The organism is Bradyrhizobium sp. NC92 (genome assembly GCF_025200865.1).
In the GTDB taxonomy this organism is placed as follows: Bacteria; Pseudomonadota; Alphaproteobacteria; order Rhizobiales; family Xanthobacteraceae; genus Bradyrhizobium.
On record NZ_CP104171.1, the window covers coordinates 7,776,384 to 7,832,500 of the forward strand.

48 protein-coding genes and 3 pseudogenes (2 of these 51 cut by a window edge) are annotated in these 56,117 nt (G+C 64.9%); 24 read left to right on the forward strand and 27 right to left on the reverse strand.

The features are described from left to right. The 6 genes from N2602_RS36155 to N2602_RS36180 all read left to right on the forward strand — a co-directional run. Positions 1 to 588: the 3' portion of a glutathione S-transferase family protein gene (locus tag N2602_RS36155; protein WP_212260054.1), read on the forward strand. 24 nt of this gene lie to the left of the window's left edge; the window shows 588 of its 612 coding nt (coding positions 25-612); its start codon lies off the left edge, out of view; its stop codon occupies positions 586 to 588. A gap of 16 nt (positions 589 to 604) precedes the next feature. Further along, a complete protein-coding gene (locus N2602_RS36160) occupies positions 605 to 1,474 on the forward strand; it encodes an MBL fold metallo-hydrolase (RefSeq protein WP_260381087.1) in 870 nt (289 codons plus the stop codon). A 211-nt stretch (positions 1,475 to 1,685) separates the two neighbouring features. After that, the gene (locus N2602_RS36165) at positions 1,686 to 2,834 is read left to right on the forward strand and encodes an alpha/beta hydrolase (protein ID WP_311738821.1); all 1,149 of its coding nucleotides are present in this window, start codon (positions 1,686 to 1,688) and stop codon (positions 2,832 to 2,834) included. Between the two features lie 65 nt (positions 2,835 to 2,899). After that, entirely contained in the window at positions 2,900 to 3,871 is a 972-nt protein-coding gene (gene mbfA, locus N2602_RS36170) for an iron exporter MbfA (protein WP_172787040.1), read from the forward strand. A 242-nt stretch (positions 3,872 to 4,113) separates the two neighbouring features. Then, positions 4,114 to 5,586: an amidase gene (locus N2602_RS36175; protein WP_260381088.1), complete on the forward strand. Its 1,473-nt coding sequence runs from the start codon at positions 4,114 to 4,116 to the stop codon at positions 5,584 to 5,586. Between the two features lie 163 nt (positions 5,587 to 5,749). Then, the gene (locus N2602_RS36180; RefSeq protein ID WP_172787038.1) at positions 5,750 to 6,103 is read left to right on the forward strand and encodes a nuclear transport factor 2 family protein; all 354 of its coding nucleotides are present in this window, start codon (positions 5,750 to 5,752) and stop codon (positions 6,101 to 6,103) included. Between the two features lie 148 nt (positions 6,104 to 6,251). On the opposite strand, the gene N2602_RS36185 is transcribed toward N2602_RS36180, so the two are convergent. After that, positions 6,252 to 7,340 carry a Zn-dependent alcohol dehydrogenase gene (locus tag N2602_RS36185; protein WP_172787037.1) on the reverse strand — a complete coding sequence of 363 codons (1,089 nt, stop codon included), beginning with the start codon at positions 7,338 to 7,340 and terminating at the stop codon, positions 6,252 to 6,254. Between the two features lie 201 nt (positions 7,341 to 7,541). Next, on the reverse strand, positions 7,542 to 9,326 hold the full coding sequence (locus tag N2602_RS36190) for an acyl-CoA dehydrogenase family protein (protein ID WP_260381089.1): 1,785 nt from the start codon (positions 9,324 to 9,326) through the stop codon (positions 7,542 to 7,544). A gap of 221 nt (positions 9,327 to 9,547) precedes the next feature. Here N2602_RS36190 and N2602_RS36195 point away from each other — a divergent pair, with 221 nt between their 5' ends. Together N2602_RS36195 and N2602_RS36200 are read left to right on the forward strand one after the other, a co-directional pair. Further along, a complete protein-coding gene (locus N2602_RS36195; protein WP_172787035.1) occupies positions 9,548 to 10,249 on the forward strand; it encodes an SDR family oxidoreductase in 702 nt (233 codons plus the stop codon). A 123-nt stretch (positions 10,250 to 10,372) separates the two neighbouring features. Further along, positions 10,373 to 11,203, forward strand: coding sequence for an enoyl-CoA hydratase (locus tag N2602_RS36200; RefSeq protein ID WP_260381090.1), 831 nt, complete (start codon positions 10,373 to 10,375; stop codon positions 11,201 to 11,203). Positions 11,204 to 11,383: 180 nt separating this feature from the next. On the opposite strand, the gene N2602_RS36205 is transcribed toward N2602_RS36200, so the two are convergent. Both N2602_RS36205 and N2602_RS36210 read right to left on the reverse strand, forming a co-directional pair. Next, a complete protein-coding gene (locus N2602_RS36205) occupies positions 11,384 to 12,007 on the reverse strand; it encodes a GNAT family N-acetyltransferase (RefSeq protein WP_260381091.1) in 624 nt (207 codons plus the stop codon). Between the two features lie 67 nt (positions 12,008 to 12,074). After that, the gene (locus N2602_RS36210) at positions 12,075 to 12,278 is read right to left on the reverse strand and encodes a DUF1127 domain-containing protein (protein ID WP_172787032.1); all 204 of its coding nucleotides are present in this window, start codon (positions 12,276 to 12,278) and stop codon (positions 12,075 to 12,077) included. A 110-nt stretch (positions 12,279 to 12,388) separates the two neighbouring features. Here N2602_RS36210 and N2602_RS36215 point away from each other — a divergent pair, with 110 nt between their 5' ends. Both N2602_RS36215 and N2602_RS36220 read left to right on the forward strand, forming a co-directional pair. After that, entirely contained in the window at positions 12,389 to 13,288 is a 900-nt protein-coding gene (locus N2602_RS36215) for a transcriptional regulator GcvA (RefSeq protein WP_172787031.1), read from the forward strand. 142 nt (positions 13,289 to 13,430) lie between these two features. Next, positions 13,431 to 14,762, forward strand: a complete 1,332-nt coding sequence (locus N2602_RS36220) for an MFS transporter (RefSeq protein ID WP_172787030.1) — start codon at positions 13,431 to 13,433, stop codon at positions 14,760 to 14,762. Positions 14,763 to 14,955: 193 nt separating this feature from the next. Here N2602_RS36220 and N2602_RS36225 read toward each other — a convergent pair whose 3' ends face one another. Genes N2602_RS36225 through N2602_RS36235 form a run of 3 tightly spaced genes read right to left on the reverse strand, consistent with a single transcriptional unit; the run spans position 14,956 to position 17,562 of the window. Next, positions 14,956 to 15,369 carry a Rieske (2Fe-2S) protein gene (locus N2602_RS36225; protein ID WP_036040510.1) on the reverse strand — a complete coding sequence of 138 codons (414 nt, stop codon included), beginning with the start codon at positions 15,367 to 15,369 and terminating at the stop codon, positions 14,956 to 14,958. Further along, positions 15,369 to 16,478, reverse strand: a complete 1,110-nt coding sequence (locus N2602_RS36230) for an amidohydrolase family protein (protein ID WP_260381092.1) — start codon at positions 16,476 to 16,478, stop codon at positions 15,369 to 15,371. Before N2602_RS36230 ends, N2602_RS36225 begins: the two co-directional genes overlap by 1 nt. A 25-nt stretch (positions 16,479 to 16,503) precedes the next feature. Then, positions 16,504 to 17,562 carry an amidohydrolase family protein gene (locus N2602_RS36235; RefSeq protein WP_260381093.1) on the reverse strand — a complete coding sequence of 353 codons (1,059 nt, stop codon included), beginning with the start codon at positions 17,560 to 17,562 and terminating at the stop codon, positions 16,504 to 16,506. A 145-nt stretch (positions 17,563 to 17,707) separates the two neighbouring features. Here N2602_RS36235 and N2602_RS36240 point away from each other — a divergent pair, with 145 nt between their 5' ends. After that, positions 17,708 to 18,190, forward strand: coding sequence for a CinA family protein (locus N2602_RS36240; protein WP_260381094.1), 483 nt, complete (start codon positions 17,708 to 17,710; stop codon positions 18,188 to 18,190). Positions 18,191 to 18,515: 325 nt separating this feature from the next. Here N2602_RS36240 and N2602_RS36245 read toward each other — a convergent pair whose 3' ends face one another. From N2602_RS36245 to N2602_RS36300, 12 genes are all read right to left on the reverse strand, one after another. Next, positions 18,516 to 19,133, reverse strand: coding sequence for a lipopolysaccharide assembly protein LapB (locus tag N2602_RS36245; protein WP_172787026.1), 618 nt, complete (start codon positions 19,131 to 19,133; stop codon positions 18,516 to 18,518). A 120-nt stretch (positions 19,134 to 19,253) separates the two neighbouring features. Further along, entirely contained in the window at positions 19,254 to 20,723 is a 1,470-nt protein-coding gene (locus N2602_RS36250; RefSeq protein WP_172787025.1) for an AMP nucleosidase, read from the reverse strand. 301 nt (positions 20,724 to 21,024) lie between these two features. Beyond that, positions 21,025 to 22,359: an HlyD family type I secretion periplasmic adaptor subunit gene (locus N2602_RS36255; RefSeq protein ID WP_172787024.1), complete on the reverse strand. Its 1,335-nt coding sequence runs from the start codon at positions 22,357 to 22,359 to the stop codon at positions 21,025 to 21,027. A gap of 10 nt (positions 22,360 to 22,369) precedes the next feature. After that, the gene (locus N2602_RS36260; protein ID WP_260381095.1) at positions 22,370 to 24,118 is read right to left on the reverse strand and encodes a type I secretion system permease/ATPase; all 1,749 of its coding nucleotides are present in this window, start codon (positions 24,116 to 24,118) and stop codon (positions 22,370 to 22,372) included. Between the two features lie 253 nt (positions 24,119 to 24,371). Continuing rightward, positions 24,372 to 24,641 (reverse strand): GlsB/YeaQ/YmgE family stress response membrane protein, encoded by a 270-nt coding sequence (locus tag N2602_RS36265; RefSeq protein WP_025033652.1) that lies wholly within the window; start codon positions 24,639 to 24,641, stop codon positions 24,372 to 24,374. Positions 24,642 to 24,744: 103 nt separating this feature from the next. Next, positions 24,745 to 25,722 carry an ABC transporter ATP-binding protein gene (locus N2602_RS36270; RefSeq protein WP_260381096.1) on the reverse strand — a complete coding sequence of 326 codons (978 nt, stop codon included), beginning with the start codon at positions 25,720 to 25,722 and terminating at the stop codon, positions 24,745 to 24,747. Further along, positions 25,719 to 27,134 carry an amidase gene (locus N2602_RS36275; protein WP_260381097.1) on the reverse strand — a complete coding sequence of 472 codons (1,416 nt, stop codon included), beginning with the start codon at positions 27,132 to 27,134 and terminating at the stop codon, positions 25,719 to 25,721. Before N2602_RS36275 ends, N2602_RS36270 begins: the two co-directional genes overlap by 4 nt. Next, positions 27,131 to 27,328, reverse strand: a complete 198-nt coding sequence (locus tag N2602_RS36280; protein ID WP_212260027.1) for a hypothetical protein — start codon at positions 27,326 to 27,328, stop codon at positions 27,131 to 27,133. The genes N2602_RS36275 and N2602_RS36280 overlap by 4 nt, the downstream gene beginning before the upstream one ends. Then, on the reverse strand, positions 27,325 to 28,386 hold the full coding sequence (locus N2602_RS36285) for an ABC transporter ATP-binding protein (RefSeq protein ID WP_260381098.1): 1,062 nt from the start codon (positions 28,384 to 28,386) through the stop codon (positions 27,325 to 27,327). The genes N2602_RS36280 and N2602_RS36285 overlap by 4 nt, the downstream gene beginning before the upstream one ends. Positions 28,387 to 28,465: 79 nt before the next feature. Continuing rightward, positions 28,466 to 29,368, reverse strand: coding sequence for an ABC transporter permease (locus N2602_RS36290; RefSeq protein WP_057028343.1), 903 nt, complete (start codon positions 29,366 to 29,368; stop codon positions 28,466 to 28,468). A 210-nt stretch (positions 29,369 to 29,578) separates the two neighbouring features. Continuing rightward, a complete protein-coding gene (locus N2602_RS36295; protein ID WP_260381099.1) occupies positions 29,579 to 30,532 on the reverse strand; it encodes an ABC transporter permease in 954 nt (317 codons plus the stop codon). A 194-nt stretch (positions 30,533 to 30,726) separates the two neighbouring features. Then, positions 30,727 to 32,388 carry an ABC transporter substrate-binding protein gene (locus tag N2602_RS36300; RefSeq protein ID WP_172787017.1) on the reverse strand — a complete coding sequence of 554 codons (1,662 nt, stop codon included), beginning with the start codon at positions 32,386 to 32,388 and terminating at the stop codon, positions 30,727 to 30,729. Between the two features lie 199 nt (positions 32,389 to 32,587). On the opposite strand from N2602_RS36300, the pseudogene N2602_RS36305 reads away from it, so the two are divergent. From N2602_RS36305 to N2602_RS36315, 3 genes and pseudogenes are all read left to right on the forward strand, one after another. Continuing rightward, positions 32,588 to 32,881: pseudogene (locus N2602_RS36305) on the forward strand (ABC transporter substrate-binding protein); the annotation flags it as partial. Between the two features lie 69 nt (positions 32,882 to 32,950). After that, on the forward strand, positions 32,951 to 34,279 hold the full coding sequence (locus N2602_RS36310; protein WP_212257604.1) for an IS1182 family transposase: 1,329 nt from the start codon (positions 32,951 to 32,953) through the stop codon (positions 34,277 to 34,279). A 95-nt stretch (positions 34,280 to 34,374) separates the two neighbouring features. After that, a pseudogene (locus N2602_RS36315) lies at positions 34,375 to 35,682 on the forward strand (ABC transporter substrate-binding protein); the annotation flags it as partial. A gap of 66 nt (positions 35,683 to 35,748) precedes the next feature. Here N2602_RS36315 and N2602_RS36320 read toward each other — a convergent pair. The 7 genes from N2602_RS36320 to N2602_RS36350 form a co-directional block, all read right to left on the reverse strand. Next, positions 35,749 to 36,993, reverse strand: coding sequence for an acyl-CoA dehydrogenase (locus N2602_RS36320; protein ID WP_260381100.1), 1,245 nt, complete (start codon positions 36,991 to 36,993; stop codon positions 35,749 to 35,751). Between the two features lie 117 nt (positions 36,994 to 37,110). Continuing rightward, complete coding sequence (locus tag N2602_RS36325) at positions 37,111 to 38,352, reverse strand: acyl-CoA dehydrogenase (RefSeq protein ID WP_260381101.1); 1,242 nt, start codon at positions 38,350 to 38,352, stop codon at positions 37,111 to 37,113. A 145-nt stretch (positions 38,353 to 38,497) separates the two neighbouring features. Further along, positions 38,498 to 39,625, reverse strand: coding sequence for an acyl-CoA dehydrogenase family protein (locus N2602_RS36330; RefSeq protein ID WP_260381102.1), 1,128 nt, complete (start codon positions 39,623 to 39,625; stop codon positions 38,498 to 38,500). A 99-nt stretch (positions 39,626 to 39,724) separates the two neighbouring features. Then, the gene (locus tag N2602_RS36335; RefSeq protein WP_260381103.1) at positions 39,725 to 41,596 is read right to left on the reverse strand and encodes an AMP-binding protein; all 1,872 of its coding nucleotides are present in this window, start codon (positions 41,594 to 41,596) and stop codon (positions 39,725 to 39,727) included. Between the two features lie 43 nt (positions 41,597 to 41,639). After that, positions 41,640 to 42,446 (reverse strand): enoyl-CoA hydratase/isomerase family protein, encoded by an 807-nt coding sequence (locus tag N2602_RS36340; protein ID WP_212260017.1) that lies wholly within the window; start codon positions 42,444 to 42,446, stop codon positions 41,640 to 41,642. Between the two features lie 194 nt (positions 42,447 to 42,640). Further along, on the reverse strand, positions 42,641 to 43,399 hold the full coding sequence (locus tag N2602_RS36345) for an SDR family NAD(P)-dependent oxidoreductase (protein ID WP_260381104.1): 759 nt from the start codon (positions 43,397 to 43,399) through the stop codon (positions 42,641 to 42,643). A gap of 67 nt (positions 43,400 to 43,466) precedes the next feature. Then, the gene (locus N2602_RS36350; protein ID WP_246572001.1) at positions 43,467 to 44,045 is read right to left on the reverse strand and encodes a TetR family transcriptional regulator; all 579 of its coding nucleotides are present in this window, start codon (positions 44,043 to 44,045) and stop codon (positions 43,467 to 43,469) included. Between the two features lie 235 nt (positions 44,046 to 44,280). Here N2602_RS36350 and N2602_RS36355 point away from each other — a divergent pair, with 235 nt between their 5' ends. Both N2602_RS36355 and N2602_RS36360 read left to right on the forward strand, forming a co-directional pair. Next, positions 44,281 to 45,453 (forward strand): acetyl-CoA C-acetyltransferase, encoded by a 1,173-nt coding sequence (locus N2602_RS36355; protein WP_260381105.1) that lies wholly within the window; start codon positions 44,281 to 44,283, stop codon positions 45,451 to 45,453. 189 nt (positions 45,454 to 45,642) lie between these two features. Then, positions 45,643 to 47,187: an acyl-CoA synthetase gene (locus tag N2602_RS36360; RefSeq protein ID WP_260381106.1), complete on the forward strand. Its 1,545-nt coding sequence runs from the start codon at positions 45,643 to 45,645 to the stop codon at positions 47,185 to 47,187. A gap of 119 nt (positions 47,188 to 47,306) precedes the next feature. Here N2602_RS36360 and N2602_RS36365 read toward each other — a convergent pair whose 3' ends face one another. Then, on the reverse strand, positions 47,307 to 47,849 hold the full coding sequence (locus N2602_RS36365) for a methylated-DNA--[protein]-cysteine S-methyltransferase (protein WP_172787007.1): 543 nt from the start codon (positions 47,847 to 47,849) through the stop codon (positions 47,307 to 47,309). Positions 47,850 to 47,984: 135 nt separating this feature from the next. Here N2602_RS36365 and N2602_RS36370 point away from each other — a divergent pair, with 135 nt between their 5' ends. The 8 genes and pseudogenes from N2602_RS36370 to N2602_RS36405 form a co-directional block, all read left to right on the forward strand. Next, positions 47,985 to 48,803: an alpha/beta fold hydrolase gene (locus N2602_RS36370; protein ID WP_260381107.1), complete on the forward strand. Its 819-nt coding sequence runs from the start codon at positions 47,985 to 47,987 to the stop codon at positions 48,801 to 48,803. A gap of 3 nt (positions 48,804 to 48,806) precedes the next feature. Beyond that, positions 48,807 to 49,619: an alpha/beta fold hydrolase gene (locus N2602_RS36375; protein WP_260381108.1), complete on the forward strand. Its 813-nt coding sequence runs from the start codon at positions 48,807 to 48,809 to the stop codon at positions 49,617 to 49,619. A 173-nt stretch (positions 49,620 to 49,792) separates the two neighbouring features. Then, positions 49,793 to 50,470, forward strand: a complete 678-nt coding sequence (locus N2602_RS36380; protein ID WP_260381109.1) for a GntR family transcriptional regulator — start codon at positions 49,793 to 49,795, stop codon at positions 50,468 to 50,470. 132 nt (positions 50,471 to 50,602) lie between these two features. After that, complete coding sequence (locus N2602_RS36385) at positions 50,603 to 51,403, forward strand: phytanoyl-CoA dioxygenase family protein (RefSeq protein WP_212260004.1); 801 nt, start codon at positions 50,603 to 50,605, stop codon at positions 51,401 to 51,403. Positions 51,404 to 51,561: 158 nt separating this feature from the next. Continuing rightward, complete coding sequence (locus N2602_RS36390; protein WP_260381110.1) at positions 51,562 to 52,875, forward strand: NAD(P)H-dependent oxidoreductase; 1,314 nt, start codon at positions 51,562 to 51,564, stop codon at positions 52,873 to 52,875. 275 nt (positions 52,876 to 53,150) lie between these two features. After that, positions 53,151 to 54,242, forward strand: coding sequence for a TRAP transporter substrate-binding protein (locus N2602_RS36395; protein WP_212260001.1), 1,092 nt, complete (start codon positions 53,151 to 53,153; stop codon positions 54,240 to 54,242). Between the two features lie 325 nt (positions 54,243 to 54,567). Next, entirely contained in the window at positions 54,568 to 55,659 is a 1,092-nt protein-coding gene (locus N2602_RS36400; RefSeq protein WP_172787000.1) for a TRAP transporter substrate-binding protein, read from the forward strand. Between the two features lie 234 nt (positions 55,660 to 55,893). Continuing rightward, a pseudogene (locus N2602_RS36405) lies at positions 55,894 to 56,117 on the forward strand (dienelactone hydrolase family protein); it runs 358 nt beyond the window's last position.

Here is a 56,117-nt window from a genome sequence, read left to right on the forward strand (position 1 = left end):
TCGCCCTTTGCCCGCAAGGTGCGCATCGCTGCGATCGAGCTCGGGCTGATCGACAAGATCGAGCTCGTGCCTGCGAGCGTCGCGCCGGGCACGGCCAACGAGGACTATTCGAAGATCACGCCGCTGAAGAAGCTGCCGGTGCTGATCACCAACGACGGCGACGTGATCCTGGATTCCTACGTCATCGTCGAATATCTCAACGAGATGGCCGGCGGCAGCCTGATCCCGGATTACGGCCCGCGGCGCTGGAAAGCCAAGACCAATCACTCGCTGATCAACGGCATGCTCGATTCCATGCTGCTGTGCCGCTACGAGAAGATGGTGCGGCCGCAAGGCCTGCAATGGCAGGCCTGGTCGGACGATCACTGGAACAGGGCCTGGACCGGCATGGCGCGCTTCGAGAACATGCCTGACGTGCTGAACGGCCCGTTCGACATCTCGCAGATCGGCCTCGTTTGCGTGCTCGGCTATGCCGACTTCCGCTTCGCCGATTGCGGCTGGCGCAAGGCCTATCCGAAGCTCGACGCCTTCCACCAGAAGATGCTGGAGCGGCCCTCGGTGAAAATCTCGGTGCCGCCGCCCGCATAAAATTTCGGGAGTTCTCATGAGCCTCAAATTCTCGGTCGGCGATCTCACCATCCATCGCGTCATCGAGCAGGAGACCTCGTTCGTCCCGGCGCTGGAGATGCTGCCGGGACTGACGGCGGACGTGCTGGCCGAGAACCGGGCCTGGATGCGCGAGGCGAAGGCGCTGGACGAGCAGGACGTGCTGCTGCTGTGCTTCCAGTCCTACGTGGTGAAGACACCGCACCATACCATCCTGGTCGACAGCTGCATCGGCAACGACAAGCCGCGCCCCAATCGGCCGAAATGGAACATGAAGACTGACGACACGTATCTGCGCGGCCTCAGCGCCGCCGGGTTCGGGGTCGACGACATCGACTTCGTGATGTGCACGCATCTGCATGTCGACCATGTCGGCTGGAACACGCGGCTTCAGAACGGCCGCTGGGTACCGACCTTCCCCAAGGCGCGTTACATCTTCGCCAGGCAGGAATTCGATCACTGGTCCGCGCAGAATGCGAAGACGGAGATCCCGCCTTTCGCTGACAGCGTGTTGCCGGTGGTCGAGGCTAACAGGCACGAGCTCGTCGGCAACGACCACGAGATCGGCGACCACGTCCGCATCCTGCCGACACCCGGCCACACGCCCGGCCATATCGCCATCACGATGGGCCGCGGCAAGGACGATGCGGTGTTCTCCGGCGACCTCATGCACTCGCCGCTGCAGACGCTCTATCCGGAGCTGTCGATCAAGTTCGACGTCGATCCGGCCGCAGCCGCGAAAACGCGCCGCAGCTTCCTGGAGCGCTATTGCGACACCGACACGCTGTGCTGCACGGCGCATTTTCCCTCGCCGTCGGTTGGGAAGATCCGGCGCAAGGGCAACGCGTTCGTGTGCGAGTCGGTGTGATTTAGCCGAGCTCGCACGGCGAACTCCCATCCTCCCCTGGAGGGGAGGATCGGTTCGCATGCAGCGAAGCGGAATGCGAACCGAGGTGGGGTGACGGTCTATCCTCGTTGAATACTGCCCGAGCGGAGAGATCACCCCACCCCGCTCGCGCTTCGCGCGATCGACCCTCCCCCTCCAGGGGAGGGTAAGAGACGCTCAAGTGGAGGAAACGATGACCGCACTCCCCGACATCCCCCTCCCCGCCGGGATCCGCTCGCGCTACGTCGACGGCATCAACGGCTTGCGGATGCATGTGCTGGAGGCCGGCTTCGAGACCAAGGGCCGGCCCTGCATCCTGCTGCTGCACGGCTTTCCCGAGCTCGCCTTCTCCTGGCGCAAGGTGATGCCGACACTCGCCGCGGCCGGCTACCACGTGATCGCCCCGGACCAGCGCGGCTATGGCCGCACCACGGGATGGAGCGCGGAGCATGGCGACGATCTCGCGCCGTTCTCGCTCTTCAATCTCGTGCGCGATGCGCTCGGCCTGGTGTCGGCGTTCGGTTACAGGCAGGTCGATCTCGCCGGGCACGATTTCGGCAGCCCGGTTGCGGCCTGGTGCGCCTTGATCCGGCCCGACGTGTTTCGCTCGGTGACGCTGATGAGCGCGCCGTTTGGCGGACCGCCGCCGTTGCCGTTCGGCACAGTCGACAATCCGGCAAAGCCCGCGGAGGAAGACCCCGTGCATCGCGAGCTCGCCGCGCTGCCGCGGCCACGAAAGCACTATCAATGGTACTACGCGACCCGTCCGTCCAACGCCGACATGCAGCACGCGCCGCAAGGCGTGCATGATTTCCTGCGCGCCTATTATCATCACAAGAGCGCGGACTGGACCGACAACAAGCCCTATCCGCTGCAGGCATGGTCGGCACAGGAGCTGGCGAAGCTGCCGACCTATTACGTGATGGACTTGCACGAGACCATGGCCGAGACGGTCGCGAAGGAGATGCCCTCGCCCGCCGCAATCGCCGCGAACCTATGGCTGCCGGACAGCGACCTCGCCTATTACAGCGCCGAATACAGCCGCACCGGATTCCAGGGCGGGCTGCAATGGTACCGCTACGGCACGTCGGGCATGCTCAACAACGAGATGCAATTGTTTGCCGGCCGCAGCATCGACGTGCCCTCCTGCTTCATCTCGGGCAAGCAGGATTGGGGCACTTATCAGCGGCCGGGCGTATTCGAGGCGATGCAGGGCCGCGGCTGCACCAAGATGCTCGGCTGCCATCTCGTCGACGGCGCCGGCCATTGGGTGCAACAGGAGCAGCCGGCCGCGGTGAGCCGGCTGCTGCTCGACTTCCTTGCAAAGGCCCACGCGGCCTGATTTGACCCGGAACCGGCAGCGCCCTATAGTTTAGAACTATTCTAAACTATAGTGACAGGGCCGCCGTGAAGACTTTTGCCGATCTGACTGAGCGCGAGGTGCTGGCGGTCGCGATCTCCTCCGAGGAGGAGGACAGCCGCATCTACATGACCTTCGCCGAGGATCTGAAGGAGCGCTATCCGGACTCGGCAAAACTGTTCGAGCAGATGGCCGAGGAGGAGCGCGGCCATCGCCACATGCTGCTGGAATTGTACGAGCAGCGCTTCGGGCAGCACCTGCCGCCGATCCGCCGCGAGGACGTCAAAGGCTTTCTGCGCCGCCGCCCGATCTGGCTGACCAAGAACCTGCCGCTCGACACGATCCGCCGGGAAGTCGAGACCATGGAGCTCGAGGCCGAGCGCTTCTACGCCAAGGCCGCCGAGCAGGCCGAGGACGTCAACGTACGCCGGCTGCTCGGCGATCTCGCCGAGGCCGAGAAGAGCCACGAGCACACCGCGGCGAGGCTGACCGACGAGATCCTGAAGCCCGACGTGCGCGCCGAGGAGGACCGCACGCGCCGGCGCATGTTCGTGCTGCAATATGTGCAGCCGGGCCTCGCCGGCTTGATGGACGGATCGGTCTCGACGCTGGCACCGCTGTTTGCGGCGGCGTTCGCCACGCACCAGAACTGGCAGACATTCCTGGTCGGCCTTGCCGCCTCGATCGGGGCCGGCATCAGCATGGGGTTTGCGGAAGCGCTGTCCGACGACGGCTCGCTGACGGGGCGCGGCTCGCCCTGGCTGCGCGGCATCACCTGCGGCGCGATGACGACGCTCGGCGGGCTCGGCCACACCGCGCCTTATCTGGTACCCGACAGCTGGGCCAATGCGTTCTGGATTGCAACGGCGATCGCCTGCGTCGTCGTGTTCTTCGAATTGTGGGCGATCGCCTTCATCCGCTCGCGCTACATGGACACGCCGTTCCTCCAGGCCGTGTTCCAGATCGTGCTCGGCGGCGCCATCGTGCTGGCGGTGGGGATCGTGATCGGGGCGGCGTAGTTCGCATCACATTCGCTGTCATGCCCCGGCTTGACCGGGGCATCCAGTACTCCGCGGCGGCAGTTCACTCACACAACTGGCGCCGCGGAGTACTGGATCGCCCGGTCAAGCCGGGCGATGACACCGACTTGGTGTTGGCTGTGCCGCTAAGGGCTAGCAGCATATCAATCTCGATCAAACAGACGTTGCGAGGTTGGGCCAAACTGCGCATCATCCTCGAACAACCAGAGCGGGAGAAGCGCGTGGCCGGATCGGAATGGAGTTTCAAGAGCGCGGTCGAATTGTCGGCCGCATTGAATGCGAGGAAGGTCTCGGCGGTCGAGCTCACGCAGGATGCGATCGCGCGTATCGACCGGCACGACGGCAGCATCAACGCGGTGTGCGTGCGCGATTTCGATCGCGCGCTCGTCGCGGCGCGCGAAGCGGATGCGGCGCTGGCGCGCGGCGAGCGCAAGCCGCTGCTCGGCCTGCCCACGACAATCAAGGAATCCTTCAACATCGCCGGCCTGCCGACGACCTGGGGATTCGTGCCGCAGAAGGACTTCAAGCCCGTGGAAGACGCGCTGGCGGTGGCCCGCATCAAGCAGGCCGGCGGCGTGATCCTCGGCAAGACCAACGTGCCGGTCGGGCTCGGCGACTGGCAGAGCTACAACGACATCTACGGCACCACCAACAACCCCTACGATCTCGGCCGCACGCCGGGCGGTTCGTCCGGTGGATCGGCGGCAGCCCTCGCCGCAGGCTATTGCGCGCTCGCCACCGGCTCGGACATCGGCGGCTCCCTGCGTGCGCCGGCATTTCATTGCGGCGTCTTCGCCCACAAGCCGACCATCAATCTCTGCGCGGCGCGCGGCGAGACCCCGCCGCCGTTTCCAGCGATTCCGCGCGAGGGCGACCTCGCCGTCATCGGACCGATGGCGCGCACGGCGGCGGACCTGTCCTTGCTGCTCGACGTCATGGCGGGACCCGATCCGCTCGACGGGGGGATCGCCTACAAGCTCGACTTGCCTGCCGCACGGCATCAATCGCTGCGGGATTTTCGTGTCCTGGTGATCGACAGCCATCCGCTGCTGCCGAGCGACCAGGATGTCCGCGGCGCGATCGACAAGCTTGCAACCGATCTTGCGAAGGCCGGCGTCACCGTCGCACGCGAGAGCGCGCGGCTTCCGGACTTCGCGGAGACGTCGCGGCTCTACATGCGCATGCTGCTGGGCTTCCTCGGCGCATTCTTACCTCCCGACGAACTGGCGGATGCGCAGGCAGGGGCAAGCCAGCTCTCGCCGGAGGACACGAGCCTCGGCGCCGAGCGACTGCGCGGTATCACCGCGAGCCACCGCGCCTGGGTGCTCGATGCGGGTAGCCGCGCCGTCCTCCGCGCGCAATGGCGGGCATTGTTCAAGAGCTTCGACGCGGTGATCTGCCCGATCATGCCGACGCCGGCCTTTCCGCACGATCACTCGCCGGAGCAGCGCCTGCGAACGATCAGCATCGACGGCAAGGACTACCCCTATTCCGACCAACTCGCCTGGCCGGGCATCGCAACGCTTCCGGGCTTGCCTGCGACGGCGGTTCCGCTCGGCCTGTCGAAAGGCGGCCTGCCCGTCGGCATGCAGATCGTCGGTCCGTGGTTAGAAGATCGGACGCCGCTCAAGCTCGCCGAGCTGATCGAGCGGGAGTTCGGCGGCTTCGTGCCGCCGCCACTATTTGGTGATTAGTCCTTCCCGTCATTGCGAGGAGCTCTTGCGACGAAGCAATCCAGACTGCGTCCGCGGAGACATTTCTGGATTGCTTCGCTTCGCTCGCAATGACGGAGTAAGATAACAATCGAGATTCCAGGTTCGCGCTCCGCGCGCCCTGGAATGAGGGGGAGGAAGCACCATGAGTCAGGATCTCGAGCAGCTCACCGCACTCAATCGCGACTACGTCGCCGCCGTGCAGAACTGCGACGTCAAGCGCTTCGACGAGATCCTGGCCCCGGAGTTCTATTGCTCCAATCCCGACAAGACGCTGGTCGACCGCGCCGCCTTCCTGGAGCAGACGGCGCGGCCGATCGCGATCCGCAATTTGCATGCACACGACGTCAAGATCCGCATTATGGGCGACTTCGCGATCATCCACGCCGCGACGAGTTACACGACGGCGGACGGTCAGCAGGCGAGCGGGCGGTACACCGACTGCTGGGCAAAGAAGAACGGCAAGTGGCTCGCGGTGTCCGCGCACGTGTCGCGGTGAAGAAGGCACACTGACCACACACTCTCCGCTGTCATGCCCCGGCTTGACCGGGGCATCCAGTACGCCGCGGCGGTCGTTCATTCACACAAGTCCCGCCGCGGCGTACTGGATCGCCCGGTCAAGCCGGGCGATGACACCGTCACGGCCGCTAATTATCGAACACGATCACGCTGCGCAGCGTCTTGCCGGCTTTCATGTTGGCAAAGCCTTCGTTGATCTCACTCAGCTTCAGCTTGGCGGAGATCCAGTCCTCCAGATGCAGCCGGCCGCGCAGGTAGAAATCGACCAGGCGCGGCATGTCCACGCGGAAATGGTTCGAGCCCATCGAGGAGCCCTGGATCTTGCGCTCGCGCAGGAAGTCGAAGCCGTGCAGCTCGATCTTCTGGCCGAACGGGATCATGCCGACGATCGTGGCGGTGCCGCCGGAAGCGAGCATGCCGAACGCCTGCTCGGCAGTCTCCTTGCGGCCGAGCACCTCGAAGGAATGATGCACGCCGCCATTGGTGAGGTCGCGGACCTGCTTCACGACATCGCCGTCGGCCGGGTTGATGATGTCGGTCGCGCCCAGCTTGGTCGCGAGCTGGAGTTTTGCGGGATTGGTGTCGATGGCGATGATACGGCCGGCGCCGGCGATCTGCGCGCCGTTGATCGCGGCCATGCCGACGCCGCCGCAGCCGATCACGGCGACGGTCTCGCCGGCCGTCACCTTCGCCGTATTCACCACCGCGCCATAGCCGGTGATGACGCCGCAGCCGATCAGCGCGGCGAGATCGAGCGGCATGTCCCTGCGGATCTTCACGATGGCGTTCTCGTGCACCAGCATCTGCTCGGCGAAGGAGGAGAGATTGAGAAATTGGTGCAGCTTCTCCGGCTTCGACCATTGCATGCGGTTGGAGACGCCCGGCAGCATCTTCACCGTCGCGTCGGTGCAGAGCACGGTGCGGCCGGTGGTGCAATTGTCGCAGGTGCCACAGAAGACGGAGAGACACGTGACGACGTGGTCGCCCGGCTTGACATAGGTGACGTCGGAGCCGACCTGCTCGACCACGCCGGCGGATTCGTGCCCGAGCACCGCAGGCAGCGGATGCGGATAGAGCCCTTCCATGAAGTGCAGATCGGAATGGCAGAGGCCAGCGACCGCGGTGCGGATCAGCACCTCGCGCGGGCCAGGCTTCGGCAGGCTGATGTCCTCGATGACGAGCGGCTGGTTGACTTCATAGAGGACGGCGGCCTTCATCGGTGTTTCCTCGTTGTTTTTGTTTCACTCGTCGTCGACTCTGCACCTCTCCCGAAGGGAGAGGTCGGAAGCGCATCGAAGATGCGATTCCGGGTGAGGGGTTCGGGTCTCACGTGAGCGCGTAATCCCTCACCCGGATCGCTTACGCGATCCGACCTCTCCCTAGGGGAGAGGTGAACTGCGCTCGCTGCCACAGTTAGCCTACGCCGCCAGGACCAGTTCGCCAACCTCGCTCATGCTGGCTGCGCGATCGCCGAGCAGAAGTTCGGCGATCTTCGCCTGCGCGGCATTTTCCGTCAGCCGGAACGGATCGCTCGGCGTCACGCGATGGTCGATCACGAGGCGCGACAGCAGCAGCCGGCGCGCATCGCCGCGCATGTCGTGGATTCGGTGTGCTTCCCAGGCGAGGGCGACTGCGCTGGCGACGTGATAGAGCACGCTGGTGGCGCGGCGCGCATCCGCCTCGTTTTCGGACTTAGCCGCGACTTCGCGCGCGAAGCCGACGGCGCGGTCGGTGAGGCCACGCAGATGATCGCGCCAGGCCTGCGGCACCGAGGCGCTGTCGTCGAGCCGGGCGTGCAGATCGGCCGCGAGTGCGGATTCCGCGCCGTGACGACCGACCGCCCGCCGCAGCGCATCGATCGCGACGATGTTGCCGGTGCCTTCCCAGACCGAGCCGAGATGCGCATCGCGCAGCAGGCGGGCGGTGGCGAATTCCTCGATATAGCCGATGCCGCCGCGCATCTCGAGCGCATCGCCGCAGACTTTTCGCGCATCCCGCGTGGCGCGGAATTTCAGCGTCGGGGTCAGGATGCGCAGCAGCGCCGCCGCATCCTGGCTGCCGGCCTCGGCGCGGTCGAGCGCGTCCGCAGTGAGGAAGCTCATCGACAACGCCTGCTCGACCGGGAGCATGATCTTCAGCATCTGCCGCCGGCCCAGCGGCAGGTCGATGATGCGCTGGCCGAACACGACGCGATTCTTCGCCACCGTCATCGCGTCGTGATAGGCGCGGCGCATCAGCGCGGTGGATTTGACGCCGTTGGAGAGCCGCGACGAGTTCACCATCTCGGCCATCTGCACGAAACCGCGGTCGAGCTTGCCGACCGCATAGGCGATCGCGCCTTCGAGCTTGATCTCGCCCGAGGCCATCGAGCGCGTGCCGAGCTTGTCCTTGAGGCGCACGATCCGGTAATGGTTCTGGGTGCCGTCGTCGAGGAAGCGCGGCATCAGGAACAGGCCGACGCCGCGCGTGCCGGGCCCGGCACCTTCGGGCCGCGCCAGCAGCATCACGACTTTCGCATCGGCATTCGAGCAGAACCATTTCTCGCCATAGAGACGCCAATGGTCGCCCTCCTGCACCGCACGCGTGGTCAGCGTGCCGACGTCGGAGCCGCCTTCCTTCTCGGTCATGAACTGGCCGCCCTGCGTCAGCTTGCTCATGTCGGTCGAGGTCAGGCCGTCGAGATATTTCGCCTTCAGCGCCTCGCTGCCGAAACGCGCCAGGAGCTTGGCGCAGCCGTCCGTGACGTTGATCGGGCAGCCCATGCCGAATTCGGTCTGGTTGAACAGGAAGGTGAAGGCATGCTTGGCGACAACAGGGTATTTGTCCGGCCAGCCCATGATGCCCTTGGCGATCGAGAGCGCGTGGATGCCGAACTGGCCGAACGCGGCGTTCTCCAGCTCGCGATAGGCCGGGTGATATTCGATCCATTGCACGTCGCGGCCGAACTTGTCGCGCTGGTGCAGGATGGGCGTGTGGCGGTCGGCAAGCCGCGCGCATTCGTCGAGATGGCCGCCGGCGAGCTCGCCGAGGCGATCGAGATGCGGCTCGATGTGGCGGAACAGATTCTCCGGCAGATGAATGCGGAGCAGGTCCGTCAGCGCGGGATCGGCGCGGTAGAAATTCATGCCTGATGTATCGGGCGCCAGCAGGCCGGAGGGTGCGGCCGCGGCATTTTTTGGCTGCGCTGTGACCGGTCCGGGCATGATCGTCCTCTTCGTTTCCGTCCGACGGCAATTCTTTGCGCTTGCCGCTTTGGATGATGTCGATCATGCTCCCGTCGCGGACAGCGATAAAGCCGCAAAATATCAGGGCGGCATGATCGCCGCGCGGGAGCAATTCGCCCTGCGGAATTGTGGCCGCGCCGGCTGGTTGTCCGCACGGACCGTGCCTAGATCAACGGCTCCTGTCTGCGAGAGATCACCAAATGGAACATCCGAAATACAAGATCGCCCTCATCGTCGGTGCCGGCGAAGGCCTCAGCGCATCGCTGGCGCGCCTGCTTGCGGCGCAGGGCATCCGCCTCGCCCTCGCTGCACGCAAGATCGAGAAGCTTGGCGCGCTCTGCACCGAGACCGGAGCGAAGGCCTATGCCTGCAACGCCACCGAGCCCGACGAGGTGGAGCGGCTGTTCGGCCTGGTCGAGCGCGAGATCGGCACGCCCGACCTCGTCGTCTACAATGCCTCCGGCCGGACGCGCGGGCCGTTCGTCGACCTCGTGCCGGCCGACGTCGCGCAGGCGATCGCGGTCAGCGCCTATGGCGGCTTCCTGGTGGCGCAGCAGGCGGCCAAGCGCATGCTGCCGAACCAGCACGGCGCGATCCTGTTCACCGGCGCCTCCGCCAGCGTCAAGGGCTATGCGCAGTCCGCTCCCTTCGCGATGGGCAAGTTCGCGCTGCGGGGCCTTGCGCAGAGCATGGCGCGCGAATTGTCGCCGCAGGGCATCCATGTCGCGCATTTCGTCATCGATGGCGGCATCAGGAGCGCGACGCGGAGCGAGCCGGCGGACAAGCCGGATTCGATGCTCGATCCCGACGCGATCGCACAGAGCTACTGGAACGTGCTGCAGCAGCCGCGCAGCGCCTGGAGCTGGGAGCTGGAGCTGCGGCCCTGGGTGGAGAGGTTTTGAAGCAAGCTAGCAACAACACCCGTCATTGCGAGGAGCGAAGCGACGAAGCAATCCAGACTGCCTCCACAGAAGGATTCTGGATTGCTTCGCTTCGCTCGCAATGACGATAGAGCGGGAGGCGACATGACCACGGAAACCACCATCGACACCGGCACCAGTGAGCTCCTTTGCGCGATCCGCGACCGCGTCGCGATCATTACGCTGAACCGGCCGGAGGCGCGCAATTCACTGTCGGACACGCTGACGCCGGCGCTGCGCACCATGATCCGGACCTGCGCAGAGGATCCGAACGTTGGCGCGCTGCTGCTCACCGGCGCGGGCGAAGCCTTCTGCGCCGGCGGCAACGTCAAGGGCATGGGCGCGCATCGCGATCCCAAGAAGCTCGAGATGTCGCTGGACGATCGCATCGCCGACCTTCAGGAGCGGCAGCGGCTGCTCACCGGCGCGCTGGTGTCGGTGCGCAAGCCGACCATCGCTGCGCTCCCCGGCCCCGCGGTCGGTGCTGGGCTTGCCATCGCCATGGCCTGCGACATCCGCATCGCCGCGCAATCCGCCTTCGTCGCCACCGGCTATGCCCGCATCGCGCTCAGCGGCGATTACGGCATCGCCTGGCTGCTTACTCGGCTGGTCGGCACCGCGCGGGCGCGCGAATTGATGTTCACCGGCGACCGCGTCGATGCCGCGCGCGCCGAAGCGATCGGGCTCGTCAACCGCGTCGTGCCCGACGACAAGTTGCAGACCGAGGCGTTCGCGCTGGCCAGATCGCTGGCCGAAGGCCCGCGCCTCGCGCTGCGCTACATGAAGGACAATCTCGACGAGGCCCTGCTGTTCGACTTCGAAACCGCGCGCGACCACGAAGCCGAACGGCTGGTCCGCCTCACCACGACCGCGGATCACAAGGAGGCGGTGCAGGCCTTCATCGAGAAGCGCAAGGCGGTTTTTACGGGGAAGTAATTAGGACCGTCATTCCGGGGCGATGCGCAGCATCGAGCCCGGAATCCATTGGGCTCCAAAACGCGCGGTGAAATGGATTCCGGGTTCGCGCTACGCGCGCCCCGGAATGACAATGGAGAGAGAGTGCGAAAGCAAAAAAAATGCCCGGCTCTGGCTTGGCCAGGCCGGGCTGCAGTCATGTCAGGCCGAGGCTGAGGGGCTGTCGGCCTGACGGGAAAGGGCGGCGAGGCGCCAGCTCGCACAGGGAATGTCCTGCGGCGCGAGGTTGATCTCCTTGTCGAAGCGCACCAGCTTCCAATCATCAGGATGGTTGACGAACGTGAAGCCGGATTTGCGCGCGAGCGAGACCATGGTCTCGTTGGAGCGCAGCGTGTCGCCGAACATGTGCTCGGCTCGAAGCGCGGCGGCGCGGCATTCGAGGTTCTTCATCAGCGCGGTGGCGATGCCGTGGCCCTGCCAGCGGTCGTCGACCGAAAGGCCGAACTCGAGCGCCGCGGTCTCGGCATGGAAGGCGTAGCGCGCTTCCGCCACGATAGTCTCGAAGCCGTCGACCGTCATCGTCGCCACGACGGTGAAGCGATCGCGCTCGCCGACCTCGAGGAAATCGTGCAGCAGGCCCTTCGGCAATTCGCTGATCGCGCCGAAGAAGCGGTTGTAGCGGGAGCGGGTCGAGAGCGAGCGGAAATAGTGCTGGAGCTCGTCGGTGTCGCGCGGCTCGACGAAGCGGACATTGAGCCGCTCACCGTGCCTTGTGCGCAGCACGTCCGAATATTGCTTGAGGTCTTCGAGGCGAAGGGTGCTCATGACGCATGCCCTGCGGAAAGGGACCGCCGGCGCCCCTGTGCTCAGGCGGCGCCGGCCTGGCGGCCTATCAGGCCCGCCAGAAGGGTTTATCGGCCTCGTAGGCGATGTCGGACCAGGACAGCCCGACGTCGTGGAGGTCGCGGGCAGTCCAGTTGGTCAGCTCGCGCCGGGTCCGGTAGCGTTCGTGCCAGACGTGAAGGATCTCGCCGATCTGGTAGAAGACGCCGTGCGCATGATGATTTGTCATCGAGTTGTCGGTCAATGTAGACATTTTCAGCTCCTGGAGCTACGTTGACCGCTAATATCTGCCTCCTGTTGCGCCGCGACAAACGACAATTTGTACCTTTTCGCATGAAATAACGTCATGTATCCTGCTGCCAAATGACTGCCAGATTGCCCTCCCTGAACGGATTGCGGGCGTTCGAGGCCGCCGCACGCCATCTCAGCTTCACGCTCGCAGCCAGCGAGCTGAACGTGACCCAGACCGCGATCAGCCATCAGATCCGCAGGCTGGAGGAGGAGCTCGGCATCCGGCTGTTCATCCGGCAGAACCGGGCGTTGGCGTTGACGCCGGAGGCGCGCGACTATCTCCCGGGCGTCCGCGCCGCCTTCAACGATTTGCGCCTCGCCACCGACCGTCTCTTGCGCAAGGACGACGACAAGGTGCTGACGGTGTCGACGCTGGCCTCGCTCGCGGCCAAATGGCTGCTGCCGCGGCTGACCGACTTCCAGGAGCAGCATCCCGGCATCGACGTGCGCATCACCACCTCGACCAGCCTCGTCGACTTCCAGCGCGACAATGTCGATGCCGCGATCCGCTATGGCCGCGGCCAGTGGCCGGGCCTGCGTGCCGACTGGCTGATGGCCGACGAATTGTTTCCGGTGTGCAGCCCCTCGCTGCTGCGCGGCGACAAGCCGCTGCGCCGGCCCGAGGATTTGCGCAACCATCCGCTTCTGCACACGTCGAGCACCAACAGCGACGACTGGCGGCTATGGCTGACCGCGGCGGGCCAGCCGGCCGACATCGCACGGCACCCCGGCATCACCTTCGACATGATCTTCATGACCATCCAGGCCGCCATCGACGGCATCGGCGTCGCGATGGGCCGGACCTCCTACGTGCAGGACGATATCGCCAAGGGCCGACTTGTCGTGCCGTTCAAGATCGCGCTTCCTGCCGATGCGGGGTTCTACCTGGTCGCGCCGGAAGGCCATCGGGAGGCGCCGAAGCTGGCTGCGTTCCGACAATGGCTGATTGCTGCAACGCAAAATAAGGCCTGAAAAATCAGCAGCTTCCTCTGCAAAACGGATTGACTCGCCGCTTCTCGCGCGGGAAGGGGTATGACAGATTGTCGCAGCATCAATCTGTCGCCTTGCCGTGAATGATTCCCGGTCCGGCCACGTCTTGAAGGGGAGCAATGCCATGGCTGGACCAGCCACCTCAACCAATTCGCCCGCCATCAAGTCTCGCATCGGCGCGATCCTGCGCGCCACGAGCGGCAATTTCCTCGAGCAGTTCGACTTCTTCCTGTTCGGCTTCTATGCCGCCGCGATCGGCAAGGCGTTCTTCCCGTCCACCAACGAGACGGCGTCGCTGCTCAACACGTTCGGCGTGTTCTGGCTCGGCGCCCTGATGCGTCCGGTCGGCGCCATCGTGCTCGGGGCCTATATCGACCGCATCGGCCGCCGCCAGGGCCTGATCGTCACGCTCGGCATCATGGCCTTCGGCACCGTGGTGATCGCATTCTGCCCGAGCTATGCGACCATCGGCATCGCGGCGCCGATCATCGTGCTGATCGGCCGGCTGCTGCAAGGCTTCTCCGCCGGAGTCGAACTCGGCGGCGTGTCGGTGTATCTCGCGGAAATCGCAACGCCCGGCAATCGCGGCTTCTACACCTCGTTCCAATCGGCGAGCCAGCAGGTCGCGATCTTCGTGGCGTCGATCCTCGGCTTCATTCTTTCCGAGGTGATGCCGGCCGACACCGTCGCCGCCTGGGGCTGGCGCATTCCCTTCTTCGTGGGCTGCCTGATCATTCCCCTGATCTTCGTGCTGCGGCGGACGCTGGAGGAGACGCCGGCCTTCCTCGCCATGAGGAAGCATCCGACGACGCGCGAGGTGTTCGCCTCCGCGCTCGCCAACTGGCGCATCGTCGTCCTCGGCATGATGATCGCGATCCTGACCACGACGACGTTCTACTTCGTCACGGTGTACACGCCGACCTTCGGCAAGACCGTTCTGAAGCTATCAACGCAGGACGCGTTGCTGGTCACGTTGCTCGTCGCCGTCACCAATTTCATCTGGAATCCGGTCGGCGGCGCGCTGTCCGACCGCATCGGCCGCAAGCCGGTGCTGCTCGCCATCGCGGGCCTGTCGCTCGTCACCGCCTATCCGGCGCTGCACTGGCTGGTGGCGGCGCCGACCTTCGGCAAGCTGCTCGCGGTCGAGATGATGTTCTCGTTCTATTTCGGCGTCTACAGCGGCACCATGCTGGGCGCGCTGGTCGAGATCGTGCCGGCGCATGTGCGCACAACCTGCTTCTCGCTCGCCTTCGCGCTCGCCGCTGCCCTGTTCGGCACCTTCACCCCGTTCGCCTCGACCTGGCTGATCGAACGCACCGGCGACAAGGCCTCGCCCGGTTTCTGGCTGATGTTCGCCGCGCTGCTCGGCATCATCGCGGCCTCGACGGTGTATCGCGGCGGCGGCAAGGCGGTGCCGACCTATGATGCGGTGCCGGAGCCGGTTGCGGGGCGTTGATCGTCGTTCCGGGCGCTCCCTTCACCCTCCCCTGGAGGGGGAGGGTCGGTGCGCATGAAGCGAAGCGGAATGCGGACCGGGGTGGGGTGACGGTCCCTCCGCATCGAACGCCGCCCGTGAGGAGAGATCACCCCACCCCGCTCGCGCTTCGCGCGATCGACCCTCCCCCTCCAGGGGAGGGTAAGAGCGGCGCCTACAACTCCACCACCACGTAATCGCTCTCGACTTTCACTGGGATGGTCTCGGCGACATACGGTCCCTTCACCACGCTGGCGCCTGGCTCGACATGGGCCGGATAGGCCTTGACGCGAAAGCGGCGGGGATCGCAATAGGACTGGCCGGTGCGAATGTCGAACTCCCAGCCGTGCCAGGGGCAGCGGATGATCTCACCCAATTTGGTGTATTCGATCTCGCCGGGATTGCTCGACTGTGCGAGCCCGATCAGTGGCCCCTCGCACAGCGCCGCGCCCTGATGCGGGCAGCGGTTCATTAGGCCGAAATATTCGCCCTTGATGTTGAAGACGGCGATCGGCCGCCCGTCGATCTCCAGGAATTTTCGCGTGCCCGGCGGAAGCTCGTCGACCGCGGCAATCACGTGCCGCGCCATCAATTTATGCCATATAGCTTCTTTGCATTGCCGAGATAGAACGCCTCGCGGTTGGCTTCGCTGACGCCGGCCGGCAAGACGCGCGAGGGCTCGTCATAGTCCCAATGCGGATAATCGGTCGCGAACAGCAGGCGGTCCCAGCCGATCCATTTGATGACGTCGAACAGATCCTCGCGGCTTTCAGGATCCTCCATCGGCTGCGTCGTCCACCACACCTGCTCGCGGATATATTCCGACGGCGGCCGTTTTACATGCGGCACCTCGCTCCTGAGCCGCTGCCAGGCCTTGTCGAGCCGCCATGCCAATGACGGCGCCCAGCCGAAGCCGGCCTCGATCATCACCATCTTCAGTTTCGGGAAGCGCTCGAACACGCCCTCCAAAACCAGGCTCGCCAGCGCCGATTGCTGGCACTGCGAATGCCCGACCATCTCCTCGATGTAGTAGGACGGCCAGCCCGACGGCGTGATCGGGTTGCCACCGAAGCCGAAGGCGTGCACGCCGACGGGAAGGCCGGCCTCTTCCGCAGCCTGATAGATCGGCCAATAGCGGCGCTGGCCGAGCGGCTCGACATTGCGGCTGAGCAGCAGCACCTGCACGAAGTTCTTGTCGCCGGCGCGCTCGCGGATCTCGGCTGCGGCCGACAGCCCGTCCTCATTGCCCACGACGATCGAGGCTTTCAGCCGCTTGTCCTTGCTGGTCCATTTGTCGATCTGCCAGTCGTTGATCGCCGAGCACAGAGCGGCCGAGAGCTCGTGATTGCGGATACCCTGCCCGGTGTTGAGCGGATTGAGCACGCCGAGCTGGACGTTGTTGGGATCGAGCAATTGCTTCTGCATGAAGGCGAGCGAGGAGCCCTGCGGGCCGCCTTCCGGCGGATAGGCATCGCGGCGCGAGGCGTTGGGCTGGGCCTTCGGATAGGGCGGACCTTCCATCATGCCCTGATAGGCATGGACGCCGTAGACTTCGAGGTGATGCTGCCAGCGTTTGGCGAGATAGGGATAGAGCTCGGTACGGGTGGCGCGTGCCGGATGGATGTCGCAGTCCGCGATCGCGGTTTTGACGGTCAGTGGGGAAGCGGCTTCTTGGTTCTCGCGGAACTGGATATTCATCGCCTTGCCTCCTTTGGCAGCGGGCTCATTTCAGGCGGGGATAGGTTGCATGCGGATTGTCGATCATGATCTTGCGCACGAGATCGGGGGACAGACCTTCGGGCAGCGCGTCCTGGTCGTCGAACTGCCAGTGCGGATAGTCCGTGGAGAATAAGACCAATTCGTCCGACTGCATATGATCAAACAGGCGAATTAATGTCTCGGGTTCCGGCGGCGCATCAAATGGCTGTAACGAGAAGCGGATGTTGCTGCGCACAATCTCCAGCGGTGCGCGATCGACCCACGGCGTCTCCATCCGCACCCCGCGCCAGAACTTGTGCAAGCGCCAGAGATAGGGCGCGATCCAGGACACGCCAGACTCCAGCATCACCATTTTCAGCCGCGGATATTTGGCGAACACGCCCTCGACAATCAGGCTGGTGAGCTGGGTCTGGAACGCCTGGGCCTGCCCGACATAATCCTCGATGTGATAGGACCCCCAGCCCACGGCGGTCGGTGGATTGTGATAGGCGGAACCGGCGTGGATGCCGACCGGGAGTTCCAGACGTTCCGCGGCCTCGTAGATCGGCCACAGCGCGCGCTTGCCGAGCGGCGTATCGCCCATCACCAGCATCAGCACCTGCACGAAGCGCTTGTCCTGTGCGCAGCGCTCGATCTCGGCAATGGCTTTCTCGACGCTTTGCGTGGGGATCACGATGGAGCCACGCAACCGCGCGTCGCGATCGAGCCATTCCTTCGCCAGCCAATCGTTCAGCGCGCGGCAGAAGGCCGCCTGCATGTCCTCGGAGAACACCATCTGCACGCCATACAGCGGATTGCAGATGGCATGCTTGAGCTGGAAGGGATCCAGCACGTGGCGCTGCATGGCCTCCAGACTCTCGCCGGGCTTGCCGGTCTCGGGGCGCCAGTCCGGCCGCGCGGTGATCGGCGAGTTCTGCGGATAGGATTGCGAGATAAGGTCGACCATGCCGCGCGTCGTCACCTGATCGCGCCAGTAATCGTTCAGGTACGGCAGCAGGCTGGTCAGATGCGGCACGGCCGGATGCACGTCGCAATCGATGCCGCCGGCGATCAGGGATGCCATCACGTCTCCCTTCTCACGTTTCCTCGCATGTCTCTTCTTGTCCCCGCCATTGAAGCAGGCCTGCCCGTCGCCCGCAACTCGGCCAAGCGTCCTGCCATATGCTAGGAAGGCTGAGCTCGGTTGCGAAGGAATGAGGGGTTGCGAAATGAAAGAGCTCGTCGGCATTGCGGAACAGGTCGCGGCCAAATTGATCGCGCGCAAACAGACCATTGCGGTTGCCGAATCCTCCGCCGGCGGCCTGATCGCGGCCAGCCTGCTCGCGGTGCCCGGCGCATCCGCCTATTTCCTTGGTGGCGCGGTGGTCTATACCCGCGATGCCAGGCGGGTGCTGATGGATATTTCGGACGAAGGAATGAAGGGCCTTCGGTCCTCGTCGGAGCCCTATGCGCAATTGCTGGCCGAGCAGATGCGCATCCGCTTTGGCTGCGACTGGGGCCTGTCCGAAACCGGCGCCGCCGGCCCCAGCGGCAACCGCTATGGCGATGCCGCCGGCCACAGCTGCATGGCAGTTGCGGGACCGGCGTCAGAGGTGATGACGCTAGAGACTGATAGCAACGAACGGCTCGCGAACATGCAGGTGTTTGCAGCGACGGCGCTGAAGTTGTTGTTGAGGAAGCTGGAGGGGTGACGCTGGCTGTGCGGACGAAGTTAGCCAGGACAAGCTCACCACAACACTGCTCATGCCCCGCGAAGGCGGGGCATCCAGTACGCTGGGCCCATGGATTGAACAACAACCGTCTCGGAGTACTGGATCGCCCGGTCAAGCCGGGCGATGACGACCGAATATGACGCGACAGCTACCTTCGCGTCAGCGGCATCCAATTGTCCCGTTCGCGCCCCCGAACGGGACAATGCTGAAAATCTGGCGCCCTGTCACTATCGGAACCAAAGGACATGGCTATCATCTGAAGCCCGTCAGCAGCACGGCTCGCTGAGCCGGCTGCGCTCCAGCCTCAGTAGACGAGCGCCGAGCCTGTCGGCTGATCCAGTGCCGCAGCCAGCGATCTATACTCCTGGCAATCGGTTCCGCAGATCGACGCAATTCGACCGAGGTGATAGAGCGCTTGCTCGCGATTGCCGCGCTCGAGCTGCCACAATCCATAATATTGCCACGTCAGCACGTGGTTCGGATCGGCCTTCAATGCGCGCTCGTACCAGGCTTGGGACTGCTCGTAGTCGCCGAGCTTGCGATAGGAGTAACCGATCAGGTTGGCGACGTTCGGATGGTCGTCATGGCCAAGCGACTTCAATTGCGCGATCGCGGCAGCATAGTCGTTGCGCTCGTAGATGGTGTCATAGGCCATACGGTAGCCGGCCGCGAATGCAGGATCGCCGATGCTGGACTGGTTGTTCGGCTTCTTGCCTTTGTGTGTGGACTTGGCCCCCGGGCGCTTCGGATAGGTCGGCTGCGGCCTCTGATCCGAATAGGTGCTGCCAAACGGATCCGTGCCGGGGCCACCGCCTCCGCCTCCGCCACCGCCACCGCCGCCTCCTGCGGCAAGGGCCGGCGGGCTCAACGATGCTGCCGCAAACGTACCAAGCGCGACGAGTCTGATCATTGCTGTGATCATGTCTGTCTCCTGTACTGCTTCGAGCGACCCCGGACGAGGTGATAACCCTGCCTTGGCGGCAATATTCCAGGCGCTGCATTCACGGAGACGTCAGCGTTCGTACGACAGCTCTGTTGCCCTTTACTGAAATGCAACTTCCGCAAAGCTGCGGAGCTTGCGCGAATGCAGCCGTTCCGATTCCTGCTGCTTGAGCCGCTCCAGCGCCTTCAGGCCGATCTCGAGATGCTGGCCGACGCGGCGGCGGTAGAATTCACTGGCCATTCCGGCGAGCTTGATCTCGCCGTGCAGTGGCTTGTCGGAGACGCACAGCAGCGTGCCGTAGGGCACGCGGAAGCGGTAGCCGTTGGCGGCAATCGCAGCCGATTCCATGTCGAGCGCGACCGCGCGAGACTGCGACAGGCGGCGGATCACCTCCCGCCCGGAGATCTCCCAGTTGCGGTTGTCGACGCTCGCGACCGTGCCCGTGCGCATCAGGCGCTTGAGCTCGAAGCCTTCGAGACCGGTGACGTCCTCGACCGCCTCCTCGAGCGCGACCTGCATCTCGGCCAGCGCCGGGATCGGCACCCACAGCGGCAGCTCGCGGTCGAGCACATGGTCCTCGCGCACATAGCCGTGCGCGAGCACGTAGTCGCCGAGGCGCTGCGTGTTGCGCAGGCCCGCGCAATGGCCGAGCATCAACCAGGCATGCGGCCGCAGCACCGCGACGTGATCGGTGACGTTGCGCGCATTGGAGGGACCAGTGCCGATGTTGATCAGCGTGATGCCGCGATAGCCGGGTGCGGCCAGGTGGAAGGCCGGCATCTGCGGTGCGCGAGCCGGCGCGGTGCCGCTGATGGCGCCGCCGCTGGTCGTGATCACGTTGCCGGGCGCGACGAAAGCATCGAGCCCGGCTTCGCCGGACTGCAGCCGCTGCTGGCACGCTTGCGCGAATGCGTCGACATAGAACTGATAGTTGGTGAAGATGACGAAGTTCTGGAAATATTCGGGATCGGTGCCGGTGTAGTGATAAAGCCGGCGCAGCGAGTAATCGACGCGGGCGGCGCGGAACAGGGACAGCGGCTCCGGCGCGCCCGGCTGGAGTTCGAAGGTGCCGTCGGCGATCGAATCGTCCATGGTCGCGAGATCGGGCACGTCGAACGCATCGCGGAGCGAGCGTGTGACGAGCGACTTCTCGCTGGTGGTGATGGCGGCTTCGATATTGATGTCGCGGCGATAGGCGAAGTGGATCGGGATCGGTTCGGCGGACTCGCCGATCTCGACGGGGACGCCGTGGTTCTGGATCAAGAGGCCGATCTGCTCGGTGAGATAGCTGCGGAACAGATCCGGCCGCGTCACGCTGGTTTCATGCACGCCGGGACCGGCGACGAAGCCATAAGCAAGACGCGAATCCAGCCGCGCATGCGTCGCGGTGGTGAGACGGACGAAGGGATAGTAGGCGCGCACCCGCGTCGTGATCGCTTCACCACCAACATAGGCCTCGAAACGTTCGCGCAGGAATTTCGTGTTGCGCTCGTAGATTTCCTCGAGGCGGGCAACGGCGAGGTCCGCCTCGGTGAAGGATTGGGTGGCGATGGAAGGAGGGGACTGCATGGTTCGACCGCCGTGTTGCTGGGTTTGAGTCGAACTATAGCAAAGAAGGCGGTGCCGTAGGGTGGGCAAAGCGAAGCGTGCCCACCAATATGCGCGTCGTAAGAAAGATGGTGGGCACGGCGCGTTGCGCCTTTGCCCACCCTACGAGACTACCAGACTGCTTGCCCTCGCAGTATAGCAAACTGACAGCCAAGTCGTCATTGCGAGCGCAGCGAAGCAATCCAGAAATCTCACCGCGGAGACAGTCTGGATTGCTTCGCTGCGCTCGCAATGACGGGGAAGATGACGCGCTTTTCGCGCGTCACTTCTCGCGGAACGCCCGCATCAGCTGGTCGTGAAACGGCTTCATCAGATAGGACAGCATGGTGCGATCGCCGGTTTGGACGAAGGCTTCCACGGGCATGCCGGGAATCAATTTGACGTCGCCGAGACGGGCGAGCTCCTCGGCCGGCATCGATACGCGGATGGTGTAATAGCCTTGGCCGGTGCGCTGGTCGGTGGTGACGTCGGGCGAGACGCGGCTGACGAGGCCGTTGAGCTCTGGCGTGGTGCGCTGGTTGAACGCGGACAGGCGCAGCAGCGTCTTCTGGCCGATCTGAAGCTTGTCGATGTCGACCGGATTGACCTTGGCCTCGACCTGGAGATCGTCGGCCTGCGGCACGATCAGCATCAAGGTATCGCCGGCGGTGATGACGCCGCCGATCGTGTGCACCGTCGATTGCAGCACCATGCCGTCCTGCGGCGCACGGATGTCGACGCGGCGGAGCTGGTCTTCGGCCGCGACCTTGCGCTCGATCAGCTCGCCGATCTTGTCGTTGGTCTCGCGCAGGTCCTTGGAGACCTCGCTGACCACGTCCTTGTCGATCTGGATGATCTGCAGCTCGGTCTCGGTGATCTTGCCCTTGGCCTGGGCGCGCGAGGCGATGTACTGCGCGCGCTCGCCGTTGAGACGGGCCGAGTCGCGCTCGAGCTGGGTCAGGCGCGAGATCTGCACCAGACGCTTGTCGTAGAGCTCGCGCACGCCGGTGAGCTCGTTCTGCACCAGCGCGATCTCCTGGTCCTTGGCCTTCTCCTGGGCGCTGAGACCGGCGATTTCCTCGTTGAGCTGCGTGATGCGCTCGCGAAGCTGCGCCTTCTGCCCGGTGCGGCCGTTGACGCGGACCTCGAACAGCTTGGTTTCTGCGGCGAGCAACGCCTTGACGTCGGGATCGCTCGCACGCTCGATCAGGGTTTGCGGGAATTCGATCCGGTCGAGCCCGCGCTGCTCGGCTTGCAGTCGCGCCGCACGCACCTGCGCGGCGTCGAGATTCTTGGTGACGATGGCAAGGTTGGCCTTGGTGACGGTGTCGTCGAGCCGCACGACGATGTCGCCGGACTTGACCAGGTCGCCGTCGCGGGCGCGCACCTCGCCGACCACGCCGCCGGTCGGATGCTGCACCTTCTTGACGTTGGATTCGACCACGATCTGGCCCGGCGCGATCAGCGCGCCCGAGATCAGGACGGTCGAGGCCCAGCCGCCGAGGCCGACCACCAGGACCACCACGATCGCGAGGCCGAGCATCAGGTGAAACTTGATGGAGTCGCGTACGGTCTTCTTCGCGGCCGCCTTCGTGCCGCCGATGGCCATCGTGCTCATGGCTTTGTGCTCATGGTTTGGCCACTCCGCCTTCGCTGACGATCTTGATCGGGGCCGGCGGCGTCACCCGCGGCTGCAGCACCTGGGCGAGCACCTGCTCCTTGGGGCCAAAGGTCTGCATGCGGCCGTCGCGCAGCACCAGGATCTGGTCGACCGCCTCGACGCCGATCGGCCGGTGCGCCACCACGACGACGATGGCACCGCGCTCGCGCGCCGCGCGGACGGCGCGGGTCAGCGCCTCGTCGCCTTCGGTGTCGAGATTGGAATTGGGCTCGTCGAGCACGATCAGGAAGGGGTTGCCGTAGAGCGCACGCGCCAGCGCCACGCGCTGGGCCTGTCCCGCGGAGAGCGCGGCGCCCTGCTCGCCGACCTGGGTGTTATAGCCCTCGCGCATCTTGATGATCATCTCGTGCACGCCGGCCTCCTTGGCCGCGGCGATGATCGCCTCGGAGGTGGCCTCGGGATCGAACCGGCTGATGTTCTGCGCGATGGTGCCGCCGAACAATTCGACGTCCTGCGGCAGATAGCCGATGTGGCGGCCGAGCGCGTCGCTCGACCATTGATCGAGCGCCGCGCCGTCGAGCCGCACCTTGCCGCGCACCGGCTGCCAGACCCCGACCAGCGCGCGGATCAGCGACGACTTGCCGGAGCCGCTCGGGCCGATCACGCCGAGGCCGTTGCCGGCGGTAAGCGCGAAGGTGACATCCTGCACCACGAGACGCTGATCGCCGGGCGGCACCATGGCGACCCCTTCGACCGAGAGCCGGCTGGTCGGCGCCTGCAACTGGGTCGGCGTCGCCTGCGCCGGCATCTGCTCCAGCAGGCGCGTCAGGCGATGCCAGCTCTGCCGCGCCGCGACGAAGGATTTCCAGTGCGCGATGGCAAGATCCACCGGCGCGAGCGCCCGGGCGGACAGGATCGAGCCGGCGATGATGATGCCGGCGGTCGCCTCCTGGTGGATGACGAGATAGGCGCCGACCGCGAGCACGGCCGATTGCAGCATCATGCGCAGCACCTTTGCGACCGCGCCGAGACCGCCGGCGACGTCGCTCGCCCGCTGATTTCCGGCGAGGTATTTTTCGTTGGCCTCGCTCCAGCGCTGGTTCATCCGGCCGGCCATCCCCATCGACACCATCACTTCGGCGTTGCGGCGGCTGGCCTGGGCGAGGTCGTTGCGCTGGGCGGCGAGGCCCATCGCCTCCTTCGCCGGCTGGCGGGACATGAACTCGGTCACCAGCGTCAGCCCGACCAGGATGACGGCGCCGACCAGCGCGGTGACGCCGATCATGACGTGGAAGGCAAAGCAGATGGCGAGATAGAGCGGCAGCCAGGGCAGGTCGAAGAACGCGCTCGGGCCCATGCCGCCGAGGAAGGAGCGGACATTGTCGAGATCGCGTAGCGGCTGCAGGCCCTCGTTGCGGCTGCCGACCAGCAGCGGCAGACGCACGATGGTGTCGAACACGCGCTTGTTGAGGGCCTCGTCGAGCGAGGTGCCGATCCGCCCCAGGATGCGGTTGCGGATCATGTCGAGCACGCCCTGCGCCATGTAGAGGAAGCTGGCGAGGATGATCAGGCCGACCAGGGTCGGGATGCTGCGGCTCGGCAGCACCCTGTCGTAGACCTCCAGCATGAAGATCGACCCGGTCAGATAGAGCAGGTTGATCATGCAGCTCATCAGGCCGACGCCGATGAAGGCCGTGCGACAAGCGCGCAAGGCATCACCGAGCTCCGAACGGCGGACGCCAGGGATGGCTGCCATCAGTCTGATCTCTTTCGGCTAAAGGGCAAAGCCCTGATTTCAAAGGCGATTCAAGGAGTACTCGCCTCGGATTAACATCTGTTTTCCAGCCGTCCGACACGGCCGAATTTAATCCGCGGCCTGATGGGCCACATCTACCCCCGACAGCCGTCCGCGCAAGTCCGGAATTTCACAGGCTTGCGGCTTTTTCTTGCAGGCTTTCAGCCGCTTCCGGGAAAGGTGCGGCTCGAGTTCCACTCAGCCGAAGGCGGGGCTAGAGCCGGCCCCCGCCGCGCACCAGACGTACCACCAGCAGCAGGATGACCGCGCCGATCGCGGAATAGACGATCTCGGAGATCAGGCCGGTGCCGAGGCGGATTCCAAGCTTTGGAAACAGCAGGCTCGCCACCAGCGCACCGCAGATGCCGATCACGATGTCGCCGATAATGCCGAACCCGGCGCCCCGCACGATCTTGCCGGCGAGCCAGCCGGCGACGAGGCCGACGAACAGGATGACGAGCAGGCCTTCGTTGGAAATGTGCATCTGTGAGGTCCCTCTCCGTGAGCGGGGGCCATGGAACGGGAACCGGGATGAATGGGGTGTGAATGCTGGGAACGCTGGCGCCGCCCGCGTCAACTCATCCGAACTACGACCCCATGGTGACCGGCTCCGCCAGGACGCATCTGGCCACCCGGCCCGGGCCGACCTCCACATTCCCCGGCAATTGCTCCAGGCAGCGCGGCTCGGCCAGCTTGCAGCGGGGAGCGAACGAGCAATTGTGCGGCTTCTCGGCCAGCGACGGCGGCGTTCCGGGGATGGTCTCCATCCGCTGGCCCCGCTTGGCGCCGTGGATGGTGGAGGCGAGCAGGCCCTTGGCATAGGGATGCACGGGCGAGCGGACGATGTCGCGCAAGGTCCCCTGCTCCACGATCTGGCCGGCATACATCACCGCGACGCGGTCGCAGATCTCGATGGCGACGCCGATGTCGTGGGTGACGAAGATGACGGACATGCCGAACTCGCGCTGAAGCTCGCGCAGCAGCAACAGGATCTGGATCTGCACGGTGGCATCCAGCGCGGTGGTCGGCTCGTCCGCCAGAAGGATTTTTGGCCGGCAGGCCAGTGCCAGCGCAATCATGGCGCGCTGGCGCATGCCGCCCGACATTTCGTGCGGATAGGCATCGAGCCGGCGCTTGGCCGAGGGAATGCGCACGACCTCGAGCATTTCGAGCGCGCGTGCGCGTCCTTCCGCAAAACTCTTGCCTTCATGGCGCACCACGCTTTCGGCGATCTGCGCGCCGATCGTGTAGACCGGATCGAGCGCGAGCGCGGGCTCCTGAAAGATCATCGAGACAGTCTGGCCGCGGAACGACGACAGCTCCTCGTCGTTCATCGCGAGCACATCGCGGCCCATGACATTGACCGTGCCGGAGATCTGCGTGCGCTTCTTCGGCAGCAGCCGCATCAGCGCACGCAAGGTCACGCTCTTGCCCGAACCGGATTCGCCGAGCAGGCCCAGCACCTCGCTGTTGCCGAGCGAGAGGCTGAGGTCGTTCACGGCATAGACCGTGCGCTCGCCGGTGAAGCGGATGTTGAGGCCTGAGATCTCGACGAGGTTTGTCATGACGGCAGTTTCGGCAATCGGTCGTGATAGTCGGTCGCGCGCTGGAACGCGGCGCCGATGGTGAGCAGGGTGGCTTCGTCGAAAGAGCGGCCGATCAGCTGCATGCCGACCGGCAGGCCGGCCTTGGTGAAGCCCGATGGAATGGTCAGCGACGGCAGGCCCAGAAAGTTCACCGGGCGGGTGAACAGCGTGAGCCGCTGCAACAGCGCCGGCGCGTTCGGGCCGCCGCCGACGTCGCTCTCCTCGATCGTCGGCGCCGGCACCGGGGACGCCGGCGCGATCACCGCATCGACGCCTGCCGTCGCGGCATTGTGGGCCGCGAGCGCCGGCCCGCGCCAACGCATCGCCTCGATATAAGTGATGGCGGGAACGGCGAGGCCGTTCTGAAGGCGCATCAATGTCTGCGCGCCGTAATCCTGCGAACGCTCGATCAGCCAGCGCTTGTGGAAGGCGGCGGCTTCAGCGGCCAGCACGAGCTGGCTCGCCGCCTGCAATTGCCGCTGGTCCGGCAGCTCGACCTTGACGATGTCGGCGCCCTCGCGCTTGAGCACCGCGATGGTCTCGTCGAGCACGCGCGCGACCTCCCTGTCGAGATCGTCGACATAGTAGGTCGCGGGCACGCCGATCTTGAGGCCGTTCAGGGATCCCTTGGTCGCGGCGACGTAGTCCGAGAGAGGCTCGAGGCTCGCGGTCGGATCCTCCGGATCCGGGCCGGCCGTCAACGCCAGCAGCAGCGCGCAATCCTCCGCGGTGCGGGCGAGCGGGCCGACCGTGTCGAGCGATTGCGACAGCGGCATGGCGCCGGCGCGGCTGACGCGGCTCCAGGTGGTCTTGAGCCCCGTGACACCACAGAAATGCGAGGGCATGCGGATCGAGCCGCCGGTGTCGGAGCCGAGCGCGGCATAGGTCAGGCGCGCTGCGACCGCCGAGCCGGAGCCCGAGGACGAGCCGCCGGTGATGTGCGCCACGTTCCAGGGATTGCGCACCGGGCCATAATGGCTGTTGTGCCCGGTCGCACCATAGGCGAACTCGGCGAGATGCAGCGTGCCGAGCCGGATTTGGCCGGCGTCCTTCAGCCGCTGCAAGGCGGTCGACGTGACGTTCGGCACGAAATCGCGGCGGATCAGCGAGCCACAGGTCGCGACGTGGCCGGCGTCGTAATACATGTCCTTGTGCGCGAGCGGCACGCCATGCAGGGGGCCGCGGACATTGCCCTTGGCGAGCTCGGCATCGGCGGCATCCGCCGCTTTCAATGCCGTCTCGGCCTCGATCGACATGAAAGCGTTGAGATGCGGTTGCCACTGCGCGATGCGCTGCAGCAGCGCGCGCGTCGCTTCGTGCGAGGACACCTGCTTCATCGCGATCGCGCGCGCGACCTCGGTGAGCGTCATCAGAGCGGGCTCACGGCTCATTTCGACACCTTCTGCGTCTGCACGAGCACGTAAGTTGCGGGCTCCAGATCGAACGGCAGCGTGCCGGCGATGGCGGCGAAGCCTTCGAAGGCGGGGCCGATGGCGTTGGAGATGCGGGTCGCGATCTCGTCGTCCACAGGCACGCCGGCGACCTGCGCGATCGGCTTGATCTCTTTCGGTGTCGGTCTCGTCATGCGGTATCTCCCCTGGGGGCACGGCTATGGCCCGAACCCGGTATCGCCATGTAGCACGCGGCCTCGTGGCCCATATTATCGAGCGCCGTGAGCTTTGGTGTCGCATTTGCGCAGAGCGGCTCCGCAAACGGGCAACGGGTGTGGAAGCGGCAGCCGGAGGGCGGATCGATCGGATTGGGCGGATCGCCCGTGATCGGCGGCGTCTCGGTGCGGCTATCAGGATCGGACGACGGCATCGCGGCGAGCAGCGCCCGGGTATAGGGATGCGCCGGGCTGTCCCAGACCTGGTCGACCGGGCCGAGCTCGACGACTGCGCCGAGATACATCACCAGCACGCGGTCCGAGATGTAGCGCACGACATTGAGGTCGTGGCTGATGAAGAGATAGGTGAGGCCGAATTCGCGCTTGAGATCGGCGAGCAGGTTGAGCACCTGCGCCTCGACGGATTTGTCGAGCGCGGAGACGGCCTCGTCCAGGATCACCAGCCGCGGCGACAGCGCCAGCGCGCGCGCGATGTTGACGCGCTGGCGCTGGCCGCCGGAGATCTCGTGCGGGTAGCGGTTGGCGAAGTTTTCCGGGCGCAGGCCGACCTTGCCGAGCAGCTCGCGCGCCAGGTTGCGCGCCGCGCCGTCGGCCATGCCGTGAACCTTGGGGCCGAAGGCGATGGATTCCTCGATCGTCAGGCGCGGATTGAGCGAGGCGTAGGAGTCCTGGAACACCATCTGCATGCCGCGGCGCAGCTCGCGCAAGCTCAGCGACTGGCCGACGCTCATGCCGTCATAGATGATGTCGCCATCATCGCGCGGCATCAGGTGCATCAGGAGCCGCGCGGTGGTGGACTTGCCGCAGCCGGACTCACCGACGATGCCGACCGTCTCGCCCTTGGCGACGGAGAAGGAGACATTGTCGACGGCACGCACGGTGCGCTTGGCGGCGAACAGGCCGCCGCGCACCGGAAAGTGCTTGGTCAGGCCGTTGACCTGAAGCAGCGGCTGCGCGACGCCGCCGCGGTCCTCGACCGGCTCCAGCATGGCGACGGACGTGTTGCTCTCGCTCATGGCCGTTGTCCTTCACCTCTCCCCATCGGGGAGGGGTGTACGGAGGACGCCGCGACAGTGTGCTTGCGCATCATGATCTCTAGTTCCTGATGTCCATGGCGCTGCGCAGGCCGTCCGAAAGGAGATTGAAGCAGATCGAGACTGCGAAGATCATCGCGCCCGGCAAGGCTGCGACCCAAGGATTGACGTAGATCGCGGTGCGCAGGGTGTTGAGCATCAGGCCCCATTCCGGCTCTGGCGGTTTGGTGCCGAGGCCGAGGAAGGACAGGCCGGCCGCCAGGATCATCGAGACCGAAATGAGACTGGTGGCATAGACGAAGATCGCGCCCAGCACGTTGCCGAGGATGTGCACGCGCATGATGGTGAAGGCGCCCGCGCCGGAGGCACGCGCCGCCTCGACGAAGTCCATGTTGCGCACGCCGGTGGTGACGCTCTCGGCAACGCGGGTGATCTGCGGCACGAACACGATGGTGAGCGCCACGATGGAATTGAGGATGCCGGCGCCGAGCGCGCCGGAGATCGCGATCGCCAGCAGCACCGACGGGAAGGCGTAGAATACGTCCACCGTGCGCATGATCGCGGTGTTGAGCTTGCCGCCGACATAGCCGGCAATGATGCCGAGCGAGGTGCCGATGCAGAAGGCCAGGATCACCGGCAGGATGCCGATGACCAGCGACAGCCGGCCGCCATAGATCAGCCGCGCCAGCATGTCACGGCCGAGCTCGTCGGTGCCGAGCGGATAGCCTGTGGTGCCGATGTGGCGGAGGCGGCGGATCATCGAACCCTTGTAGGGGTCTTCGAGACCGAGCCACGGTGCGAGGATCGCGGAGAGAAAGATCAGCAGCAGCACCAGCGCGCAGGCCATGCTGACCTTGTCGCGCATGATGCGGCGGCCGACGGTCGCCCAATAGCCCCGCGCCTTGGTGGCGGGCGCGGCCTGCAGCGCGGCATCGGCGGTGGCGGACAACGGAAGCTCGCTCATCGGCTGGCTCCCGTTGGGTATCGGTGTGGTCGGTGCGAACCACGGGCGCGGTACACCTCTCCCGCTTGCGGGAGAGGTCGCGCCGCAGGCGCGGGTGAGGGCTTTCGCCTCTTGGGGGTTCCCGATTGCGGAGACACCCTCTCCTCAACCCTCCCCCACAGGCGGGGGAGGGAGCGCACAGTTTGCGTGGCGACAGCTGGGCTCATTCCATCAGCCCCGCTTGATGCGCGGGTCGATCGCGGCTTGGGCGATGTCGACCAGGAGATTGAGGAACACGAAGAACAGCGCCAGGATCAGGATCGTGCCCTGCAGCAGCGGCAGGTCGCGCTGGAAGATCGCGGAGTTGAGCAGGAAGCCCGAGCCCGGCCAGGAGAACACCGTCTCGATCAGGATCGAGCCGCCGAGCATGTAGCCGAGCTGGAGCCCCATCACCGCGAGCGCGGTGGGCGCGGCGTTCTTGATGACGTGACGGAACACGCCGCGCTCGTGCAGGCCTTTTGCGCGCAAGGCCTCGACGAAGTCCTGGCTGAGGATATCGCCGGTGAGCGCGCGCACCGTGCGGGTGACGATGCCCATCGGGATCACCGAGGTCGTGATCGCCGGCAACACGAGATATTTGAGGTGCGCCCAATCCCAGGCCCAGGAGTTGGAGCCGTCGGGGCCGGCGCCGACCGCGGGCAGCCAGTTCAGCTGGACCGAGAAGATGATGACCAGCAGCATGCCGAGCCAGTAATGCGGCACCGAGACGCCGGCGATGGCAAAGGAGGTCGCGACCTTGTCGATCCAGGTCTCACGGAAATAGCCGGCGATCAGGCCGAGCAGGATGCCCATGGTGAAGCCGATGATGGCCGCAGCAATCGCGAGCGTGACGGTGTTGCCGACCGCGCGCATGACCTCGGCCAGCACCGGGCGTCCGGTGGCGATGGAATTGCCGAGATCGCCATGAAGGGCACGTAGCAACCAAAGCCCGAACTGCACCGGCAGCGGGCGATCGAAGCCATAGGCGGCGCGCAGCTGCGCGGCGAGCTCCTGCGACGCATCGGCCGGCAGCACGGCAACCAGCGGATCGCCCGGCGTGATGTGCACGAGCAGGAAGCACACCAGCGCGACGCTGATGACGATGGGGACGACGTAGACAATGCGTCTGGCGGTATAGGCGAGCACGTTTGGTTCTTTTCTTCCCTTCTCCCCTTGTGGGAGAAGGTGGCGCGAAGCGCCGGATGAGGGGTTCTATCCCCGGATACAGTCGTTACGACGCGAAAGGGACATCCGCGGAGAGAGACCCCTCACCCGGCTTCGCTAAAGCGAAGCCACCCTCTCCCGCAAGGGGAGAGGGTGCAGCGAGTGCGCGGCGCGAATTACTGCGCGATCGACACCGGCGAGAAGTCGATGAACCAGCTCTTCGGCTGCACGACGCCTGTCACCTTCGGGCTCATCGCGCGTGGGCCGACGTCGTGGGCCACATAGAGGAAGGCGGCGTCGTCGACGGAGGCCGCGTGCAGCTCGGCGAGCGCGGCGTCGCGCGCGGCGGGATCGAAGGTCTGGCGCGCCTTCTTCACCAGCTCGTCGAACTTGGGGTTGTTGATGAAGCCCCAATTGTTCGAGACCGGCGGTGCCATGCCCGATTGCAGGAAGCGCACCAGCGCGAAGAACGGGTCCATCGCCGCATAGGTGACGTTGGTCGCGTGCGAGCCGTTGGCACTGGGATCCTTGGCGCCGCGGCGCCAGTTGGTAAACAGCGTATTCCATTCGATGACGTCGAGCTTTACGTCGAAATAGCATTCGGCCAGCGCCTGCTGGAGATACTCGTTCATCGGCAAGGGCTGCATCTGGCCCGAGCCGGACGCAGACGTCTGCGTCTTCACGGTCAGCTTCTTGTTGGGACCGTAGCCGGCCTCCTGCATCAACTTTTGCGCAGCCGCCTTGTCGTACTTGATCTCGAAGCTTGGCTTGCCGCGCCAGGGATGGCCGGGTTCGAAGGTGCCGGAGGCCGGCACCATCAGGCCGGCGAGCAGGCCGTCCTTGAGGCCTTCGCGGTCGACGCAGAGGTTCGCCGCCTTGCGCACCCGGATGTCGTTCCAGGGCGAACCCTCGACGCGGGAGAACTGCCACGGCCAGACATGCGGCTGCTCATTGGCGTAGAGCTTGAAGCCGCGCTGCTTGAGCTCGGGCAGCGCGTCCGGCGCCGGCGCTTCGACCCAATCGACCTGGCCGGACAGCAGCGCCGCGGTGCGCGCGTTAGCTTCCGGCATCGGCAAGAGCACCATCTTGTCGATCTTGGGCACGCGGGCCTTGTCCCAGTAGCTCGCGTTCTTGACCAGCTCGAGCCGCTCGCGCGGCGTGAAGCTCGCCATCTTCCACGGGCCGGTGCCCGAGGCGTCCTTGGCGAACGCGGTCCATGCGGCTTGCGACTTCGCCTTGGCGTCGGCACCCTCGGCCTTGTCGTAGAAGGCCTGCCATTTCGCCGGGCTCGCCATGAACAAATTGGTGAGGTTGATCGGCAGGAAGCTGTCGGGCTCCTTGGTGGTGAGCTCGACGGTCATGTCGTCGATCTTCCTCGCGGAGGCCAGAGTCGGCATGCGCGAGGCCGTGACGCCGACCTGGCTGGCGTCGAATTGCGGCGCATCCTGCTTCAGCACCTTCTCGACGTTCCACACCACGGCGTCGGCGTTGAACGGCGAGCCGTCATGGAAGGTGACGCCGGGGCGCAGCTTGAAGGTCCATTTGGTCTTGTCGGCATCATCGACCTTCCACTCGGTGGCAAGGCCGGGGATCACCACGCTGGGCTTGTCCGCCGAGGACAGATCCCAGCTGGTCAGCGCGTCATACATGGTGAGGCCGGTGAAGCGGTTGCCCTCAAACCCCTGATCGGGCTGGCCGAGGGTGCGCGGAATATCGGCAGCGGTCATGCCGATGCGCAGCACAGTTTCCGCGACTACCACGCGCGGCCATGCGGCCGCACTGCCCAGCGCCAAGAGCGCGATCAGCGCCGCCCGTGTCTTCTTGTTCTTGATAAGCATCGCCTCGATCCTTCTTCGGCTTTCGATGATTAATTTTGATGCAATCGTATGCAATGGCTATGCCAAGGAGAAACTTTTTCTGCGAATTGCGCCTGCGACGACAAGTCCTTGTGATCGATTGAAGACAGAGCAGCCCGGCTGCCTATTCTGGCATCAAGATTGCAAGTTTGGCCCCGAAATCCCCTGGGAGCTTTGGGCCATGCGTATTCGTCTATCGACCTGTCTCGCCGTGCTTGCGCTGGCAATTTCCGCGATCTCGGCGCGCGCCGAAACCGTTGTGCGCTATGGCATCTCGATGGCGGACATTCCGCTCACCACCGGCCAACCCGATCGCGGCGCCGGCGCCTATCAGTTCACGGCCTACACGATCTACGATCCGCTGGTGGCCTGGGAGATGGACGTTGCCGATCGCCCCGGCAAGCTGGTGCCGGGCCTCGCCACCGAATGGAAGGTCGACGATGCCGACAAGACGAAGTGGCGGTTCACCCTACGAGACTGTGAATCTTTTGTACCGCGCGTCAGACGAATGTGATTCTCTGGGCAGACTGATCTGCTGGAGAGGATGATGGCTGACGACGGACTTTTTGGTGAATTGCCGGAGCAGTCGGCACGAACCGAAGCGGTGCCGCAAGGCGCACCTCGGCTGCGCGAGCCTGTGCGCAATCAGGTCGAATTGCGAGCGGTCGATATCGACAGCCTGATCGGGCAGGATCATCCAGCGCGGGTGATCTGGGCTTATGTCGAAGGGCTGGACCTGAGCGAGCTGGAAGATCGCGTCAAGGCACGGGAAAACAGGCCGGGCCATCCGGCGCCATCGCCACGGTTGTTGCTGGCGCTTTGGCTGTACGCCGCGAGCGATGCCGTTGGCAGCGCGCGGGCGCTGGACCGGCTCTGCGACAGCCACGACGTCTACCGCTGGCTCTGCGGTGGCGTGTCGTTGAACCATCACGGGCTGTCGGACTTCCGGGTCGGCTGTGCCGACTTGCTCGACCGTTTGCTGGTTGAACATCTGGTGGCCCTGAACGAGGCAGGGCTGGTCGATCTGGAGAAGCTGACCCAGGACGGGGTGCGGATACGAGCGAATGCCGGGACCGGATCTTTCCGGCGGGAGGCGACGCTGGATCGGCAGATGGCGCAGGCCGAGGCCATTGTGGAAGAGCTCAAGCGCGAGGTCGATGCGGACCCGGAAGCCAGCAATCGGCGGATCCGGGCCGCCAAAGAGCGGGCGGCGCGCGAACGCAGCGAGCGGGTGCAAGCCGCGCAGGCCGCGCTGGCCGAGATCAAGCGCAAGCGAAAACAGCTCGACGACAAGGGCGGCAATGGCAAGAAGCCGAAGGAGCCTCGGGCCTCCACCACCGACCCGCAGGCCAGGGTGATGAAGATGGCCGATGCCGGCTTCCGTCCGGCCTATAATGTGCAGGTGGCTAGCGCGGCTGGCGAACTGATCGTGGTCGCGATCGATGTCGACAACAGCGGCTCAGATCGTGGCTTGATGCGCCCGATGCTGGAGCGAACGCGCGCTCGGCTGAAGCGCTTGCCACGCCGCTACCTCGCCGATGGCGGGTTCTGCACTGGCGACGACATCGAATGGGCGCATGGCGAGGGCATCGAGGTTTACTGTCCACCGCCCCAATCCAGGAGCGGTGTCGATCCCTTCTTACCCCGGAGCAGCGACGGTCCTGGCATAGCGGCCTGGCGTGCTCGCATGGCCAGCGAAGCCGGCAAGGCACAGTACCAGGCCCGTACCATCTGCGAATGCATCCATGCCCGCTGGCGCAACTGGGACCTCAGGCAACTGACCGTGCGCGGCATCGAGAAGGTCCGTGCCGTCGTGCTCTGGTACGCCCTCACCAACAACATCCTGCAAGGGCATCGTCTCGCAAAAGCATAGATAACCAACAGCCTGACGCCGCCGGCTTCCCCCATCAAGGGGCGATACCACCCCTTGATGCCGAAGCCGAAACAAAACGAATTGGCTCACAGGCTCTACGCAAGGGCGTGAAGTTTCACGACGGCAGCGAGTTCAACGCCGATGCGGTGATCTGGAATCTCGACAAGGTGCTCAACGACAAGGCGCCGCAATTCGACAAGCGGCAGAGCGCGCAGGTGAAGACCCGCCTCCCCTCCGTCGCCAGCTACGCCAAGATCGACGACTTCACGGTGGAGATCACCACCAAGACGGTCGATTCCTTCTTCCCCTATCAGATGCTGTGGTTCCTGGTCTCGAGCCCGGCGCAATATGAAAAGCTCGGCAAGGACTGGGACAAGTTCGCCAGCCAGCCCTCCGGAACCGGTCCATTCAAGCTGACCAAGCTGGTGCCGCGCGAGCTTGCCGAGCTAGCCAAGAATCCGGACTACTGGAACAAGAAGCGCATTCCGAAGGTCGACAAGATCGTGCTGGTGCCGATGCCGGAAGCACTGACGCGCACCAACGCGCTGCTCGCCGGGCAAGTCGACCTGATCGAGACGCCGGCGCCGGATGCCGTGCCGCAGCTGAAGGCGGCCGGCATGAAGCTGGTCGACAACGTCACGCCGCATGTCTGGAATTATCACCTCAGCGTGCTGCCGGGCTCGCCCTGGACCGACATCCGCCTGCGCAAGGCGCTGAACCTTGCGATCAACCGCGACGAAGTCGTCGGCCTGATGAACGGCCTTGCCAAGCCCGCCAAGGGCCAGGTCGACCCGTCGAGCCCCTGGTTCGGCAAGCCCAGCTTCGAGCTGAAATATGATCTCGCTGCCGCCAAGAAGCTGGTGGAGGAAGCGGGCTATTCCAAAGCAAAGCCGCTGAAGACCACCTTCATCATCGCGCAGGGCGGCACCGGCCAGATGCTGTCGCTGCCGATGAACGAATTCCTGCAGCAAAGCTTCAAGGAGATCGGCATCGAGATCGACTTCAAGGTGGTCGAGCTGGAGACGCTCTATACGCATTGGCGCAAGGGCGCGGCGGACGAGATGAACGCCGGCATCACCTCCAACAACATCGCCTATGTGACATCGGATCCGCTCTACGCCATCGTCCGCTTCTTCCATTCCGGCCAGATCGCGCCGGTCGGCGTCAATTGGGGCGGCTACAAGAATCCGAAGGTCGACGCGCTGATCGACGAGGCCAAGCAGACTTTCGACAGCACCAAGCAGGACCAATTGCTGGCGCAGGCGCACGCGCTGATCGTCGACGACGCCGTGCTGGTCTGGGTCGTCCACGACACCAATCCCCACGCGCTGTCACCGAAGATCAAGCAGTTCGTGCAGGCGCAGCACTGGTTCCAGGACCTGACGACGATCGGGGTGGAATGAGCAACAGGCAAGGGTGGGCATGGCGCTTTGCGCCTTGGCCCACCCGCAACACCGCGCGACGCGCGATCACCGCCCCTTGGTCGGGATCTTGTTGTACGGCACGTCCTTGTCGATGCGGATATCGCCCGGCAGGCCCAGCACGCGCTCGGCGATGATGTTGCGCAGGATCTCGTCGGTGCCGCCGGCGATGCGCATCGAAGGCGAGGACAGCAGCATCTGCTGGAATTGACCCTGCGCCGTTTCCTCGTCGTTGCCGGTGAGAACACCGGCCGCGCCCTGCAGGTCCATGGCGTAGGTCGCGATGTCCTGCAGCATCATGCCCGAGACCAGCTTGCCGATCGAATTCTCCGGGCCCGGCCGCTCGCCCTTCGACAAGGCGGAGATCGTGCGGTAGCTGGTGTATTTCAGCCCGTTCGACTTGGCCGCCCAGCTCGCGAGCTTGGAGCGCACGGCGGGATCGTCGATGGCCAGGCCATCCTCCAGTACCAGGTTCGAGCAGAGCTCGAACATCTCGGGCACGCCGGTCGCGAGCCGCGCGCCGATCGACATGCGCTCGTTCATCAGCGTGGTCAGCGATACGTTCCAGCCGTCGCCGACGGCGCCCAGCCGCTGGCTGTCGGGAATCACCACGTCGGTGAAATAGACCTCGTTGAATTCTTGCATGCCGTTGGCCTGCTTGATCGGCCGCACCTCGACGCCGGGGCTCTTCATGTCCAGGAAGAACATGGTGAGGCCCTTGTGCTTGGGCACGTTCGGATCGGTGCGCGCGATCAAAAGGCCATAGTCGGAATAATGCGCGCCCGAGGTCCAGATCTTCTGGCCGTTGACGATCCAATTGTCGCCCTTCTTCTCCGCCCGCGTGCGCAGGCCTGCGACGTCGGAGCCGGCGGACGGCTCGGAGAACAGCTGGCACCAGATCTCCTCGCCCGAGGCGAGCTTCGGCAGATAGCGGCGCTTGGCGTCCTCGCTGCCGAACGCCATCACGGTCGGGCCGCACATCCCCTCGCCGATCTGGAACGGCTGCGTCAGCTTGCCGTAGACGCCCTCCTCCTGCTGCCAGATCACCTTCTCGATCGGCGTCGCGCCGCGTCCGCCATATTCCCTAGGCCAGTGCAGGCAGGCCCAGTTGCCCTCGAACTTCTTCTTCTGCCAGGCCTTGCCGACATCGACGATGTCGTGATTGGCAAGGCGGATGCGGCCGAGCGAGGACTTCGACAACTCGGCATGCAACTCCCTAGGCGCATTGGCCTCGATCCATTTGCGCGCGGTCTCGCGGAATGCGGCTTCCTGCGGGGTGTCGTCGAAATTCATGGCGGACCTCACTTCTGCGTAGGGTGGGTTAGCCGAAGGCGTAACCCACCACTTCTGTCGAGTATCGTTGCGAGCATGGTGGGTTACGCTTCGCTAACCCACCCTACGAATTCGGACTCATCTTCCCTTCGTCGGGATCTTGTTGAACGGCACGTCCTTGTCGACACGGATATCGCCGGGCAGGCCCAGCACCCGCTCGGCGATGATGTTGCGCATGATCTCGTCGGTGCCGCCTTCGACGCGGGTGCCCGGCGCACGCAGCAGCATGGCCTGGAAACGGCCGGCCAGCTCACCATCCTCGCCGCTGACGACGCCGGCCGCGCCCTGCAGATCCAGCGCGTAGGTCGCAACGTCCTGGATCATGGAGCCCGCCACCAGCTTGCCGATGGAGTTTTCCGGCCCCGGCCGCTCGCCTTTCGACAGCGCCGAGATCGCGCGCATGCTGGTGTATTTGAGCCCGCTTGCCTTCACCGCCCAGTTGGCGAGCTTCGAGCGCACCGCGCGATCCTCGATCGCCGGGCCGTCGTCGAGCATCAGGCTGGAGCAGTACTCGAACAATTCAGGGAAACCGGTCGAGACGGCCGCGCCGATCGCGCTGCGCTCGTTCATCAGCGTGGTCAGCGAGACGTTCCAGCCGTCGCCGACCTCGCCGAGGCGCTGATGGTCGGGGATGCGCACATTGGTGAAATAGACCTCGTTGAAATCGGAGGCCCCGCTCGCCTGCTTGATCGGCCGCACCTCGACGCCGGGACTCTTCATGTCCAGGAAGAACATGGTGAGGCCCTTGTGCTTGGGCACGGTCGGATCGGTACGGGTGAGCAGAATGCCGTAGTCGGAATAATGTGCGCCGGAGGTCCAGATCTTCTGTCCGTTGATCACCCAGTCATCGCCGTCCTTCTCCGCGCGCGTGCGCAAGCCCGCGACGTCCGAGCCGCCGGCGGGCTCGGAGAACAGCTGACACCAGACCTTCTCGCCGGAGGCGAGCGGCGGCAGATAGCTGCGCTTATGCTCCTCGCGGGCGAACGCCATCATGGTCGGCCCGCACATGCCGTGGCCGATGATGAACATGCGGGACAGCTGGCCGAACGGCCCCTCCTCCTGCTGCCAGATCACGCGTTCGATCGGCGAAGCGCCGCGGCCGCCATATTCCTTTGGCCAGTGCAGGCAGGCCCAGCCGGCGTCGGCCTTTTTCTTCTGCCACGCCTTCGCCACTTCGAGAATGTCAGCATTCTTGAGCACGGTGCGGCCGAGCGAGGATTTGCGCAGCTCGTCCTCGTATTGCCTGGGCGCGTTCGCGCTGATCCAGGCGCGGGCGGTGGCGCGGAACTCGGCTTCCTGCGGGGTGTCGTCGAAGTTCATGGCAACTCTCTCGCATTTCGTGGGGTGGGTTAGCCGAAGGCGTAACCCACCTCTTTGGTTTCCACATCGGAAGAAGAGGTGGGTTACGCCAAGCGACTTGCGCTTCGCGCAATCCGCTCGGCTAACCCACCCTACGCACCTGTCATCACGCCGCGTTCTTCTTGCGCATCCGGTCGATCAACTGGTCTTCCCAATAGGACAGGCTGCCCAGGCCCAGCGCCATCGCATTGGCGCGGCGGTAGTACATGTGGCAGTCGAACTCCCAGGTAAAACCCATGCCGCCGTGAACCTGGATGTTGTTCTTGGCGCAGTGCTGGAACGCCTGCGTCGCGCTGATGCGCGCGGCGGCGGCAGCTTCCGGCAGCTCGGCCGCATTGGTCGAGAGCGCCCAGGCGCCGTAATAGCTGTTGGAGCGCGCCAGCGTTGCCGACACGTACATGTCGGCGAGCATGTGCTTGACGGCCTGGAAGGAGCCGATCTGGCGACCGAAGGCGATGCGGTCCAGCGCGTAGTCGCGGCCCATCTCCAAGGCGCGATCAGCACCTCCGACCTGCTCGAACGCGCACAGCACGGCGGCGCGGTCGAGCACCTGGGTGAGGATGCTCCAGCCTTCGCCGGCAGCTCCCAGCGGCTCGGCTTTGGCGTCCTTGAAGGTGATCTCGGCCTGTCCGCGGGTCGGATCGAGATTGGTGAGGCTCTTCACGTCGACGCCGCCGGCCTTGAGATCGACGAGGAACAGCGAGATGTCGTTCTCGCGACCGCTCGATCCGGTGCGCGCGGCGACCACCGCGAAGTCGGCGATGCCGCCGTCGGCGACCGGCTTCTTGACACCATTGAGCACCCCGTTCGCGACCGTCAGCTTGACGTTCTTCGGCGACGGATTGCCCTTGCCCTCGAACAGCGCCAGCGTGCCGATGGCCTCGCCGGCAGCAATCGCCGGCAGCCACTTCTTCTTCTGCGCGTCGCTGCCCGCGATCAGCAGCGCTTCGGCGGCGAGGTACACGGTCGAGGAGAACGGCACCGGCGCATTGGCCCGCCCCATCTCCTCCGCGATCACGCAGAGCTCGAGATGACCGGCGCCGGCGCCGCCGAACTCTTCCGGAATGGCGACGCCGAGAAAGCCCATCTCGGCGAGGCCTTTCCATAGCTCCTTGTCGTAAGGCGCCTTGCCGTCGAGCACGATTCGCACCGCCTTGGGCGAGCATTTTTCCGCGAGGAACTTGCGCGCCTGGTCGCGGAGCTGCTTCTGGTCGTCAGAAAAATCGAAGTTCATGGCGGCTTACCTCTTATTGTTTGTCGCTTGTATTGATGCCGTCATTCCGGGGCGCCGCGTAGCGGCGAGCCCGGAATGACGAGTTGAGAGAGCGGTGCCTCATCGCAGCACGATCACATCTTCATCCGGCGTGTCCGCATACAGCCGCTCCACCAGCGCGGCGCGGCGCTCCAGGCCGGCGCGCTGGTTGATGTAGCCCTTGTCGGTGAGCTCGTTGCCGTCGATCGAGGGCGGCTCGAGCATCAACATCGCGCGCGCGATGACCCGGCTGCTGGCGCCTTCGCATTCACGGTTGTGGACTTCCAGGCCGCGCCTGAAGCAGGCGATCACCTCGGGGTGCTTCACCGCATCGGCAAAGCCCAGATCTGGATTGCCGACGAGCTGGCGGCAGGCGTGCAGGTTCGGCCAGGCGAGCAGGCCGATGAACGGACGGTCCTGCCCCGCGACCAGCGCGTCGTGCACGACCGGCGTTGCGGCTGCGATCGCATCCGTCCGCAGCGAGCCGACATGCACGAACGTGCCGGTGGTGAGCTTGAAGTCCTCCACCACGCGACCGGCAAAGATAATGCCTTGCACCGGATCGGAATCGTCGACGAAGATTCCGGCATCGCCGATGCAGTAAAAACCTTCCTCGTCGAACATCTTCTTCGTCAGCTCCGGCTGACCGAAATAGCCGGGCGTGACGTTGACGCCGCGCAGCCGCAATTCGTATTTCGAGCCGCACGGCACCATCTTCAGATCGACGCCGGGGAACGGCAGGCCGATCAGGCCGACGCGCTCGGTGTCCCAATAGGTGCCGGTCGAGGTCGGCGCGGTCTCGGTCGAGCCCCATCCGGTATAGAACACGATGCGCTCGCCGGTGGTCTTCACCGCCAGCGCCTGCATGCGCTCATAGAGATCGTCAGGCAGGCGCGCGCCGCCATAGGCCATGATCGAGAGATTCTTGAAGAACGAGCGGCAGAGCGCATCGTCCTTCTCCATGGCGGCTGCGAGCGCGGCGTAGCCGGCGGGCACGTTGGCGTAATAGGTCGGCGAGATCTCGCGCAAATTGCGCAGCGTCTCCTCGAACTGGCCCGGCATCGGCCGGCCGTCGTCGATATAGAGCGTGCCGCCGTCGACCAGGATCGGGTGGAACGCGGCGTTGCCGCCCATGGTGTGGTTCCAGGGCATCCAGTCCAGCATGGTCGAGATCGGCCCGTTCGGATCGCGCGGACGCACCTGCATCATCATCGCCGCATTGGCGCACATCATCTCCTGCGTGTTGATGACGGCCTTGGGCATGCCGGTCGAGCCTGACGTGAACAGCAGCTTGCCGACGGTCTGCGGCGTGATCTTCGCGATCGAGGCCTCGACATCAGCGGTGACAGGCGTGGCCGCAAGCTCGGCGAAGCTGACGCTCTTGATGCCCTCGCAGGGCCGCGCGACGTGAACCACGGTGACGCCGCTGAGATCGAGCGCCTTCAGCGCTCTCTCGAAGGTCGGGCCGTCCTGCACCATCACCACGGCCGGCTTGATCAGGTCGAACAGGTATTTGAGCTTGACGTGATCGTGGCTCATCAACGAGTAGGCCGGCGACACCGGCGCTGCCGGGACGCGCGCCTGCATCGCGGCCTGCGTCATCAGCGCATGCTCGATCGAATTGCCCGAGAGGATCGTCACGGGCCGGCCGTCGAGCCTGAGATTGAGCAGGCCTTGCGTCAGCGCGTCCACGATGCGCTTGGCTTCGCCATAGGACACCTTGCGCCATTCGCGGTTCGGACCGCCGCGCTGCGCCAGCCAGATGCGCTCGGGTGCTTCCTTCGCCCATTTCGTCAGCGAGGCCGGGATGTGCTTCTCATAAGGCTGCAGCGGAATGCGCGACTTCAGCACCACCGTGCCGTCGCCGCGGCGCTCGACCTCGATGTCGCGCGCGAGCCACTGAACCTTGCGAAAGGCGGGCTTCGTCATTACTGCCGCCGCACTTCCACTCATTTTGCGTCTCCCGGAATTATTGTCCTTTGCGGATCTTGATCGTTCAGCGCCTGATATAGACAGGCTTTCGCTTCTCAAGGAAGGCCCTGATGCCTTCCGAAAACTCTTCCGAGCGGCTGCACAGGACCTGGTTGCGATCCTCCATCGCAATCGCCGCTTCGAGCGAGCCGGCATCGACGCTCATGTTGAGACATTCCTTGGATAGCCGCAGGCCCACGGGCGAGGCCGTCATCATCGCCTCGACATAAGGCTCGGCCGCGTCATCGAGCTTGTCCTCGTCCACGACCTCCGAGACGAGGCCGACCGCGAGCGCGCGCTCGGCGCCGATGAAGCGCCCGGTGAGGATCAGCTCGGATGCGACGGAGACACCGACGAGGCGCGGCAGAAAATAGCTGGTGCCGATGTCGCAGCCGCCGAGACCGAGCTTGATGAAGGCGCAGTTCATCCGCGCCGATCTCGTTGCGATACGGATGTCGGAGGCCAGCGCCAACGCGAAGCCGCCGCCGGCGGCCGCGCCCTGCACCAGCGCCAGGATCGGCTGTGGACAGCGCCGCATCAGCATCACGATGTCGGCGATGCGCCGCTGCGAATCCAGCGACTCCGTGACGCCGGGCGGCTCCTGCTGTCCGGCCCGGCGCGCCATCGCGGCTTTGAGATCGAGGCCGGCGCAAAAATTCTTGCCGGCGCCCTTGAGCACGACGACGCGGGTGTCGCGATTGCGTTGCAGGCCTTGGAAATAGGTGTTGAGCGCATCGATCAGCGCGGGATCGAGCGCATTGAGGTGCTCGGGCCGATTGAGCGTCACCCGGTCGACGCCGTCGTTGTGCTCGATCAGCAGCGGTTGGGACATGGGGCCTCGTGCTAGCCGCGGGTCGCGGCGCCGATTGCTGCGCCCTCTCCCCTTGTGGGAGAGGGCATGTACATCGCTAGCCACATACTCGCTTGGGTGAGGGGTCTGTCTTCGCAGATGAGATCGCGGAGAGAAACCCCTCATCCGGCGCTTCGCGCCACCTTCTCCCACAAGGGGAGAAGGAAGAAAGCGCGTTACCGCGGCGCCATGCGGATGGCGCCGTCGAGGCGGATGGTCTCGCCGTTCAGCATCGGGTTCTCGACGATGTGCACCGCGAGCATGCCGTATTCGGCGGCGTCACCGAGACGCGAGGGATGCGGCACCTGGGCACCCAGGCTCTTGCGGGCCTCTTCGTTCAATCCCATCAGCAGCGGCGTGAAGAACAGGCCGGGCGCGATGGTGTTGACGCGGATCTTCTGGCTGGCGAGGTCGCGCGCGGCCGGCAGCGTCAGGCCGACGACGCCACCCTTCGACGCCGAATAGGCGATCTGGCCGATCTGGCCTTCGTAGGCCGCAACCGAGGCCGTGTTGATGATGACGCCGCGCTCTTCGCCGACGGGCTCGATCGTGACGAGGCGCTCGGCGAACAGACGCAGGCAGTTGAAGGTGCCGATCAGGTTGACGTTGATGATACGCGCGAACTTTTCGAGCGGGTAAACGCCGTCGCGGCCGACAATGCGCTGCGAGCCGCCGATGCCGGCGCAGTTCATCAGCACGCGGGCGACGCCGTGCGCGGCTTCTGCCTTCGCGATCGCGGCCTTGATCTGCTCCTCGCTGGTGACGTCGGCATGCAGTGCGACACCCTTCACTTCAGCGGCGACCTTCTCGGCGTTGTCCTTGCTCTGGTCGATCACGCCGATCTTGGCACCCTTGGCCGCCATGGCGCGGGCGGCCGCGGCACCAAGGCCCGAACCACCGCCGGTGATGAGAACGGCTACGTCTTTCAACTGCATCGCTTGTACCTTTCCTCTACCTTTTCCTTGGGCGTTTCTTCTCTAGACTTGTGACGTGTTGACCGGACTATCCGGCCGCGGCGGCTTCCTCGGCTTGCGTGAGGATGCCGCCGCAGATCAGCGTTTCCATGTGCTTGATGTATTGCCGGCAGACATCGTCGGTGACCGGGCCGACGCCGGTCGCGCGGGACATCGCGTGCCGGCCGAAGAACAGATGATCGCAGGCACCGATCAGGCTGGTGTAGAACAACACCGGATCGGTCGGGCGGAATTCGCCGCGGCTGACGCCCTCGGCCAGCAGGCGGCGGTGGAAGTCCAACAGCGGCGCAACGAAGAACTTCGAGACTTCATCGGCAGAACTCGCGCTGGTCTCGTGCAAGAGATAGTGGATCAGCCGGTTCATATAGGGGAACCGGTGATAGGCGCGGATAATGCCGCCGATATGCAGCTTCAGCTTCGCCGTCGATGTGATCGGCTGCGCCAGCAGATATTCGAGATTGGACATCTCGGTCGCGGCATCCCGCGCCAGCAGCGCCAGCAACAGGCCGTCCTTGTTGCCAAAGTGATATTTGACCAGCGCGGCGTTGGCGCCCGACTTCTGCGCGATGTCGGACAGCGAGATCTCGATCGAGGAGCGTTCGATCATCAGCTCGCTCGCGGCCACTAGCAATTTCTCTGCCGTGGAATTTTTCCCGGCGGGGAGCCTGTTCGGAACGCTGGTAGCCACGGAGATCCCTGTTTGGCCGCTGGAAGCGGGGCGCAGATAAGCGCAAGCAGCGCCTCATCACAAGAGTTAATTGATCGATTGACTAAACGATCTCCGGTCCCTTAAATCCGTCCCCGACAACCAAACCCAATCAAGAATTCAGGGAGAGACCGACATGGCCGAGGCTTACATCGTCGCCGCCGCGCGTACCGCCGGCGGGCGCAAGGGGGGCCGCCTCGCCGGCTGGCATCCGGCCGATCTTGCCGCGAAGGTGCTGGACGAGCTGGTCGACCGCACCAAGGTCGACCCCGCCCAGGTCGAGGACGTGATCATGGGCTGCGTCATGCAGGTCGGCGAGCAGTCCAACAACGTCGCGCGCAACGCGATCATGGCGTCAAAGCTGCCGGAGAGCGTGCCCGGCACGTCGATCGACCGCCAGTGCGGCTCCTCGCAGCAGGCGTTGCACTTCGCCGCGCAGGCGGTGATGTCGGGTGCGATGGATGTCGTGATCGCCGCCGGCGTGGAGTCGATGACGCGCGTGCCGATGGGCCTGTCGTCGCAGCTTCCCGCCAAGAACGGCTTTGGCAATTACAAGAGCCCGGGCATCGAGAAGAAGTATCCGAACATCGTGTTCAGCCAGTTCACCGGCGCGGAGATGATGGCCGAGAAGTACGGCCTCTCCAAGGATGAGCTCGACCAGTATTCCTACGACAGCCATCAGCGCGCGATCGCGGCGACGCAAGGAGGCCACTTCAAGAAGGAGATCGTGCCGCTCGACATCACCCGCGCCGACGGCAGCAAGGACACCCACCACATCGACGAAGGCATCCGCTTCGATGTCACGCTCGACGGCATCAAGGGCGTCAAGCTGATCGCCGAGAACGGCAAGCTGACCGCGGCCAGCGCCAGCCAGATCTGCGACGGCGCCTCCGGCGTCATGGTGGTGAACGAGAAAGGCCTGAAGCAGCTCGGCGTCAAGCCGCTCGCGCGCATCCATCACATGACCATGACGGGCGGCGATCCCGTGATCATGCTCGACGCTCCCTTGCACGCCACCAAGCGTGCGCTGGAGAAGGCCGGCATGAAGATCGGCGACATCGACCTGTTCGAGGTCAACGAGGCCTTCGCCTCGGTGCCGACCGCATGGCTGAAGACTACGGGCGCCGACCCCGAGCGTCTCAACGTCAATGGCGGCGCCATCGCGCTCGGCCATCCGCTCGGCGGCTCCGGCACCAAGCTGATGACCACGCTGGTGCACGCCCTGCAGCAGCGCGGCAAGCGCTACGGCCTGCAGACCATGTGCGAAGGCGGCGGCATGGCCAACGTGACGATCGTGGAACGGCTGTAGGCCGCGGCCATACAAACAGTGTCGTCCCGGACAAGCGCGCCTCAAGCGCGCGCCGATCCGCGACCCATAACCACAGGAGACTGTGGTTATGCTGCGCCGGAGCTCCATCTCGTTTCAACAGCCGAGGCCTGTGGTTATGGATCCCGGCCTTCGCCGGGATGGCACCTTTTTTGTTGCGAGATCTCGACCATGACCCACCCCTCCATCCACGCCAAGACGACGCCCGACAAGATCGCCTACCAGATGGCCGGCACCGGCAAGGCGATCACCTATCGGGAGCTCGACGAGCTCTCGAACCAGGGCGCGCAGCTGCTCCGCTCGCTTGGCCTCAAGGCCGGCGACCACATCGCGCTGTTGATGGAGAACCGCCTCGCCTTCATGGAGCTCTGCTGGGCCGCACAGCGGAGCGGGCTCTATTACACCGCGATCAGCCGCTACCTGAAGCAGGACGAGATCGACTACATCATCGCCGATTGCGGCGCCAAGGTCGTGATCACCACACCGAAATGCGCCGAGCAGATCAAGGACCTGGTCAAGGGCACGCCCGGCGAGCCGATCTTCTACATGATGGACGACCCCCTGCCCGGCTTCCGCTCCTACGACAAGGAGGCCGCGGCGCAGCCGACCACGCCGATTGCGGATGAGGTCGCCGGCTACGACATGCTCTATTCGTCGGGCACCACCGGCCGCCCGAAGGGAATCAAGAAGGCATTCGAAGGCAACAGAATCGACGTGCCGAACGCCTTCCTGCGCGTGCTCTGCGCCGACATGTGCGGCATGAACGCGGAGAGCACCTATCTGTCACCGGCCCCCCTCTATCACGCGGCGCCGCTGCGCTTCAACATGATGGCGATCGTGCTCGGCGGCACCTCCATCATCATGGAGCATTTTGACGCCGAAGAGTTCTTGAAGCTGGTCGAGAAATACAAGGTGACGCAATCCCAGCTGGTGCCGACCATGTTCGTGCGCATGCTGAAGCTGCCCGACGAGGTGCGCGCCAAGTACGACGTCTCGACGTTGAAGGGCGCGATCCACGCCGCCGCGCCCTGCCCCATCGACGTCAAGGCAAAGATGATCGAATGGTGGGGACCCATCCTGATCGAGTATTACGCCGGCTCGGAAGGCAATGGCGTCACCGTCTGCAACTCGCAGCAATGGCTGGAGCACCGCGGCAGCGTCGGCCGCGCCGTGGTCGGCAAGATCAAGATTCTCGACGAGAACGACGAGGAGCAGCCTGTCGGCGAGATCGGCACCGTCTATTTCGCCGACGCACCCGCCTTCACCTATCACAACGATCCCGAGAAGACGAAGAAGGCCTACAACGCCAGGGGCTGGTCCACGCTCGGCGATGTCGGCTATCTCGACAAGGACGGCTTTCTCTACCTCACCGACCGTAAGTCCTACATGATCATCTCCGGCGGGGTGAACATCTACCCGCAGGAGACCGAGGACGTGCTGATCACGCACCCTGAGGTCGCCGATGTCGCCGTGTTCGGCGTGCCGAACGAGGAGATGGGCGAAGAAGTCAAGGCGGTGGTGCAGCCGCACGACATGCGCCGCGCCGGCAAGTCGCTCGAGGCCGATTTGATCGCCTATTGCAAGAGCCGCCTCTCAGCCATCAAGTGCCCCCGCTCGATCGATTTCGAAGCCGAGCTGCCGCGCACGCCCACGGGCAAGCTGGTGAAGCGACACCTGCGCGATCGCTACTGGCCGAAGGCGGCGGCGAAGATTTAGCTAAGGTCTCGTAGGGTGGGCAAAGGCGCGAAGCGCCGTGCCCACCACCTGTCCAAGCTACGATCGGTTTGGTGGGCACGCTTCGCTTTGCCCACCCTACGAGATCAGCGCAAGCCACCTCAATCAAACAAGCTCGGCGTGTGGTTCACCAGCGCGCCTTCGATCTCGAGCATCTTCAGCTTGGTGACCACGCCGCCATTCGCCGAGAAGCCGCCGGGCTTGTTGCCGGCGGCGAGCACGCGATGGCAGGGCACCACGATCGGGCACGGGTTGCGGCCGAGCGCCTGGCCAACGTCGCGCGACAGCTGGACGCCGCCGAGCTGTTTTGCGATGTCGCCATAGGTGATGGTCTTGCCGGGCGGGATCGCGCGGGCGATCTCGTAGACGCCGCGATTGAACTCGGGCACGCCGTCGAGGTCGAGCGGGATGTCGGTGAGATCATCCGGCTCGCCCGCGAGCAGTCTTGTCATGCGGTCGATCGCCTCTCGCACCTCGGCGGTCGGCTCGGCCTCGGTGGCGTCGGCATGGCGCTGGCTGATGCGGGTGCGGATCTTCTGCTCGCCGCCCATCGGCAATTGCGTGCCGTTGATGCCCCGCGGACCCCAGGCGATGGCACACAGGCCGATCCGTGTGTCGAACAGGGCAAAATGCTGGTCGCTCATGGCTTGGTTCCTGGCTTGCTTTCGTTGCAGGCCCCACTTTCAACTCACGCCAAATCTAGGCTTGGAAATAGTTGCGATCCACCCGGTTTCCGGGAATCTTGCACAGAAGTTCCGATCCTCTCTCGCGAGTCCATAATGCAGAGCCTTCACGTCAACGGATATGACATGCCCTATCTCGACGTGGGCGAAGACAGGGGCCGACCGCCGCTGGTCTGCGTGCATGGATCGCTGAATGATTTCCGGGTCTGGGGCAGCGTGCTGGGCCCGTTGACGCAGCGGCATCGGGTGATCGCCGTCAGCCTGCGCCACTTCTTCCCGGAAAAATGGGATGGGGTCGGCGACACCTATTCGATCGCCCAGCACGCCAGCGACGTCATCGCCTTCGTCGACAAGCTCGATCTCGGGCCGGTCGATTTGATGGGCCATTCCCGCGGCGGGCATATCTGCTTCCGCGTGGCGCAGCAGCGGCCCGATCTCCTGCGCCGGCTGATCCTGGCCGAGCCTGGCGGCGAGCTCGATGCGAGCCTTGATCCGGATTACGTCGGCGGCCCCTCGCCGCTGCTGGCGCGCTTCACGGCCTCGGCCGAGAAGATCGCTGCCGGCGATGTCGACGGCGGGCTCGCCGTCTTCGTCGACACGCTGGAAGGCCCCGGCACCTGGCCGCGGCTGCCGGCGATGGTGAAACAGAACCTGCGCGACAACGCCTATACCCTGATCGGCCAGGTCCGGGACAGCCGCCCGCCGTTCTCCAGGGTGGACGCGGAGGCGATCAAGATGCCGACGCTGTTCATCTTGGGCGCGCGAACCAAGGGCCTGTTGCCAAAAGTGCTGCATGCGCTCGCGGCGCATGTGCCCTATTCCAAGACGGCGATCATCCCGAACGCGACGCATCCGATGTTCGAGCAGGCGCCGCAGAAATTCTCCGAAGTGGTTCTCGATTTTCTGGCGAGCTGATCCATGCAGAGCTTCCGCGTCAATGGTTACGACATGGCCTATCTCGAAGTCGGTGAGGGCCCGCCGCTGGTCTGCGTGCACGGCACGCTGGGTGATTTCCGCACCTGGTATTCGGTGCTCGGCCCGCTCTCGAAGAACCATCGCGTGATCTCGGTCAGCCTGCGGCATTTCTTTCCCGAGCATTGGGACGCGATCGGCGACGACTACAAGATGGCGCAGCATGTCGCCGACACGATCGCCTTCATCGAGCAGGTCAAGCCCGGACCGGTCGACCTGATGGGCCATTCGCGCGGCGGCCACATCGCCTTTCGCGTGGCGCAGGCGCGGCCTGGTCTGTTGCGCAAGCTGGTGCTGGCCGAGCCCGGCGGCGATCTCGACGCATCCCTGCCTGTGCCAGAAGGCACGCCCGCGCATCCGTCGCTGGCGGCGCGCACCGCGCGATCGGTCGAGATGATCCGCGCCGGCGACCTCGAGGGCGCGCTGCGGAATTTCTACGAAGGCATCGAAGGCGAAGGCTCCTGGCGGCGCGTGCCGGCTGCGGCCAAGCAACAACTCCGCGACAACGCGCTCACCTTCCTCGGCCAGATCAACGAGCAGCGCCGGCCCTACACGCTGAGCGATGCGCAGTCGATCAGGACGCCGACGCTGCTGATCGGCGGCGGCGCCACCACCGGCAGCCTGTCGGTGATGTGGCGCGTGCTGGCCGCGCACATCGCGGGCGCCGAGACGGCGGTGATCGCGAACGCCGGCCATTGGATGTTCGAGCAAGCACCGCCGGAGTTCGGCGAGGTGGTGAACGGGTTCCTGGCGAAGTAGCTCCTCCCGTTTCGACGAAACAACCCCATGCGCAGTAGACGGCCCAAGCAATATCAATCGCTTAAGCAGGGCCTAACATTGGGCGTCTGACGCGGTCAGCCGTGCTTGACCCCCGCCCGTCCCGGGAGTAGTTTCGAACACGGAATTCCGTATTCCTTTTTGGAGCTGACGGCGTGATTCCTCTCGACCCGCTCCCGAACCTGATCGACCAGGTCTATTCGCGGATCCTGGAGGCAATCTCCGACCGCACGCTCCAGCCCGGCCAGCGCATCCGGCAGAACGAGCTCGCCGACAGGCTCGGCGTGTCGCGCCAGCCGGTGTCGCATGCGCTGCATCTGTTGCACCGGCAGGGCCTGGTCGCCGAGAGCGGCCGTCGCGGCTTTGAAGTGACCCAGCTCGATCCTGCGCGCATCCGCCAGCTCTACGAGGTGCGCGGCGCCATGGACGCGCTGGCGGCCCGCCTTGCGGCGACACGCGCGGCCCGCGACGCGGCGGGACGCGCGCGACTGGAGACAGCGCTCGCCGCCGGGCGCCGCAGCGACCACAACACGATGCTATCCGAGCTCATCACCCTCGATGTCGATTTTCACCGCGCGATCTATCAGCTCGCCGGCAATCCCGTGATCGAGGAGACCATGGCGCCGCAATGGCCGCACATGCGGCGCTCGATGGCGACGGTGCTCTCCGAGCTCGACTATCGGGCCAAGGCCTGGGCGGAGCATGCCGATATTGCCGGACACATTCTAAGCGGCAACGCCAAAGCGGCCGAACGCGCCGCGCTGGCGCACGCGCAGACGGCCGGACGGATGACCGAGGAGAGATTGCGGGCAGCGGACGAGGCGGCGGCGTAACCACAGCCACCGTCATTCCGGGGCGATGCGCAGCATCGAGCCCGGAATCCATCGGGCGGCAGAGATTGCGAGAAATGGATTCCGGTTTCACGCTTCGCGTGCCCCGGAATGACAACAACAGGAGGACGACCCATGAGACTGTCCCAGGAGCAATTGGAGTTCTTCCACCGCGAGGGCTGGCTGTTCCTGCCCGAATTGTTCGCCCAAGAGGAGGTCGACCTGCTCGCGCGCGAGGCGGTCGGCATTTACGACGCCAACCGGCCCGAAGTCTGGCGCGAGAAGAGCGGCGCGCCGCGCACGGCCTTTGCCGCGCATCTCTACAACGAGGCCTTCCGCATCCTCGGCGCGCATCCGCGCATGATCGAGCCGGTCGAGCAATTGTTCGGCGAGCCGGTCTACATGCACCAGTTCAAGATCAACGCGAAATCGGCCTTCACCGGCGACGTCTGGCAATGGCACCAGGATTACGGCACCTGGAAGCGCGACGACGGCATGCCGGAGCCGCGGGCGATGAACATCGCGATCTTCCTCGACGAGGTGATGCCGATCAACGGCCCCTTGATGCTGGTGCCGCGCAGCCAGAATGCCGGCGATCTCGAGGCGTCGCACGATCTCGCCACCACCTCGTATCCGCTGTGGACGCTGGACGAGGACACGGTCACGCGCCTCGTCAAGCAGGGCGGCATCGTCGCACCCACGGGCAAGCCGGGCGGCATGCTGATGTTCCACGGCAATCTCGTGCACGGATCGAGCGGCAACATCACGCCCTATCCGCGCAAGATCGTGTACCTGACGCTGAACGCGGTCTCGAACCATATCCGCACACCGACGCGGCCGGATTACATCGCGCATCGCGATTTCACGCCGATCAAGACGGTGGACGACGACGCGCTGCTGCGGCTGGCACGTGCGCCGCGGCAGGCGGCGGAGTAATTTGCACTCGTGCCCCGGACGCAGCGCAGCACGTCAGTGATGCGCTGCTGAGCCGGGGCCCATGCCGCACGGATAGCTTTTCTCTGGGTCCCGGCTCTGCGCAGCAACGCTACGCGTTGCAGCGCGTCCGGGACACGATAGTTGCACTGGACATCCCCATGAACCTGTTCCGCCTCCTCCAGGCCCGCGCGTCCGCCGGCAAGCCCGTTCGCGTCGCGCTGATCGGCGCCGGCAAGTTCGGCTCGATGTTCCTCGCCCAGGTGCCGCACACGCCGGGGCTGGAGGTGCCGATCATCGTCGACATCGACCGCGACCGCGCACGCGAGGCCTGCCGCACCGTCGGCTGGGACGCAGAGCGCATCGCCGCCACGGTGTTCACCGATGACGGCGCGCGCGCCATCGCCGGCGGCGCCATGGACGTGGTGGTGGAGGCGACCGGCAATCCCGCCGTCGGCATCCGCCACGCGCGCGCCGCGATCGCGGCGGGCAAGCATATCGTGATGGTCAATGTCGAAGCGGACGTGCTGGCGGGCCCGCTGCTCGCCGAGGAAGCGCGCAAAGCCGGCGTGGTCTATTCGCTCGCCTATGGCGACCAGCCGGCGCTAACGGCGGAGATGGTGGACTGGGCGCGGGCCACCGGCTTCCGCGTCGTTGCCGCGGGCAAGGGCACAAAGTACCTGCCGGCCTACCACGACGTGACGCCCGACGGCGTCTGGCAGCATTACGGCCTGACCGCGGGCGAGGCGCAGTCGGCCGGCATGAATCCGCAGATGTTCAACTCCTTCCTCGACGGCACCAAATCGGCGATCGAGATGGCCGCGATCGCCAATGCCTGCGGCCTCGACGTGCCCACAGACGGCTTGCTGTTTCCGCCGTGCGGCGTCGACGATTTGCCGCATATCATGCGGCCGCGCTCGCGCGGCGGCGTGCTGGAGCGATCCGGCCTCGTCGAAGTCGTCTCCTCGCTCGAACGCGACGGCCGGCCGGTGTTTCGCGACCTGCGCTGGGGCGTCTATGTCGTGCTGGAGGCACCGAACGACTATGCTGCCGACTGCTTCCGGCAATATGGCCTGAAGACCGACGCCAGCGGACGCTTCGCCGCCATGTACAAGCCCTATCATCTGATCGGGCTCGAGCTGAACATCTCGGTGCTGGCGGCGGCGCTGCGGGGCGAGGCCACTGGGCAGCCTTACGGCTTCCGCGGCGACGTCGTGGCCGTGGCCAAACGCAATCTGCGTGCCGGGGAGATGCTGGACGGCGAAGGCGGCTACACGGTGTGGGGCAAGCTGTTACCGGCGGCCGCGAGCCTCAAGGCCGGCGCCCTGCCGATCGGGCTCGCACATCGCTTGAAGCTGAAGCACGACGTCGCCCACGGCACGGTGGTGCGCTGGAGCGATGTCGAGTTCGATGCAAACAACGAGACGATCAGGGTGCGAAAAGCGATGGAGACGGCTTTCGCGAAGGAGCAGTAAGGGAATAGATCGGCGCCACGGGCGCCTCGCCTCTCGCGCTTGCGGGTGTCTGTCGCGCATTCGCAGGCGCGAGATGGCAGGTGGCTTGATTATCGCGAGACGAACGGTCATCCTTGCTGACGGAATGCCATCATAGTGGGCTTCCAACAAGAAGAGGCCCATCAGGGTCGTTCGGAAACGCTATCAAACCTCAAACAAAACAACGCCGAGTCTCGCAAAGAACGAACGATCAAGATCGTTCCTGATCGAAGGCATCGGCATAGCGGAGGGTCCGCATGAAACGTCGTGATTTCCTGAAGGTAACGGGCGCGAGCCTGGCAGCGAGCACCGCAGTGGCGGCGCCCGCGATTGCGCAAAGCTCGCCCGAGATCAAGTGGCGGTACGCCACGAGCTGGCCGAAGGCGCTCGATACGCTCTATGGCGGCTGCGAATATTTCTGCAAGCAGGTCGCCGACCTCACCGACAACAAATTCCAGATTCAGCCGTTTGCGGCCGGAGAGATCGTTCCAGGCCTGCAGGTACTGGACGCCGTCTCCAACGGCACGGTCGAGATCGGCAACACCGCGCTCTATTACTACTGGGGCAAGAATCCGGCCTTCACCTTCGCAACCGCACTGCCGTTCGGCTTGAACACGCGGCAGCAGATTTCCTGGCTGTTGTGGGGCGGTGGGCAGGATCTCGTCAACGACCTGCTTAGGGAGCACAACGTTTATGGCATCCCGACCGGATCGACCGGCGCGCAGATGGGCGGCTGGTTCAGGAAGGAGATCAAGAGCCTCGACGATTTGAGGGGCCTGAAGATGCGCATCGGCGGTTTCGCCGGCACGATCCTCTCCAAGCTCGGCTGCGTGCCACAGCAACTCGCTGGCGGCGACATCTATCCGGCGCTGGAGAAGGGCACCATCGACGCCGCCGAATGGGTCGGCCCCTATGACGACGAGAAGCTAGGTTTCGTGAAGGTCGCCAAATACTACTACTACCCCGGCTGGTGGGAAGGCACGAGCCAGGGCCACAACATCATGAACATCGAAAAGTGGAATGCGCTGCCCAAGCATTACAAGGCGGCGATCGACGCGGCATCGCGCGATACCTTCACCTGGATCACCGGCAAATACGATGCAGTGAATGCGCCGGCGCTGAAGCGGCTGATCGTGAACGGTGCAATCGTCAGAGGCTTCCCGCAGGAGGTGCTCGAGGCCTGCTACAACGCCGCCAACGAGATCTACGCGGACCTCTCCAAGTCCAACCCGCATTTCGGCAAGATGCATGCGAGCATGATGGCGTTCAAGAACGACTCGCTGCCCTGGACGCAGGTTGCGGAGCTGAGCTACGACAGCTTCATGGCGCGGATGCGCGCCAAGACATGAGGCGCTGAGACCCCCCACGACTAAAGACGAAGAAGCCCCGGAGATCCCACCATCTCCGGGGCTTTGGTCGTTTTGCCGGTCGTTTCGGGCCGGAAGCGGCGGTCAAACCTCGGCTTCGCAATTGCGAGCGCACTGACGGCGCTTGATTATCGCAATGCGACCGGTCATCCTGACGCCATTCCGCAATGCGCGGAATCCAAAAAGAGCCCGAAGGGCCTTCGGAAACGCCAAAATTTTTTAAAACACCCACGTCGATCATCGGCGACGCAAAGACGACACCAAGATCGTTCCCTTGTCGAAGAATCGGCGCAACGGAGGGATACGCATGAAACGTCGTGATTTTCTCAAAGTGACCGGGGCTGGGCTGGCCGCAAGCACGGCCGTTGCCGCGCCGGCCATCGCACAATCGTCGCCGGAAGTGAGATGGCGCCTCGCGGCGAGCTGGCCCAAGGCGCTCGATACGCTCTATGGCGGCTGCGAATATTTCTGCAAGCGCGTCGCCGAAGCCACCGACAACAAATTCCAGATTCAGCCCTTCGCCGCCGGTGAGATCGTGCCAGGCCTGCAGGTGCTCGACGCCGTCTCCAACGGCACCGTCGAGATGGGCAACACGGCGCTGTATTATTACTGGGGCAAGAACCCGGCGTTCACCTTCGGCACGTCGCTGCCGTTCGGATTGAACACGCGCTCGCATATTGCCTGGCTGCACTTCGGCGGCGGCACCGACATGCTCAACGACCTCCTGAAGGAATACAACGCCGTCGGCATTCCGACCGGTTCGACCGGCGCCCAGATGGGCGGCTGGTTCCGGAAGGAGATCAAGTCGATGGAAGATTTCAGGGGACTGAAATTCCGCGTCGGCGGCTTCGCCGGCACGATCATCGCCAAGGTCGGCGGCGTGCCGCAGCAGATCGCGGGCGGCGACATCTATCCGGCGCTGGAAAAGGGCACGATCGATGCGGCCGAATGGGTCGGACCTTACGACGACGAGAAGCTCGGCTTCGTGAAGGTCGCCAAGTATTACTACTATCCAGGCTGGTGGGAAGGCACCGGCCAGGGCCACAACATCATGAACCTCGACAAGTGGAACGCGCTGCCGAAGCAATATCAAGCCGTGATCGAGACGGCGTCGCGCGACACCTTCACCTGGGTCACGGGCAAGTACGACTACGTCAATCCGCCCGCGCTGAAGCGCCTGCTGGTGGCCGGGGCGATCCTAAAGCCGTTCCCGCAGGAAGTGCTCGAGGCCTGCTACAATGCCGCGGGCGAGATCTACGCCGATCTCGCCAAGAACAATCCGCACTTCAGCAAGATGTATTCGAGCCTCACCGCCTACCGCAACGAGACGCTCGCTTGGCAACAGGTGGCGGAGCTCAGCTTCGACAGCTTCATGATGCGGATGCGGACGCGGACGTAAGCACATCGCGCTGCGCGCAGCGAAACGACAAAAGCCCCGGAGCTGGCTTCGGGGCTTTTGCCTTTCAGAAAGTGCCGAACGTTCGAGCTGACGCATGAGAGGCGGTGCGAGCTCTGGACGCGTATCACCTCAACCGAAATTCATCTGCTCGGCAGCGTGTGCATGTTGCTCACAGCGAGGTGATGAATAAGGCAGATTGAACGATCCGCCTGATTGTCCTGTTTGGAGCTCCGCATGGCCGAGGTCCTGCTGTTTCACCACGCGCAAGGACTGACCCCGGGCGTGCGCACGTTCGCGAACGATTTGCGGGCGAGCGGCCATACCGTGCATACGCCGGACCTGTTCGACGGACGCGTTTTTCAAAGCATCGAGGAGGGTCTCGCCTACATTCGCGGGATCGGATTCGACTAAATGCGCGAGCGCGGCGTTCGCGTCGCCGACGAATTGCCCTCCGAGCT

What these genes read in the sequence shown, in the direction of transcription:
- N2602_RS36360 (WP_260381106.1), top strand. Translation starts at nt 45,643, where the DNA reads ATGACCCACCCCTCCATCCACGCCAAGACGACGCCCGACAAGATCGCC.
- N2602_RS36190 (WP_260381089.1), bottom strand. Translation starts at nt 9,326, where the DNA reads ATGCCCGGACCGGTCACAGCGCAGCCAAAAAATGCCGCGGCCGCACCC.
- N2602_RS36280 (WP_212260027.1), bottom strand. Translation starts at nt 27,328, where the DNA reads ATGACGAGACCGACACCGAAAGAGATCAAGCCGATCGCGCAGGTCGCC.
- N2602_RS36165 (WP_311738821.1), top strand. Translation starts at nt 1,686, where the DNA reads ATGACCGCACTCCCCGACATCCCCCTCCCCGCCGGGATCCGCTCGCGC.
- N2602_RS36290 (WP_057028343.1), bottom strand. Translation starts at nt 29,368, where the DNA reads ATGAGCGAGCTTCCGTTGTCCGCCACCGCCGATGCCGCGCTGCAGGCC.
- N2602_RS36240 (WP_260381094.1), top strand. Translation starts at nt 17,708, where the DNA reads ATGAAAGAGCTCGTCGGCATTGCGGAACAGGTCGCGGCCAAATTGATC.
- N2602_RS36160 (WP_260381087.1), top strand. Translation starts at nt 605, where the DNA reads ATGAGCCTCAAATTCTCGGTCGGCGATCTCACCATCCATCGCGTCATC.
- N2602_RS36390 (WP_260381110.1), top strand. Translation starts at nt 51,562, where the DNA reads ATGAACCTGTTCCGCCTCCTCCAGGCCCGCGCGTCCGCCGGCAAGCCC.
- N2602_RS36275 (WP_260381097.1), bottom strand. Translation starts at nt 27,134, where the DNA reads ATGAGCCGTGAGCCCGCTCTGATGACGCTCACCGAGGTCGCGCGCGCG.
- N2602_RS36325 (WP_260381101.1), bottom strand. Translation starts at nt 38,352, where the DNA reads ATGAACTTCGACGACACCCCGCAGGAAGCCGAGTTCCGCGCCACCGCC.
- N2602_RS36180 (WP_172787038.1), top strand. Translation starts at nt 5,750, where the DNA reads ATGAGTCAGGATCTCGAGCAGCTCACCGCACTCAATCGCGACTACGTC.
- N2602_RS36385 (WP_212260004.1), top strand. Translation starts at nt 50,603, where the DNA reads ATGAGACTGTCCCAGGAGCAATTGGAGTTCTTCCACCGCGAGGGCTGG.
- N2602_RS36235 (WP_260381093.1), bottom strand. Translation starts at nt 17,562, where the DNA reads ATGGCATCCCTGATCGCCGGCGGCATCGATTGCGACGTGCATCCGGCC.
- N2602_RS36370 (WP_260381107.1), top strand. Translation starts at nt 47,985, where the DNA reads ATGCAGAGCCTTCACGTCAACGGATATGACATGCCCTATCTCGACGTG.
- N2602_RS36330 (WP_260381102.1), bottom strand. Translation starts at nt 39,625, where the DNA reads ATGAACTTCGATTTTTCTGACGACCAGAAGCAGCTCCGCGACCAGGCG.
- N2602_RS36250 (WP_172787025.1), bottom strand. Translation starts at nt 20,723, where the DNA reads ATGCAGTCCCCTCCTTCCATCGCCACCCAATCCTTCACCGAGGCGGAC.
- N2602_RS36345 (WP_260381104.1), bottom strand. Translation starts at nt 43,399, where the DNA reads ATGCAGTTGAAAGACGTAGCCGTTCTCATCACCGGCGGTGGTTCGGGC.
- N2602_RS36265 (WP_025033652.1), bottom strand. Translation starts at nt 24,641, where the DNA reads ATGCACATTTCCAACGAAGGCCTGCTCGTCATCCTGTTCGTCGGCCTC.
- N2602_RS36205 (WP_260381091.1), bottom strand. Translation starts at nt 12,007, where the DNA reads ATGAGCACCCTTCGCCTCGAAGACCTCAAGCAATATTCGGACGTGCTG.
- N2602_RS36365 (WP_172787007.1), bottom strand. Translation starts at nt 47,849, where the DNA reads ATGAGCGACCAGCATTTTGCCCTGTTCGACACACGGATCGGCCTGTGT.
- N2602_RS36375 (WP_260381108.1), top strand. Translation starts at nt 48,807, where the DNA reads ATGCAGAGCTTCCGCGTCAATGGTTACGACATGGCCTATCTCGAAGTC.
- N2602_RS36200 (WP_260381090.1), top strand. Translation starts at nt 10,373, where the DNA reads ATGACCACGGAAACCACCATCGACACCGGCACCAGTGAGCTCCTTTGC.
- N2602_RS36230 (WP_260381092.1), bottom strand. Translation starts at nt 16,478, where the DNA reads ATGAATATCCAGTTCCGCGAGAACCAAGAAGCCGCTTCCCCACTGACC.
- N2602_RS36225 (WP_036040510.1), bottom strand. Translation starts at nt 15,369, where the DNA reads ATGGCGCGGCACGTGATTGCCGCGGTCGACGAGCTTCCGCCGGGCACG.
- N2602_RS36245 (WP_172787026.1), bottom strand. Translation starts at nt 19,133, where the DNA reads ATGATCACAGCAATGATCAGACTCGTCGCGCTTGGTACGTTTGCGGCA.
- N2602_RS36340 (WP_212260017.1), bottom strand. Translation starts at nt 42,446, where the DNA reads ATGTCCCAACCGCTGCTGATCGAGCACAACGACGGCGTCGACCGGGTG.
- N2602_RS36310 (WP_212257604.1), top strand. Translation starts at nt 32,951, where the DNA reads ATGATGGCTGACGACGGACTTTTTGGTGAATTGCCGGAGCAGTCGGCA.
- N2602_RS36285 (WP_260381098.1), bottom strand. Translation starts at nt 28,386, where the DNA reads ATGAGCGAGAGCAACACGTCCGTCGCCATGCTGGAGCCGGTCGAGGAC.
- N2602_RS36185 (WP_172787037.1), bottom strand. Translation starts at nt 7,340, where the DNA reads ATGAAGGCCGCCGTCCTCTATGAAGTCAACCAGCCGCTCGTCATCGAG.
- N2602_RS36255 (WP_172787024.1), bottom strand. Translation starts at nt 22,359, where the DNA reads ATGAGCACGATGGCCATCGGCGGCACGAAGGCGGCCGCGAAGAAGACC.
- N2602_RS36260 (WP_260381095.1), bottom strand. Translation starts at nt 24,118, where the DNA reads ATGGCAGCCATCCCTGGCGTCCGCCGTTCGGAGCTCGGTGATGCCTTG.
- N2602_RS36355 (WP_260381105.1), top strand. Translation starts at nt 44,281, where the DNA reads ATGGCCGAGGCTTACATCGTCGCCGCCGCGCGTACCGCCGGCGGGCGC.
- N2602_RS36395 (WP_212260001.1), top strand. Translation starts at nt 53,151, where the DNA reads ATGAAACGTCGTGATTTCCTGAAGGTAACGGGCGCGAGCCTGGCAGCG.
- N2602_RS36335 (WP_260381103.1), bottom strand. Translation starts at nt 41,596, where the DNA reads ATGAGTGGAAGTGCGGCGGCAGTAATGACGAAGCCCGCCTTTCGCAAG.
- N2602_RS36350 (WP_246572001.1), bottom strand. Translation starts at nt 44,045, where the DNA reads ATGATCGAACGCTCCTCGATCGAGATCTCGCTGTCCGACATCGCGCAG.
- N2602_RS36300 (WP_172787017.1), bottom strand. Translation starts at nt 32,388, where the DNA reads ATGCTTATCAAGAACAAGAAGACACGGGCGGCGCTGATCGCGCTCTTG.
- N2602_RS36220 (WP_172787030.1), top strand. Translation starts at nt 13,431, where the DNA reads ATGGCTGGACCAGCCACCTCAACCAATTCGCCCGCCATCAAGTCTCGC.
- N2602_RS36215 (WP_172787031.1), top strand. Translation starts at nt 12,389, where the DNA reads ATGACTGCCAGATTGCCCTCCCTGAACGGATTGCGGGCGTTCGAGGCC.
- N2602_RS36400 (WP_172787000.1), top strand. Translation starts at nt 54,568, where the DNA reads ATGAAACGTCGTGATTTTCTCAAAGTGACCGGGGCTGGGCTGGCCGCA.
- N2602_RS36270 (WP_260381096.1), bottom strand. Translation starts at nt 25,722, where the DNA reads ATGACAAACCTCGTCGAGATCTCAGGCCTCAACATCCGCTTCACCGGC.
- N2602_RS36210 (WP_172787032.1), bottom strand. Translation starts at nt 12,278, where the DNA reads ATGTCTACATTGACCGACAACTCGATGACAAATCATCATGCGCACGGC.
- N2602_RS36195 (WP_172787035.1), top strand. Translation starts at nt 9,548, where the DNA reads ATGGAACATCCGAAATACAAGATCGCCCTCATCGTCGGTGCCGGCGAA.
- N2602_RS36320 (WP_260381100.1), bottom strand. Translation starts at nt 36,993, where the DNA reads ATGAATTTCGACGACACCCCGCAGGAAGCCGCATTCCGCGAGACCGCG.